Here is a 57,671-nt window from a genome sequence, read left to right as displayed (position 1 = left end):
AAGCTGTGCTCTCCGCGCGGTCCTCACGCGCAATGTGCGGGTGGATTTCTAGCTGCGCGGCGCACGAACCCGATCGGGAAAATGGCCGCAGGCGGCTTTCAAGGCTTCGGAACAATTCCCGATTTCGCCGAGCAGATGCGTCCTCTCAGACGCAACGTGACGATCAAGCCGATGGGCAATACCGCAACGTTTCTGTTGTCGGATCTGGCGGCGGGGGTGACGGCGGCAATCGTGCACGCCGATAGTGGATCCAGTGCGGTGGTGGGCGGAATGGCACCCGTGGGCGGAGTCAATATCCACCCAGCGTTTCGCTCGATGGAATAAAAAAGCCGCCTTTTTCAAGGCGGTTTTTTTTGAACCTGCTGAATGAGTTCAGCGATGAACTCATCGACGCATCACAGCTTAGTGCCAGCCGCGGTGATTGTCGTAGTGGTCGCGGCCGTAGTCGGCGCGGCCCGGGGGATGATGACGATACCAGTCGTCACGCGCCCAGTAGCGGCGGCCGTCCCAGTAGCGGTCGCCATGCCAGCCAATCACGATGGCCGGGCCGCCGTAATACACCGGAGCCGGTTGATAAACGACCGGCGGCGGGGGCGGCGGAGGCGGTGCGTAGACCGGCGCGGGTGCAACGTAGACCGGCGCGGGAATACCGATATTGACCCCGACGTTGAGACCCGAGGCCATTGCTGCGCCTGATGCACCCAAAGTCAAAACCCCGATAAGCAGTGGAACAAGACGAGCGGACTTCATCGATCACCCTTTGGAAGAACGTGTTGTGGCCGAAATATAGCGCAAGGGATTCCCTCGCGTATTTCAACTTTGTAATAACTGATGCATAACATCGCGCACCTGCCCAGTGGGTAACTTCTGGTTACATCGGACAAGGTTTCGGCGAAAAAGCAGCGGGATTGTAACTGAGCTGTCTGTCGGCCTGCCTTGCACATCACTCGCGATCCGGGCATTGGGATAGCGTCGCAATGTGTGCTCGTGAGATCCGACTGCGCCGCCCTCTTCTTTTGTCCATCTCGCCCCCTCTTCTACGCAAGGCGCGCACGGCGTCTGGGGGCGGCTGTCGGCGGCACAAGTCCGTCGCGACGGGCGCACATACGAAAACAGCACCCCCGGATAACCACAAAAACGAACATTCAACGTTCGAAAGAACATTTAATCAAAATTGACGATGTGCGCCGTCGTCAGATGACCTCTCAAACCATTACGCAAATTTAATAATATTTGCTCACGAAACAGGCATTTTTTTCAAATGACCCATGGTTTTCCCTAGTGTTTAGCGGCACTCCAGGTGATACGATGACTGACGCTGAAAATCTGAAAAATGTTCGAATTCGCGCATGGACCTCTGAGCAGCATCGAAGCGGCGGACCCATGAGCCACGGAGACCGATTTTGAAAACAATCGCTGGACTGCGCTGGTGGATCATCGCGCTCGTATGCGCGGGAACGATCGTCAACTACCTGTCGCGCAACTCGCTCGGCGTGATGGCGCCGCAGTTGATGACGCTGTTGCACATGAGCACGCAGCAGTATTCATACGTAGTCGGCGCTTTCCAGATCGGCTACACGGTGATGCAGCCGGTCTGCGGCGTGATCATCGATCTGATCGGTTTGCGTTTGGGCTTCGCGCTATTCGCGTGCCTGTGGTCGATGACCGGCGTCTTCCACGGTTTCGCAAGCGGCTGGCTGTCGCTCGCCGCGTTGCGCGGACTGATGGGGTTGAGCGAAGCCGTCGCGATTCCGGCCGGTATGAAGGTGGTCGCCGAATGGTTTCCCGATCGCGAAAAATCCGTGGCCGTCGGCTATTTCAATGCGGGCACGTCGCTCGGCTCGCTGCTCGCGCCGCCGCTGGTCGTGTTTCTGTCGCTGCGCTATGGATGGCAAAGCGCCTTCGCGGTAACCGGCGCGCTCGGCTTCGTATGGGCCGCCGCATGGTACGTGCTGTACCGCTCGCCGGCTGAGCACAAGCTGATCGGCAACGCCGAGCGCGAGACGATCACGAGCGGGCAGGCACCGGCCGCCACGCACCGCCGCGGTATCCGCGAAGTGCTGCGCACGCGCCGTTTCTGGGCGATCGCGCAGGCACGCTTCTTCGCCGAACCCGCGTGGCAAACCTTCAGTTTCTGGATTCCGCTTTACCTCGCCACACAGCGTCACATGGATCTGAAGCAGATCGCGCTGTTCGCGTGGCTGCCGTTTCTCGCGGCCGACCTCGGCGGACTGTTCGGCGGTTACCTGTCGCCGTTCCTGATGAAACACCTGCGCGTGCCGCTGGTGTGGTCGCGTATCTCGGGTGTGGTGCTCGGCGCACTGATGATGCTCGGACCGGCTTGCATTGGCCTCGTCGCGTCGCCGTATCAGGCGATTGCCCTCTTCTGCGTCGGCGGCTTTGCGCACCAGATGATTTCCGCACTCGTGAACACCCTCGCCGCCGACGTATTCGACCCGAGCGAAGTCGGCACGGTAGCCGGTTTTGCGGGCATGGCCGCGTGGGTCGGCGGCCTCGGCTTCTCGCTGACGGTCGGCGCGCTCGCCGACTCGATCGGCTACACCCCGCTATTCGGCGCCCTCGGCGCTTTCGACATCATCGGCGCGACGCTGCTGATCATCCTGATGCGCGGCGTGCCGCCCGACGGCCGTCCGCGTCAGGTCGCCAGCCACGGCGCAAGCTTCCCTGCGTGACCTCATTCGAAGACCCATCATGCGCTCACTGAATCTGAAATATCCGCCCCGTTTTGCGTTGTCGTCGCAAGCCGACAACCACCTCGTTCTGACCGCGCAGGAAAACTGCCGGATCGAACTGTTCGTTCTCGCCGAGGACATCATCCGCGTGCTGGTGCTGCCCGATGGCGAAACGCACGGCCCGCGCACCTGGGCAATTGCGCCCGGCGCCGAAGATGTCGCGCTCGAAGGGCGTGAGCGTCGCGACATGAGCGGCTTCGTGCCGCCGCCGTTCAAGCTGTCGAACGACGCGGATCAGGTCGTGATCGAAACGGCGCGCGTGCGTCTGACCGTGACGCTCGAAGGCGGCTTCTGTGCGTGGGACATCCTGCACGACGGCACCTGGCATCGCGTGATGAGCGACCGCAAGACGCAGGCGTACAACTTCGGCTGGTGGGACAAGCGCGCGTATCACTACATCGAGCGTCGTAAAGACGAGATGTATGTCGGTCTCGGCGAGCGCGCGGGTTCGCTGGATCGCGCGCAGCAGAGCTACGAGATGCGCAACATCGACGCGATGGGTTACAGCGCACGCACCACCGATCCGCTCTACAAGCACATCCCCTTCTATGTGACGTGGCAGCCGGAGACGTCGACGGGCTTCGGCCTGTTCTACGACACGCTCGCCGATTGCCGCTTCGACATGGGCCGCGAGCTGGACAACTACCACGGCCACTACCGGCATTTCGTCGCCGAACATGGCGACCTGGATTACTACTTCATCGCGTCCGCTGCCACGCCGCTGAATGCCGTGCGCCGCTTCACGTGGCTCACCGGCCGCCCTGCGTGGATGCCGAAGTGGGGCCTCGGCTATTCCGGCTCGACGATGAGCTACACCGACGCCCCCGACGCGCAGCAGCGCATGGGCGAATTCATTGACAAGTGCCGTGAGCACGACATGCTGTGCGACTCGTTCCATCTGTCGTCGGGCTATACGTCGATTGGTCCGAAGCGTTATGTGTTCAACTGGAATCACGAGAAGTTTCCCGATATCGACGGCTTCGTGCAGGGCTATCTCGAACACGGCGTGCGCCTGTGCGCGAACATCAAGCCGTGTCTGCTGCAGGACCACCCCGCGTTCGACGAAGTCGCGAAGGCCGGCCTGCTGATCGAATCGAAAGACGGCGACCCGGCATGGGTTCAGTACTGGGACGAAGTGGGCGCGTACCTGGACTTCACGAACCCCGACACCATCGACTGGTGGAAGGCGCGCGTGAAAGACGCGCTGCTGAAGTACGGCATCGCGGCGACCTGGAACGACAACAACGAGTTCGAGATCTGGTCGCCGGACGCGATCGCTCACGGCTTCGGCAAAGCGTTCCCGGCGCTCCAGGCGAAGGTGCTGCAAACGCATCTGATGATGCAGGCGTCGCACAGCGCGCAGCGCGAGCACTCGCCTGAGAAGCGCCCGTTCCTCGTGTCGCGCTCGGGCGGCGTCGGCATGCATCGTTACGTGCAGACGTGGTCGGGCGACAACTACACGTCGTGGGAAACGCTGCGCTTCAATCTGAAAATGGGCCTTGGGCTCGCGATGTCGGGCGTGTCGAACAGCGGCCACGACATCGGCGGCTTCTCGGGTCCGGCGCCGGGCCCGGAACTGTTCGCTCGCTGGGTCGCGTTCGGCATCTTCCTGCCGCGCTTCAGCATTCACTCGTGGAACGACGACGGCACCGTCAACGAGCCGTGGATGTACCCGGAAGTCACGCAGCAGGTAGCCGACCTGATCAAGCTGCGCTACCGGTTGATCCCGTATCTGTACGAATTGCTGTGGCAGTCGCACAGCGCGTACGAGCCTGTGTTGCGTCCGCTGTTCGCCGAGTTCCCGCACGACCCGCGCTGTCTCGTCGACGGCGACGACATGATGCTCGGCTCGTCGATGCTGGTCGCGCCGGTGGTCGACGCGGGCCAGTCAACCCGCGACGTCTACCTGCCGGCGGGCACGCGCTGGGTCTCGTACTGGAGCGGCGAAGCATTCGACGGCGGTCAGACGGTGACGTTGCCCGCACCGTACGAGCGCCCGGTGTTCCTGCTCCGCGAAGGCAGCGTGGTGCCGTTGAACATCGCCGAGCAGCACTTCGGCCGTCCCGCCGACGAGCGCGCATTCATCGCGGTGCCGCCGGCCGGCGTGGGCAGCGCGCACGGCACCTGTGTCGAGGACGACGGCGAAAGCCAGGCGTGGCGCAACGGCGAACAGGGCCGCTGGAACGTCACGCTCAGCGGCGACACAAACACGTTGAGCGTGTCGGTCGAACGCGAAGGCTGGGTCCAGCAACCGCAGACGCAAGTTCGCGTCTATGTGCCGATGCATGAGACACGCAACGTGGAATGCACGAACGGCACACTCGCATCCGACCAGACCGCCGATGGCTGGCGCTGCCTGACGATCAATCTGGCGCAGTAAAAAACACGCAGCAACACCGGCCTGAACGATCGCTTCAGGCCGGCAATTCAATCCGGAGACCAGTACCCATGAACGCATTCAAGCGCGCGCGGACTCGCGCGTTCGTCCTCTCCTGCCTGCCGCTCGCAGGCGCAGCATTGTCGGCCAATGCGTCGGCGCAAAGCAGCGTCACGCTGTACGGCGTCGTCGATAACGCGCTGACCTACGCCAGCAACCAGAAAGGAAGTTCGAACGTCTACATGAGCCAGGGCAACCTGCAGGCGAGCAAGTTCGGCCTGCTCGGCTCGGAAGATCTCGGCGCCGGCACGAAGGCGATCTTCCGCCTCGAAAGCGGCTTCAACTCGCTGACCGGCGCGCAAAGCAGCGCGGGCTACATGTTCAACCGGCAAGCGTACGTGGGACTCAGCAACGACCGCTACGGCACGCTGACGCTTGGCCGTCAGTACACGCCGTACTTCCAGATGGTCGGCGCACTCGGACCGACCGGCGTGCTCACGGGCGCAACCGGCGCACATCCGGGCGATATCGACGCACTCGACACCACGCTGCGTTTCAACAATTCGATCACCTACTTGTCGCCGACCATTTCCGGCTTGCAGATGAGCGCGCAGTACGGTCTGGGCGGCGTGCCGGGCAGCGTTGCAAACGGCAGCCATTTCAGCGCGGCACTCCGCTACGACTACAAGCCGTTCGCGATCGCCGTGGGTTACGTGAAGCTGAAGGACATTGCGACGAGCGCAGCGCTCGGCAGCTTCGCGATCAACTCACCGGTGAACAGCGGCTATGCGACCGCGCGCAGCGCGCAGTTGTTCGCGGCGGCGGCCCGCTATAACTGGCAGGATCTGATGGTCGGCGTCAACTATTCGAACGTGCAGTACGCACCGGGACACGACTCGCTGTTCGCGAGCCAGGCCGTGTTCAACACGTATGGGCTGATCTCGACTTATCGCGTGACGCCTAGCGTGATTGTGGGCGGCGGTTATAGCTATACGCAGGCCAGCAAGGCGAATGGGATCAGCGATCCGGCGCGCTATCACCAGATTTCTCTGGAGCAGACGTACAACCTTTCGCAGCGTACGACGGTGTATCTGCTGGAAGCGTATCAGCACGCGAGCGGCAAGACGCTGGTGAGCAGCGGCACGGGCACGACGGCGATTACCGATGCGGTGGCGGTGGTCGGCGACTCGCAGAACACGACGCCGTCGTCGGGACCTTCGCAGTTTGTCGGCATGGTGGGATTGCGGCACGCGTTTTGAAGTGAGCGCGGCTGATTGATTGAACCGAAGGGGACGTGCCCGCGTTCCGACTTAAAAGTAGTGGCGAGCCGTGCGATTTGAGCGGTTCGACTCACTGATCACAATGGGCGTAACGGTATGGCTTTGCAGACTTTTGTCGTCTGCGGAGCCATACCGTTTTTGTTTTTGCGGCAGGCGAATGAGCGGGTGAGCATCGATTGGCTGAATGCGCCACCTTGTTCGCTCGCGATGAAACTATCCGAGTGCTCTTACGAGTTGCGGCGAGGTCTGCGGATAGCATCGGCGGGACAAATTTGCTTCGGCTTTTGCTTGTGGCTTTTGCCACTTATCAATTATCTGGTTGGGCGAGTGGTAGCTATCCGCCGAACCTTTCTCCCCCGCTCCTCATCATCTAATTGCGCGCCCCTGCTTCGCGCGCTGTCTTCTGGAGGCTTTAATCCGCATGCCCGTGATTCTGTATGGCCGCCTGGTTTATAGCTATGCAGCTTCAAGCGCATTCGCAAAGATTGGCGACCAGGCGTTCTCTTATCGTGGCACGGTTTATCCGAGCGAGAAGCCGGGCGCGGTCGCGTTCACTCTTCAGCGAGTGGAGCGGCATCTGTCAATACCGCAGCAGACTGAGCCGCCTGATCGATGGCTGATGATAGGGGTTCATGGCTGTAGTGCTTGAGAACAGCGTGTGGGGCGTTTTCGACGCTCTGAGACTGATCTGACTGTGTGTGATGTCGCGTTTTTCTCGGGCAGCATGAGGTCATGCTTGTAGCACTCCGCCTACTTCCCTCACCTCAATCCACCTCACGTGCTCATAAAATCAGGCTGATTCAATCGCACTTTTTCACAAGTCAAATATTCACTGAAGCGCGCGGTGTGGCGCTTCTTCTCTGTCCCAACCTGCTTGTATCTGCGGCAACTTCTCTTGCGCCTTGCCTCTCGCGAATCACGGCGACGAAGCCGCTTTCTGCCACAGCAAAAGTGGAGCCCAAAAACAAAAACCCCGCAGAGCCTAGACTCTGCGGGGTTCTCTCTACCACTTCTGGCGGAGACGGAGGGATTCGAACCCTCGATCCAGGTTTTGGCCCAGATGCTCCCTTAGCAGGGGAGTGCCTTCGACCTCTCGGCCACGTCTCCCAAACTTTCTGTTGCACAGGGAGTCAGTGCAACGAAGCCAAGATAATAGCGGGCCAAACTGCGAAGGTCAATGTCTAATGAACATTTTTTGTGCCAACTTTGTCGCTGGCGACGCAATTTGTTCACATTGCACGCACAAAAAAAACGGGGCGCTCTTGAGCGCCCCGTGATTCAGCAGAATTACGCCTGATCCAGCTCGAATGCTTTATGCAGCGCGCGTACCGCGAGCTCCATATACTTCTCGTCGATCAGTACCGAAATCTTGATTTCGGAGGTCGAGATCATCTGGATGTTGATGCCCTCTTCCGACAGCGTGCGGAACATCGTGCTAGCGATACCCACATGCGAACGCATGCCGACGCCGACCACGGAAACCTTCGACACCTTCGGATCGCCCAGCACCTTTTCGGCCTGCACGTGACCTTGCACCTGGCCCGTGAGGATGTCCATTGCGCGCTGGTAATCGCCACGGCCAACCGTGAACGTGAACGCCGTTTTGCCTTCGACGCTCTGGTTCTGGATGATCATGTCGACGTCGATATTCGCGTCCGCCACCGGGCCGAGAATCTGATACGCAATGCCCGGCTTGTCGGGCACACCCATCACGGCGATACGAGCTTCGTCGCGCTGGAACGCGATGCCCGAGATGACTGCTTTTTCCATGGTCTCGTCTTCTTCAAAAGTAATCAGGGTGCCCGACTTCATTTCAGTCTCGAGCGGGATGAGCGGATCGGTCAGGCTCGACAGCACGCGCGTCTTGACCTGATATTTGCCGGCAAATTCCACCGAGCGGATCTGCAACACCTTCGAACCCAGGCTGGCCATTTCCAGCATTTCTTCGAACGTCACGCGATCGAGGCGACGGGCCTCTTCGACCACGCGCGGGTCGGTCGTGTACACGCCGTCGACGTCGGTATAAATCAGGCACTCATCGGCCTTCAGCGCGGCAGCGACAGCAACCGCCGACGTATCGGAACCGCCACGGCCGAGCGTGGTGATGTGGCCTTCCGGATCGACACCCTGGAAGCCGGTGATCACCACCACCTTGCCCGCGTCGAGGTCGCGCAACACGCGCTCGCCGTCGATTTCGCTGATGCGCGCTTTCGTGAACGCGCTGTCCGTCTTGATCGGCACTTGCCAGCCGGCGTAGCTGACCGCGTCGACACCTGCGTCCTGCAGCGCGATGGCCAGCAGGCCCGAGCTCGCCTGTTCGCCGGTGGCAGCGATCATGTCGAGTTCGCGCGGGCTCGGCTGGGAAGTGATTTCTTTCGCGAGACCGAGCAGGCGGTTGGTTTCGCCGGACATCGCCGACGGCACGACGACCATCTTGTGGCCGGCCTTGTGCCATTTCGCGACGCGCTTGGCGACGTTCTTGATGCGCTCGACCGAGCCCATCGAGGTGCCGCCGTATTTATGTACGATGAGTGCCATTGTCGTTCTGAACTGGAAGAGAAACCGCGCTGGCGCGCTGGTGACGACCGCACAAAAGCACAGGAGCGCAACGTCTTGTGAACGGCGGCAAAGTGTGTGGCGGCGTAAATGCAGCACGCGTGCAGCACGCGCGGATTTGCCCGGAAATGATCGCTAATGGCTAAACGGGGAAACGACGGATCACGCTCGCAAACCGGCGACAGCGACAAAAGCGATTGGAGAAATCGGGTCGGGCAAACAAGTTAACGTACCCGATCGGGCGCAAAAAGACAAGCCGAAAGGACCAAAGAAATGCGCGGAATCGCGGCTGGAAAGGCTTATTGCGTGCGGCTTTGCGCCCTTTTTACGGTCTTTGCGGCGACGCAGGCCGGATAGCCGAACGGCCGGTCAGGCGATCAGCAGATCCTCGCGCCACGAGATCCTGACGCGCGGTTCGCTCGAACTCGCCGATGCGGCCGCCGTTGCGCGATTCACGCCGAGCAAGGGCACGAACAGCAGTTCATCGCCGATAAAAAGCAACGGGACGTCGCGCTTCCACGCGGGAACGCCGCGCTCCTGGAACAGGTTCTTCAACGTACGGCCCGGTGCGTCGGGGGAAGCGGAGGTGCGCATCCGTTCGCCGCCGCTACGCGATCGCGCGCTTAGCAATGCGCGCGTCAGGACGCTGAGGGAGACTGTATCGAGGTCAAGCGTGTCATCAGAAGCCGCATCACCCTCGCTGCCCGCAATCGCAGCCACCTCAGCAAACACGAACGTCCCGCGCCATTGCGGCAAGCGCCATACCGGTTCGCCCTGCCACGCAAGCTCGCTGATTTCACGCGAAGCGAGCGCGGTTTCGTCGGCGGGGTCACTACTAGCTCCCGCTTCCCAATACACCAGGCCGCGATAACTACGAAGCGCCTGCCCCGCATGATCGATTCGCAGACGATGCCCGTCCCCGGTAGCCCCCACCTCGCGCAACTGACGCAACGCATCGGTCAGCCGCGCGCTCGACGCCGCGACCAGGCCAGCACCTCGCATCCAGTAACGCAGCAGATTCAGCGCGCGATCGTCGTCGAGTGCGAGCAGCGCCTCGTGCGCCAACGCTCGCCCTTCGTCTCGCGACACGGCTGCCATATCGATACGCGCCAGTTCGTCGAGCAAACGCTGCGCGGACGCCGCGTGCGCCGCCGTCCGCGCAAGTGCGTCGCGAAAACCCGGAAAGTGGACCGCCAAGGCCGGCGTCACCTCATGGCGCAACGCATTGCGCGCGTAGCGTGTATCAGCGTTCGAATCGTCGTCGATCCAGCTCAGGTTGCGCGCGCTCGCGTACTGCTCGAGTTGCGCACGCAACACCTGAAGCAACGGCCTGACGCGCGTCGTCGCCGAACCCGCCGGCACATATTCGGGCGCCATCGCCGCGAGCCCAGCGAGCCCGGCGCCACGAAGCAATTGCAGCAGCACGGTCTCCGCCTGGTCGTCCGCATGTTGCGCGAGCCACAGCGTGCGAATGCCGCGCGCCGCACACATCGCGTCCAACGCGCGATAGCGCGCGTCACGCGCCGCCGCCTCGACGCTCACGCCCGCCGCGCGCGACACGTCGACGCGCACGGCGTCGAACTCGACCCCACGCTCCTGCGCAAAAGACCGGCAGTGCGCGAGCCACGCGTCGGCGTGAGGACTCAGCCCATGATGCACATGCAGCGCGACACAACGCGAGGCGTCCACCACTCGCACCACGGCATCGAGCAGCACGCTCGAATCGACGCCGCCGCTGAACGCCACGGCAATACGCTCATGCGCAGGAACAGCGGACAGCGCCAAGCCGAGCGCCTCGATAACGAGGCGCTCGGCTGGCGATTCTGCGGAAGTGGTCACGTCGCTAGCGCGTGGTGCGCCGATGGACGAAAGAGAACGCGCGCGGGCTTACGCACCCGGCGTCGTTTCCTTGAACTTGCCGTACGACATCAACCGGTCGAAGCGGCGTTGACGCAGGTCGTTGATGCTCATGCCCTGGAACTGACGCAGCGAATCGGCGAGTGCACGGCGCAGCATCGCGGCCATGCCCTTCGGATCGCGATGCGCGCCGCCAAGCGGCTCGTTGACGATCTTGTCGATCAGACCCAACGCCTTCAGACGATGCGCGGTCAGCCCGAGCGCTTCCGCTGCTTCAGGCGCCTTCGCCGCGCTCTTCCACAGAATCGACGCGCAGCCTTCCGGCGAAATCACCGAATAGGTCGAGAATTGCAGCATCAGCACGCTGTCACCGACAGCGATGGCGAGCGCACCGCCCGAGCCGCCTTCACCGATGATCGTCGCGATCAGCGGCGTCTTCAGCTCGGCCATCACGTACAGATTGCGGCCGATCGCTTCCGACTGACCGCGCTCTTCAGCACCGATGCCAGGATAAGCACCCGGCGTATCGATGAATGTGAAGATCGGCAGGCTGAATTTCTCGGCGAGACGCATCAGGCGCTCGGCCTTGCGATAGCCTTCCGGGCGCGGCATGCCGAAGTTGCGCAGCGCGCGCTCCTTCGTGTCGCGGCCCTTCTGATGGCCGATCACCATGCAAGCCTGGCCGTTAAAACGCGCGAGGCCGCCGACGATCGACAGGTCGTCCGCATAGTTGCGGTCGCCGTGCAGTTCGTGGAAATCGGTGAACAGCTCGCTCACGTAGTCGAACGTGTACGGGCGTTGCGGATGACGGGCGATTTGCGAAACCTGCCACGGGGAGAGGTTCGCGTACAGGTCTTTAGTGAGCTGTTGGCTCTTCTTGGACAGCCGCTCGATCTCTTCCGAAATATCGACGGCCGAATCGTCCTGCACGAAGCGCAATTCTTCGATCTTCGCTTCGAGTTCAGCGATCGGCTGTTCGAAATCCAGAAAGGTGGTCTTCATTGGTTGGAATCCTTGGACTTACCGGCAGCGCGTATTCTAACCGCGCTCGCCGATGTCAAAACCATTTCTCAACTATCGAATCGAGAAAATCGATAGTTTTTCAATGGAATCGCTTTCTTTTTCTTTCAGTAGTCGACCGGCAACGGATCAAGACTACGCCACATGTACCAGGTCGCGACAGTACGCCACGGCTCCCAGTTCGCGGCCACCTCACGCGCTTCGCTGCGCGTTACCGGCTCACCGCTGAAATAGTTGACGCTGATCGCACGGATCAGGCCGAGGTCGTCGAGCGGCAGAACGTCGGGGCGCGACAGATTGAAGATCAGGAACATCTCCGCGGTCCAGCGACCAATGCCGCGAATCTGCGTGAGTTCGGCGATCACCGCCTCGTCTTCCATCGACGTCCATTTACCGACGTGCAACGCCCCCGACACGAAATGCTCGGCAAGGTCGAGCACGTACTCGGCCTTGCGTTTGGACAGGCCGCACGCGGTGAGCTTTTCCTGACCGAGCTTGATGAACTGCTGGGGCACGAGCTTCGGGCACGCGGCCTCGACCTTCGCCCACACGGCCTGCGCGGACGCGACCGAAATCTGCTGCCCGACCACCGAGCGCGCGAGCGTGACGAACGGATCGCCACGGCTCAGCAAATGCACGGGGCCGAATTTCGGAATCAGCTTCTTGAGGATGCGGTCACGCTTGACGAGGTCGGCGCACGCTTTGTCCCAGTAGTCGGGACGCGTGACTTCGGGCGTCAGGCCGGCAATCTGCACCGGCACCGCGACTTCGCTCGAACTGGAGCCTTCGCCGCCCGCACCTGCCGACGCGCGCGTCTTGCGCACGACTTCGCCCTGCCCTTCGCGTGCCAGTTCCTGCACGTCGCCGGCCAGGTCGGCGGACAACGCACCATTACCATTGGCCTTCACACGCGACGCTTTGACGCGCTTCGCAACCGGAGCAGGCGCGTGCGCAGACGCGCCGTTGAGCGCGCGCTTCACGGTGGTCTTCGCGGGGGCCTTCTTCGCTGCGCCCGCTGCGGTCTTGGCCGCCACCCCGGCAGCTTTCGACGATGCTTTCTTCACCCCGCTGCTGCCAGTGCGAGCCGACGTTCGTGTCGACTTTGCTGCGGCAGCCGCGTTTGTTTGAGACGTGGCTCGTTTAGCCGGCGTCTTCGTGGCCGTTGCCATCCTGCCTCCTGCCTGGCGAGTCGATCAAAGGGAATTGCGAGGTGCGCTCACACGCGCCGCCACTCGGTCAACCCGCCGGGTTTGTCTTCAAGTGCAACGCCGGCCTCGAGCAATTCGGCCCGGATCCGGTCTGCTGCCGCATAGTCCTTCGCCTGCTTGGCCGCCACGCGCGCTGCGATCTTCGCTTCGATCGCGGCGGGCTCGAGCGCGCCTTGTGCTGCGCTGCCCGCGGCCTGCTGCAGATACGCACGCGGCTCGCGGCCGAGCAGTCCGAGCAGCGCGCCCAGCGAGCGCAACTGACGGGCCAGCGCGGGGTCGCGCGTGCGGTTCACTTCTGTTGCCAACTCGAACAGCACCGACACTGCAACCGGCGTGTTGAAGTCGTCATTCATCGCTGCCTGGAAACGCTGCGCATGCGCTTCGTTCCAGTCGAGTTCCGCGGTGTCCGGCGTGACGTCTTTCAACGCCGTGTACAGACGCGCGAGTGCATTGCGGGCATCGTCGATATGCACGTCGCTGTAATTCAGCGGCGAGCGGTAATGCGCACGTGCGATGAAAAACCGCACGACCTCGGCATCGTACTGCGCCAATACTTCGCGGATCGTAAAGAAGTTGTTCAACGACTTCGACATCTTCTCATTGTCGATCTGCACGTAGCCGTTGTGCATCCAGTAATTGACGAAGGTTTGACCGGTAGCGGCTTCACTTTGCGCAATTTCGTTTTCGTGGTGCGGAAACTGCAGGTCCTGTCCGCCGCCATGAATATCGAAATGTTCGCCGAGCAGCGAGCAGCCCATCGCCGAACATTCGATATGCCAGCCCGGACGGCCGCGACCGTACTTCGATTCCCAGCCGGTGTCGGCTGGCTCTTCAGGCTTGGCTTTTTTCCATAGCACGAAGTCGAGCGGATCCTGCTTCGCGTCGTTCGCCGCGACGCGTTCGCCCGCACGCAGATCTTCGAGCGACTTACCCGACAGCTTGCCGTAGCCCGCGAACTTGCGGACCGCGTAGTTCACGTCGCCGTCGGTGGCCTGGTATGCGTAGCCGTTCGATTCCAGCGCCTCGATCATGCCGAGCATCTGAGGAATGAAATCGGTGGCGCGCGGCTCGAGGTCGGGACGCTCGATACCGAGCGCGTCCGCGTCTTCATGCAGCGCGTCGATGAAGCGGTCGGTCAGCGACTTGATCGTCTCTCCGTTCTCGACGGCGCGACGAATGATCTTGTCGTCGATATCGGTGATGTTGCGCACGTAGGTCACGTCGTAGCCGAGCGTGCGCAACCAGCGCTGCACGATGTCGAACACGACCATCACCCGCGCATGACCGACGTGACAATAGTCGTATACGGTCATGCCACAGACGTACATCCGCACAACACCCTCTTGCAGCGGCACGAAAGTTTGCTTGTCACGCGCGAGCGTGTTGTAGATGCGCAGTGATTCCATAGAGAACGGTGCGTGGGCCGAAAGAAATCCGCAATGTGTTTCATGCGCGCCGCCCCGCCGATCACAACAGGACAGCGGGTGCGTTGCATGCAGCAGAACCGGTGCAGCTGGTGCGGCGCTCAGGCTGCGCTCAGTCTGCAATCAAGGCGGAGACGACCACGAGTGGCGAAAAGACAGTTTGCGGTTCGACGGAACGCGCAGACCTTTTGTTAGAATGGGTCGGAGTATAACATCCAGACCTGAGCCTATGAAACCTTCCAGCGGCCGCGCGCGCAGCGCTGCGACCCTCACCGCGACGGCCTTCGACGGTGTTGCCCACGGCATCACGCGCGGCGCTTCCTCCCGTGTTGCCCGCGCGCTCGCGTTGCGCGTCACCATGGCCGTCGCCCTTGCGGCACTGCCGGTTGCGGGCGCCTACGCACAGAAGGCCGCGGTCATGCCGCAGGGTCCGGCAACACGCGACAACACGCCGGACATCGACACGGCGATCACGCAGAAAAACTGGCAGTCGTCGCTCGCGCAGCTCGACGAGCGCATCGCGTCGAATCCGCGTGACGCCCAGGCTCGGTTCAAGCGCGGCACCGTGCTTGCCCACCTGAATCGCGACGACGAAGCGATTGCCGCCTTCGTCGAACTCACGCAGATGTACCCCGAATTGCCCGAGCCGTATAACAATCTCGCCGCGCTGTACGCGAAACAGGGGCATCTGGTCGAAGCACGCGCCGCGCTCGAAACGGCTATCAAGGTGAATCCGAACTACGGTCTCGCGTTCGAGAATCTCGGCGACGTGTATCTGCGGATGGCCGACCAGGCGTACCGTCGCGCGCAGAGCCTCGGCAAGGCGAGCGCCACGACCACGCAACGTATCGCGGACATCCAGAAGATCGTCTCGCCGTCCAAAGCGCCGGCGGCTCCGGCAAAGCAGGCTGTCGCGCCAACCGACAACTACACGGCTCGCGCCACGTCGAACATGACGCAATCACCGAGCTTCCAGTTCGGCGGTGCGAACGGCTCGCTCGCCATGCCGCCTTACATGGCGCCGTCGAACTGAAGCACGCGGCGCGCCGTCATGACGTCCGGCGCGCACGCACGCTTGTTACGCTCGGTCCACGCACAGTCATCACGATTCCGGCATCCGGTTTTTTCCACCCCTGAGGATCTTCATGAAATGGTTGATGTTGGCGCTCGGCAGCGCCGCCCTGATCGCAAACGCACCCGCCTTTGCCGAGTCCGGTTCGCAAGCCACGCATCCGTCCGTCCTCCTCAAGACATCGGAAGGCGACATCCGCGTCGAGTTGTATCCTGAGAAAGCGCCGAAGACGGTCGCCAATTTCCTCGACTACGTGAAGTCCGGCCAGTACAGCGGCACGATTTTCCATCGCGTGATTCCCGGGTTCATGATTCAGGGCGGCGGCTATACGCAGAGCTTCGCCGAGAAGCCGACGCGCGCGCCGATTCCGCTTGAAAGCCGCAACGGTCTGAAGAACGCTGCCGGCACGCTCGCGATGGCGCGCACCAGCGATCCGAATTCGGCCACCGCGCAATTCTTCATCAACACGGTGGACAATACCGGTCTCGACTATCCGAATCCGGACGGCAACGGCTACGCGGTGTTCGGCAAGGTCACGAGCGGCATGGACGTCGTGAAGAAGATCGAAGGTACGCCCACCACGTCGCGCGGTCCGATGAGCGACGTGCCGCAAAAGTCGATCGTGATCGAGTCGGCCACGGTGGTCGGCAAGTAACCAGGCTAACGCAGCTGCGCACGGCTTCCGAAGCGCAACCCGCTGCCTGAACATGCATTAAAGAAGCCGCGCGCCCCACCGCGCGCGAGCGCAAAATCCACGCCCCGGCGCGGCCCGCCGTCGCTTCATGACGACTCGCCGCGCTTTTTACCCACCCCGTTCATCAAAGGATTCCATCATGGTTGAACTGCACACAAACCACGGCATCATCAAACTCGAACTGGACGCTGAGAAAGCGCCGAAGTCGGTTGAGAACTTCCTCAACTACGTGAAGGCCGGCCACTACGACAACACGGTGTTTCACCGCGTGATCGACGGCTTCATGATTCAGGGCGGCGGTTTCGAACCCGGCATGAAGCAGAAGCCGACGGCCGAGCCGATCACCAACGAAGCGAACAACGGCCTGAAGAACGTCAACGGCTCGGTTGCAATGGCTCGCACGAACGACCCGCACTCGGCTACGGCACAATTCTTCATCAACGTGAACGACAACGACTTCCTGAACCACTCGTCGCCGACGCCGCAGGGCTGGGGCTACGCCGTGTTCGGCAAGGTCGTCGAAGGTCTGGACATCGTCGAGAAGATCAAGAAGGTCAAGACGGGTTCGAAGGGCTTCCATCAGGACGTGCCGGCTGACGACGTCGTGATCGAAAAGGCTGTGATCGTCGACTAAGGTCGAGTCACATGCCGACTGGCTTCAACTGATATCAGGCACCTTCAATGCTGCAAGAAACGCCGCTGCGAAGCGTCGCCGCGGGCGTGCCTGGCGAGGGCAAACGCCCGCACGCCGCACGCCCGTTTTTTTTCCTCTCCGACATTCATTTGAGCGAGGCGATTCCGCACACGGTCGCCGCGTTCGAACACTTCATTCGCGTCACCGCCGACCAGGCTGATTCGGTTTTCATTCTCGGCGATCTGTTCGAATACTGGGTCGGCGACGACATGCTCGTCGAGCCGTTCGTCGCGCGCATGGCGGCGTTGCTGCACACGCTGACGGAGCGCGGCATTGCGCTTTACATCATGCACGGCAATCGCGACTTTCTGCTCGGCAAGCGCTTCACGAAAGCGGCCGGCGCGATCTGGCTGCCCGATCCGTTCGTGATCACCGCATTCGGCACGCGCATTGCGCTCGCGCACGGCGACGGCTTGTGTACCGCCGATCGCGGTTATCAGATTTTCCGGCGATTTGCCCGCATCCGTTTCGCGCAGATGCTGTTTCTGGCGTCGCCGTTCCGCTGGCGGCGCAAGCTTGCGGAGAACATGCGCTCGAAGAGCGAGCACGGCCGCATGCGGCCCGTTTCGATGAAATACGATGTGACGCCGAAGGCGGTCGCTGCGTTATTCAAGAAGTCGAAAGCGGTAACGATTATTCACGGGCACACACATCGGCCCGCGCGGCACCGCGAGCCGGGCGGCACGCGTTGGGTTCTGCCGGATTGGGATCTCGATCACGGCGAGCCGCGAGGCGGCTATCTGCGGATCGATGCCGAAGGGATTCGGGCCTTGCCGTTGGGGTGACGTACCAGGACGGCGTGACGCTGCGGGCGTCACACCGGCATTCGAGCCCAATAGCTCTGATTGACGCAACAGGATTCAGAGCGACCAGTCCACCGAGACTGGGTCGAAGCCGAAATGGCCGGGAATTCAGAGAAGCGATGAATCTCCAGACTGACGGGCTTCGATCTGATGCGAGCGACTTCGAAACTGCGGCGCCCCTCGATTCAAGCGTACCGCGTACGTCGATCGCCATTCACCGCCCGCCGACCGACACGCGCTTCAAACTTCAACGCTCCGCCGCCGCCCCTTCCACTTTCCCCGCAATCGCTGCCGACAAGCGTCGCAGATCGAGCAACGCGGCATCCGCGCCTTGCAGGCCTTCGAGGCTCGTGCCCAACCGCTCCAGCGCACCGACGATTTCATCGATGCGCTTTGATTGCGTGGCCGCATGATCGATCAAACCGTGAATAGCCAGCGACACCGGGTCATCGGCATTCGGCGTGATGCCGTACGCGCAGAACGCGCTGCTTTCCGTCGAACATTTCATGTCGCGCGTGGCGCCGCCCGAACCGACGTTGGCGCCAGCCGGAACCGCCGCCGTCGAAGCCACGGCCGACGCTGCCGGCACGATGATCCGAGCCGGATTGCCGACCGCCGTGCCCCGCGCGGGCACTGGCTTGGTCACCACGGCGTTCGAGCCAATCTTCGCCTCCATGCCGATCGTGAAGCCGCCGAGCACCTTCGCGCCCGCACCGACGATCACCCCGCGCTCGAGCGTCGGGTGCCGCTTTGCGCCGCGCGTGAGCGACGTGCCGCCGAGCGTCACGCCCTGGTAGATCGTGCAGTCGTCGCCGATCTGCGCGGTTTCGCCGATCACCACACCCATGCCGTGATCGATGAACACGCGCCGCCCGACCGTAGCGCCCGGATGGATTTCGATGCCGGTCATGAAGCGCGCCATTTGCGAAACGAAGCGCGCGAGCCAGCGTCGCTTTGCCTGCCAGCACGCGTGCGCGAGCCGGTGCAGCACAAGCGCGTGCAAACCGGGATAACACGTGATGACTTCCCATGCGCTGCGGGCGGCGGGGTCGCGCTCGCGGATGGTGGCGATATCTTCGCGAAGTCTCGTGAACATGGCAGGGTCTGGACTGTGTCGTGGGAAAAAGCCGCCCGCGTTTCAGGCCGCCGGGGCCACGCGTAACGGCATCGCTGCCGCATAGCACGGCGGCAGCTTTGCTTAGAACGTTTCGAGGATTGTAGGGCGATTGCGCGAAAACTGCCGGAAGTCCACGCTGCCCGCAAGGTCGTCAGAGGAATGCGCGCGGATTCAGGACGCGTCGCTACCCGGATGCTTCGCCTTCAGCAGAATGTGCTTGGCGATGCCGCGTACGATGTTCACTTCCTCGCGCTCCAGGCCCGAACGGGCAAAGAGCCGTCGCAGGCGCGACATCAGCTTTTTCGGATTGGCGGGGTCGAGAAACTCCAATGCGACCAGCGCGCTTTCGAGGTGCGCGAACATGCTCTCGATTTCGTCGCTCGCCGCACGCGGACCGGCCGGCTCGCTCAGCCCTGCTCCAGCGGAAGCGGCGAGCGCTGCGGCACCGGCCTGGTCGTCCGCCGACAGATACCGCGTGCGTAACTCGTAAGCCAGCACCTGCACGGCCTGCGCGAGATTCAGCGAGCTATAAGCGGGATTCGCCGGAATATGCGCGAGCGCACTGCACCGTTCGACGTCCTCGTTCGACAACCCCGTGCGCTCGTTGCCGAACACCAGTGCAATTTCGCCATGCACAGCCTGATCGTGCGCGACATTGGCGGCGGCACGCGGCGTCCATTGCGGCGGCCCGTATTCACGCAGACGCGCGGTCAGCGCGATCGACCAGTGCACGCCGGTCAACGCGTCGGCAAGCGTCGGGACGACGTGCGCGGAAGCCAGCACGTCGTCGGCGCCGGAGGCCATCGCAATCGCTTCCGGGTCGCTCTGCACATGCGGCACGCGCGGCGACACCAGCACAAGCCGCGAAAAACCCATGGTTTTCAGCGCGCGCGCCGCCGCGCCGACATTACCGGGATGGCTCGGCTCGACGAGCACGAAGCGGGTCGACGTGAAGCCGCCGCGCACGTCGGCCACGGCCGGATCGGAGGAATTGTGGGGGTGGTCCACGATGAAAATCCTGCAAGCTAAAGACGCGTATGGTAGCGCCAACCCTCGACGGGTTCAGAATTTTGAGTAAGGCCGAGGCGCCGGGACCGGACATGAAAGCGCTGAATACGCTGAAGGCGTGCGCACGGCGTAAAGTTTCGTCTCGAGGTCCAGGGCTTGCGAACCGTCGCCTGCCCACCCTCCGATGCGCGTCCCATGGCGCAAAAGCCCAACCCGCCGCACGAACGCTGCCAGGCCGCCCGGACTCAGGTAAAATACTGATATTCGCGCCCGGTTTTTCTTCTAGGCCAAGCCGGGCGCCTCGTTCTTATTCAATTCGTCTCCGTCGGCGGAATGCGCACTGGTTTATTGCCAGGCGGGCGTTCCGTGCTGTTTCCGCGCCTCTTCGGGGCGCCAGTTAGCGCAGGCGTAGCGCGCTCGTTTGCGCCTCGTTTGCACATTTACCGGCCAGCAGCCGTGCTGCCCCGGCACAAGGATCCGTCTCATGCATCCCATGCTCAATATCGCTGTGAAGGCCGCGCGCCGCGCAGCACAGATCATCAACCGCGCGTCGCTCGACCTCGATCTGATCCAGGTCAGCAAAAAACAGCACAACGATTTCGTCACGGAGGTCGACAAAGCGTCTGAAGCGGCGATCATCGACACGCTGAAGACCGCCTACCCCGATCACGCGATCCTCGCCGAAGAATCCGGCAAGTCGGACAACGAGTCCGAATACCAGTGGATCATCGATCCGCTCGACGGCACCACCAATTTCATTCACGGCTTCCCGTACTACTGCGTGTCGATCGCGCTCGCCCACAAGGGCATCGTGACGCAAGCCGTGGTCTACGATCCGACCCGCAACGACCTGTTCACCGCTTCGCGCGGCCGCGGTGCATTCCTGAACGATCGCCGCATCCGCGTGGCCAAGCGTGACCGCCTCGCAGACGGCCTGATCGGCACAGGCTTCCCGTTCCGCGAAAAAGACGGTCTCGAAGCGTACGGCCGCCTGTTCGCCGAAATGACCGAAGCCTGCGCGGGCCTGCGCCGTCCGGGCGCGGCTGCGCTCGATCTGGCGAACGTCGCCGCCGGCCGCATGGACGGCTTCTTCGAACAGGGTCTGAATCCGTGGGACGTCGCTGCGGGCAGCCTGCTGATCACCGAGGCCGGTGGCCTGGTGGGTAATTACACGGGCGACTCGGACTTCCTGCACGTCGGCGAAATCGTCGCGGGCAACCCGAAGATCTACGCACAGATGATTCCGGTTCTGTCGCGCTACAGCCGCACCCGTCAGCAGGCCGACTAAGCCGGACGGAGTCTGCCTCGGCCGAATGCCGTCTCGCGTTGCTTCGGCATCGAGTTCGGCGAGCGGCTTTCCTCGCGGCAAATAAAATGCAAAAAAAAGCGGCTTCGGCCGCTTTTTCGTTGGCGGCCCTGCATCTCACGGGCGTTCGTGCTACAAAGCAAAATGCCGCGCCGGTGGCGTTGCGACATCTTGCAACGCGTCGCTTCACCGGCTGCGTTTCGCGCGTTTTTTCTGCGCCCTGCTTGCCGCCGGATCTGGCGCGCAGCTTCCAATCCGCTTCATGAAAAAAGGCTTCTACACAATCATTGCGGCGCAGTTCATTTCGTCGCTCGCGGACAATGCACTGCTGATCGCCGCCATCGCGTTGCTCTCGGTGATTCGCTCGGCCGCCTGGGTCACGCCGCTGTTGCAGATTTTCTTCACCGTCTCCTACGTGCTGCTTGCGCCGTTCGTCGGCGCGTTTGCCGACTCGATGCAAAAGCGCCACGTGATGTTCATCTCCAACGCGTTGAAGGCAAGCGGCTGCCTGATGATGATCGCGGGCGTTCATCCGATGATTGCCTACGGCGTGGTCGGTTTCGGCGCGGCGGCGTATTCGCCGGCCAAGTACGGCATCCTGACCGAACTGCTGCCCGCTGACAAACTCGTCAAGGCGAACGCGTGGCTCGAATCGGCAACGGTTCTGTCGACGATTGTCGGCACGATGGTCGGCGGTGCGCTGATCAGCACGCTGGCCGACCGCTTCGTCGCGCACGCTCATTTGCCGCTGATCCGCTCCGCCGCCGATCTCGCGATGTTCGCCGTGATGATCACGTACGCGATTGCCGCCGCGATCAACATCTTCATTCCCGACACCGGCGCGCGGTATGAAAGCCGGCTGAACGAACCGAAAAAACTGATCGGCGACTTTTATCACTGCTTTAACGTGCTGTGGGCCGACAAACTCGCGCAGATCGCGTTGTGGGTCACGACGCTACTGTGGGGCGGCGCAGTCACGCTGCAACTGCTGGTGCTGAAATGGGCGAATGTGAATCTCGGGCTATCGCTGTCTAAAGCGGCGGTCATGCAAGGCGTCACCGGGCTGGGCATTGCCGTGGGCGCGTCGGCGGCGGCTGCGCTGATTCCGTTGCGCAAATCGCTGCGCGTGCTGCCGGTCGGCATTCTGATGGGCCTGGTGGCGATCGCGGTGGCCTTCTACAACAAGGACCTGTTCCCTGCGGGCGCGGGCATTCGCATTGGCTCGTTCGTCGCACCGCTCTACATCCTGCTCGCCTATCCGCTAATGATCCTGCTCGGCGCGTTATCGGGCTTTTTCATCGTGCCGATGAACGCCATTCTTCAGCATCGCGGCGCGACGCTGCTGTCGGCGGGACACTCGATCGCCGTGCAGAATTTCAACCAGAATCTGGCCGTGCTGCTGATGCTTGGTGTGTACGCGCTGCTGCTCACCGCAAAAATGCCTGCGCAATGGATCATTGTGGTGTTCGGCAGTTTCATTACGTTCATGATGTGGCTCGCAAAACGGCGTAGCGCAGTGAACGAGCGTACGGTGGATATGCGGGCAATGGTGGAGGAGTAATCCTCCAGACGGCCCGCATTGGCTTCGATTACCCGAACGCGGGCGGATGCGACCTGCTGCAAGGATTGGCCATCCGGCCAGGGTCCGTTCGACACGCTGGCGGGTTAAACTCACGCCCTGAACAGCTTACGCAAGAGAACACCAAGGATGGGCATTCAAACCGCAGCGGCCAGCGACGTCGCACAACATACTCCCATGATGCAGCAGTACCTGCGCATTAAAGCGGAGCATCCGGGCACGCTGGTGTTCTACCGGATGGGCGACTTCTACGAACTCTTTTTCGACGACGCGGAAAAAGCCGCGCGTCTGCTCGACCTGACGCTCACGCAGCGTGGCGCGTCGGGCGGCAATCCGATCAAGATGGCGGGCGTGCCGCATCACGCGGCGGAACAGTATCTGGCGAAGCTGGTGAAGCTCGGCGAATCCGTCGCGATTTGCGAACAGATCGGCGACCCGGCTACATCGAAGGGACCGGTCGAGCGCAAAGTGGTCCGCGTGGTGACGCCGGGCACGCTGACCGACGCCGCGCTGCTGTCCGATAAAAACGATGTGTACCTGCTGTCGCTGTGCGTGGCGCACAACCGCCGCGGCGTAGCGACGAGCGTCGGCCTCGCGTGGCTGAATCTGGCGAGCGGCGCGCTGCGCCTTGCCGAAGTCGCACCCGACCAGGTCGCCGCAGCCCTCGAGCGAATTCGCCCAGCTGAAATTCTGGTTGCCGATACTCTGGCCGAATCGGCCGGCTGGACACCGCCCGTCAACGCGGGCGCGCTCACCCGCGTGCCGAGCTGGCATTTCGATATCGCGTCGGGCACGCAACGTCTTTGCGACCAGCTCGAAGTAGCCGGTCTCGACGGTTTCGGCGCTCATTCGCTGACCTGCGCGTGCGGCGCTGCCGGTGCATTGCTGCTGTATGCAGCGGCGACCCAAGGCCAGCAACTGCGCCATGTGCGCAGCCTGAAGGTCGAGTACGAGTCCGAATATATCGGCCTCGACCCCGCTACGCGCCGTAATCTCGAACTGACGGAAACGCTGCGCGGCACCGAGTCGCCTACGCTGTGTTCGTTGCTCGACACCTGCTGCACGACGATGGGCAGCCGCTTGCTGCGCCACTGGCTGCATCATCCGCCGCGTGAATCTGCGGTCGCGCAGGCGCGTCAGCAGGCTATCGGCGCGCTGCTCGACGCGCCGCCGGCTGCGAGCGTCGACGCATTGCGTGGCTCGTTGCGGCAGATTTCAGACATCGAACGGATTACAGGGCGCCTCGCGCTGTTGTCGGCACGTCCGCGCGATCTGTCCAGCCTGCGCGACACGTTCATCGCGCTGCCCGAACTGCGCGCGCAGATCGCCGCTGTGTCGTCGAATGCGGATTCGCTCGCGCGCATCGATGCGTCAATGGAACCGCCGCAAGCCTGCGTCGAATTGCTTACCCGTGCTATCGCTCAGGAACCCGCCGCGATGGTGCGCGACGGCGGTGTGATCGCGCGAGGCTACGATGCGGACCTCGACGAACTGCGCGATATTTCGGAGAACTGCGGGCAGTTCCTGATCGATCTCGAAACACGCGAACGTGCGCGCACTGGCATTAACAACCTGCGCGTCGAGTACAACAAGGTGCACGGCTTCTATATCGAAGTCACGCGTGGCCAGACCGACAAGGTGCCCGACGATTACCGCCGCCGTCAGACGCTGAAGAACGCCGAGCGCTACATCACGCCGGAACTGAAAACGTTCGAAGACAAGGCGCTGTCTGCACAGGAACGTGCGCTCGCCCGCGAACGCGCGCTTTACGACACGTTGCTGCAGGCGCTGCTACCGTTTATTCCAGATTGCCAGCGGGTCGCGTCCGCACTGGCCGAACTCGATCTGCTGGCCGCTTTCGCCGAACGCGCCCGCGCGCTCGACTGGGTCGCGCCGACGTTCTCGCCCGACACCGGCATCGAGATCGAACAGGGTCGGCACCCGGTCGTCGAGGCGCAGGTCGAGCAGTTCATCGCCAACGACTGCACACTCACGCCCGAACGCAAATTGCTGTTGATCACCGGCCCGAACATGGGCGGTAAATCAACTTTCATGCGGCAAACCGCGCTGATCGCCCTGCTCGCCTACGTGGGCAGCTATGTGCCGGCACGGCGCGCGACGTTCGGGCCGATCGACCGCATCTTCACGCGAATCGGTGCAGCGGACGATCTGGCCGGCGGCCGCTCGACCTTCATGGTCGAGATGACCGAAGCCGCTGCGATCCTGAACGACGCGACACCGCAAAGTCTCGTGCTGATGGATGAAATCGGCCGTGGCACCTCGACCTTCGACGGCCTTGCGCTGGCTTGGGCGATCGCGCGTCATCTGCTCGCGCACAACGGCTGTCATACGCTGTTTGCCACGCATTACTTCGAATTGACGCAGTTGCCCGCGGAATTTCCGCAGGCGGCCAACGTGCACCTGTCGGCGGTCGAACACGGCCATGGCATTGTGTTCCTGCACGCGGTCAACGAGGGTCCGGCCAATCAGAGCTACGGTTTGCAGGTCGCGCAACTCGCGGGCGTGCCAAATGCGGTGATTCGCGCGGCGCGCAAGCATCTCGCACACCTGGAACAGCAATCCGCCGCGCAACCCGCGCCGCAGCTCGACCTGTTTGCTTCGCCTCCACCGATGCTGGCCGAAGACGCAGACGACGAGCGCGATGCTCAGGCGCAAGCGCCGTCGCCGTCCGTGCAGGAACTCGTCGAGCGTTTGCGCGGCATCGATCCCAACGATCTGCGTCCGCGCGAAGCACTCGACCTGCTGTACGAACTGCACGAACTGGCCGCCGCGCCGGATGCGGATCATTGACGCATACAAGCCCCCGCAGCGTCCGCGCCCCTTTCGCGCGGCGCTGAGGCTTGCATTCACACGTGGTCTGATAGCGGCTCTGGCGGCGTCGGCGGCCCTCAGCACAAGGTCGGCTTACGCCGACACGCCGCGTTTTTCATTCGCAGTGATCGGCGACACGATGCGCAGCCCCGCCGACGAGCCCGCAGCGCAACGGCTAATCGATGCGATCGGCCGCGAACGCGACATCTCGTTCATCGTCTATAACGGCAACCTGAAGGGTGCGAAAGAGGCGTGTCGGGACGGGCTGTATGAACGACGCCATGCAGTGCTCGAAGCTTCGCGGCCGGCTTTATTCTTTATTCCCGGCCAGCATGACTGGATCGATTGCAGCACCACCGAGGCAGGCAGCTTCGATCCGGTCGAACGGCTCGACCAATTGCGTCAAACCATATTCGCCGATGCTACGTCGATGGGTCAGAACCCGATTGCGCTGACGCGGGAGAGCGAAGTCTCACGGTTTCGGCCGTATCGGGAAAACGTTCGATGGATGGTCGGCGATACGGTATTTGTCGGCCTGAACGCGCCGAGTCCGAACAATCACTATCTGATTGCCGGGGGCCGCAACGGGGAATTCGAAGACCGCGTGATTGCCAATGCATTCTGGCTGGAGCATGCCGGCGAATATGCGAAACGTCGCGACGCGCGCGCGATAGTCATCATCATTCAGGGCGATCCCGATCCAGAACGTTATGAGCGGCCCGACCGTTTTGCGTGGCTGCGCTTCGCGCATAGCACGCGCCGCGACGGTTTTCTGGAGTTCAAACGCAGCCTCGTCAAACTCGCGGAGAATTTTCGCGGGCCCGTGCTGGTCATTCATCACGACGACGAACGCGCGAACGGCGGCTTCGTGATCGATCAGCCGCTACGCAATGACAAGGGGATGCTGGTGACGAATCTCACGCGGGTCGCATTAGCGCCGCATGACCGTCTTAACCAGTGGGTACAGTTCGATGTGAATCCCGGCAGGAAACCGCCGTTCCGCGTGAGCCTGCGCGATGTGCCGAAGCAAATGCCGATGCCCGCCATGCAAACCGTGGTGCCGCGCGACGAACCGTCAGCTTCGATGCCAGCGGTGCCGGCGTTAGGGCCGGCCTCGGAATTGCCGCCGCTGTTGCCAATTCCCGGCGAGCCACAGTCAGCCTCGCAGCCAGGTACGCAGCTCAATCAGCAACCGCACATACCCGCCGACCAGGGCGGTGGCGAATACGGGCCGGCCATTTCGATACCGCCCGCATCGGCGGTACAGCCGCATATGCCGGGCGCCGCCTCAGGCGTGCCCGGCACTCCGGCAAGTTCAGTGCAGGGTGGGTCCTGACTTGCTGTCGTCTTCCTCGTCGTCCTCATCGAGAACTTCGAGGCCGTCGGCACCGTGCGCATGTTCGTGCTGGATTTCGTCTTCGGTAGCAGGACGCACGTCTTTCACCGTCAGCGCAAAACGCAAGGCCATACCCGCGAGCGGGTGATTGCCGTCGAGCACCACCTTATCTTCCGCCACGTCGGTCACGACGTAGACGAGCGAGTCGAGATCCTCGTCGCCCTCTTCCGGCGTACCCTCGAATTGCATGCCGACTTCGAGCGGTTCCGGGAAACGATCGCGCGGCTCGATCTTCACGAGATCGGGGTCGTACTCGCCGAACGCATCTTGCGGCTCGAGCTGAATCGATGTCTCGAAGCCGGCCTCGTGGCCGTCGAGCTCTTCCTCGATCTTGGGGAACGTGCCATCATAGCCGCCGTGCAGATAGACCATCGGCTCGTCGCTTTCTTCAATCAGATTGCCCTGCGCATCCGATAGCTTATAAGCGACCGACACGACGGTGTTCTTTGCGATTTTCATTCGATTCTCCAGAATACAACTCACATTATACGATGCCCAAACGGCCAACTGACCACCCGGCCGACGCAGCTTCGGCACGGAATTCGTCGCCGGCTTCCACGCCGGTTCTTCCGCCCTCGCCCGATACCCCGATCGCGTTGCTCGGCAATCTGTCGCCGTCGCAATTCATGCGCCGCTACTGGCAAAAGAAGCCATTGCTGATTCGCCAGGCCATTCCGAACATCGAAGCGCCGTTGTCGCGCGACGAATTTTTCGAGCTGGCCGATCAGGACGAAGTCGAAGCGCGTCTGATCACGCATTTCCGCAACAAGTGGCAACTCGAACACGGCCCGTTCGCGCCCGACGAACTGCCGTCGGTCAGGCAGCGCGCATGGACGCTGCTCGTGCAGGGCGTCGATCTTCACGACGACCGCGCACGCGCGTTGCTCGACCGCTTCCGCTTCGTGCCGGACGCGCGTCTCGACGACCTGATGATCTCGTATGCAAGTGACGGTGGCGGCGTTGGCCCCCACTTCGATTCCTACGATGTGTTTCTTTTGCAAGTAAAAGGCAAGCGCCGCTGGCGTATCAGCGCGCAGAAAGATCTGACACTGCAGCCCGGTTTGCCTTTGAAAGTTTTACAGAACTTCCAGGCCGAAGAGGAATGGGTGCTCGAGCCGGGCGACATGCTTTATCTGCCGCCGCACATCGCCCATGACGGGATAGCCGAAGGCGAATGCATGACGTGCTCCATCGGTTTTCGCGCGCCCTCCACCGATGAGCTGACCGCACAGTTTCTCTACCATCTGGCCGAGCGCGGCGAGTCGACGGGCCGCACCGGCAGCCTTTATCGCGACCCGCAACAACCGGCTGTGGACCGTCCGGCGGAGTTGCCCACGGCGCTCGTCGAGCGAGTGGGTGCGATCCTTGCTCAGATCAAATGGAAAGAGCAGGATATCGCGTCGTTCCTTGGCACGTATCTCAGCGAACCGAAGCCGAGTGTCGTCTTTGATCCGCCGCAAAAGCCGCTCAATGAAGCGCGTTTTATCGATCAGGCATCGAAGTCCGGTGTCCGGCTGCACCGCAAGACCAATCTGTTGTACAACCGCCGTTTTTTCTTCCTAAATGGAGAAGAAACGCCATTTGATGGCGCAAAAAAGTGGCTGACTGACCTCGCGAATCACAGGTCCATGAGTGGGAAACGCTTTGTAACACTATCACACGATTCGTCGGTGACAGCACTGCTGCACGAGTGGTATTGTGCGGGCTGGATAGAAGTGGGCGAGTCTGCGTGACTGTTTGCGTAACTCTGCCTGCCTGCTATACCGTACAGTGAAATTTTGTATGAGAAAGACAACGTATTGACCCCGGATTTATCGACTGTCAGTACGAAAGTGCATATAATTTCCGCCCAAGCCGTAGGGAAGATTCCAGCTCGTCATAAGAGCGTCTCCACCAGCGGCCCAGGTCGGTGTTGGAGCACATTACCGGTTTTATTTTGCGCTGTTGCTTACCTTTAAACCATAAAAGGACGTGATCATGAAGAAATCCCTCCTCGTAGCATCCCTGTTGGCAGCTGTGGCACTGGCTGCATGCAACAAGAGCAACGATCAAGCCGCTGCACCGGCTAGCGACGCAGCTGCCGCTTCGGCACCTGCTGCTGCAGCTTCGGATTCGGCTACGGCTGCTTCGGGTGCTGCTGCTGCTGCGAGCGATGCTGCTGCTTCGGCTACGGCTGCTGCTTCGGACGCGGGCGCTGCTGCTTCGGACGCTGCTGCTTCGGCTGCAGCTCCGGCTTCGGGCGCAAGCCAGTAAGCTGTCGCATAGGGTTCGCCTCTGGGCGAAAACTGCATCGGGAAATCATTGCGATTTCCCGGGCAGTAAAGCAAAACGCCACGAATTCACATTCGTGGCGTTTTGTCATTTACGCGCCCTTTTTTACAACGACGCCATTTTATTAGCGTCGTTTTTTACAGCATTATTCGCGACGCATTCAATCAACCGGCATATCACGCCGGTGTCGCGTTCTCTTCGAAAAATTCACGCACCACTTCTATTTCACGTGTGCGCTTGAACGGCGGCAGGCTTTGCCAGATACGACGTCCATACGGTTTGTCGACGAGACGGGTATCGCAGATCATCAGCACGCCACGATCGGTCTCAGCACGAATCAGACGGCCTGCGCCCTGCTTCAGTGTGATTACGGCCTGAGGCAACTGGTGGACCGCAAACGGACTCAAGCCCTTCTTCGTGAGCGCATCCAGCCGCGCCGACAGAACCGGGTCGTCGGGCGGCGCAAATGGCAGCTTGTCGATCACCACCAGCGACAGCGCATCGCCGCGCACGTCCACCCCTTCCCAGAAGCTCTGACTACCCACCAGGATCGCGTTGCCATACGAGCGGAAACGGTCGAGCAATTCGGTGCGGCTCGCATCGCCCTGCACGAGCAGCGGATAGTCCCAGCCACGCGCGTCGATCACGTCGCGCAATTTGGACGAGATGCGGTCCACTGCGCGCAGCGTCGTGCACAACATGAACACGCCGCCACCGGACGCTTCGATCGCGGGCAAAGCGGCGTCGAAGACAGCGTCGGTGAACATCGGCGACGATGGTTGCGGCAAATTGCGCGGCACATACAGCAGACCTTGCGTCGGATAGTCGAACGGGCTGGGCAAGGTCATCGAGCGCTTCGCGTTCAGGCCCATTTGCGCGGCGTAGTGTGTGAAGTCGCCACGCACCGACAACGTCGCCGACGTGAAAATCCACGCGCGTGGCACACCGGCGCGCTGCTTCGCGAAAATCGGCGCGACCGAAAGCGGCGTTTCGTGCAACTGCACCGTATGCGAGAAGACTTCGATCCAGCGCACCTTTTCATTCGGATCGGCGCGCTCGGCCTTGCCATCGGCGGAAGCGGTTTGAGCGATGTCGGCGGCGTTGCGCTCGGTTTCGGTAGGCGGCGTGGTCCAGCCACCGAGCACGCCCTGCAATTCGCGCGCGCGCCGCAAACATGCGCCGATCGACTCGGCACGCTCCGCCTGGCCAGCCAATGCCGTGGCCAACGCGTCGAGTTCAGTTTCGAGCGTTTCCAGAGCGGGGAACAGCGGATGGTCGTCCGGCAACTGGCCGATCGACAGGCGCACCGAATCTTCCTTGAATGCGAGCCGCACGTCGCGCGCCGCACGTTCCAGCGTGGCGCCGAGCTTGACCCAATCGACGGTCTCACGCGCGTGACTCAGACCTTCGGCGACCGAATCGCGCGCCAGTTCGAGAAACTGCGTGGTAGACAGCGTTTCGCCGAAAAACAGCGTGGCGGTTTCAGGCAGTTGATGCGCTTCGTCGAAGATCACCGTATTCGCCGTGGGCAGCAGTTCGGCCATGCCCGTGTCACGCAGCATGATGTCGGCGAAGAAGAGGTGGTGATTGACCACCACGATATCGGCCTGCTGCGCTTCGCGACGCGCCTGCATGACGAAGCATTCCTTGTACTGCGGGCACTCCTGGCCAAGACAGTTTTCACGCGTGGACGTCACCATCGACCACACCGCCGCTGTCTCCGGCACGCTCGCGAGTTCGGCCTTATCGCCGGTGCGCGTGATCTTCGCGAAACGAATGATGTCCTGCAGATACGACGTTTCCTGACGGGACGGCAAGCGGCCGTTATCCGCGGTGCGTTGCAGGTAGTAGTGGCACAGGTAATTGGCGCGGCCCTTGAGCATCGCTACCGACACCGGTACGGCAAGCGCATCGCGAACGGTCGGAATATCGCGCTGAAAAAGCTGATCCTGCAGGTGCTTCGTGCCGGTGGAGACGATCACCTTTCCGCCCCACAACATGGCCGGCACGAGGTACGCATAGGTCTTGCCGGTTCCCGTACCCGCTTCGACGATCAGCGTGTTTTCGCTACCGTCGAGTCCGCCCGATTCGGCGCTTTCTGCGGCGTCCGCAGCGGCATCTCCACCGGGTGACTGCAAGCGCCGCGCCGGACGCTTCTGCGCTTCAAACATCGCGGGCTCGGGCATCGCGCGGCCGGACGCTTCCATCGCGGCTGCGACGGCGCGCGACATCTCGATCTGCGACGCCCGCGAACGATAGCCGTCGATCTGACGGGCCAGCAAGCCGTTGTCGGCGAAGATTTCGTCCAGTTCGGCAACGCGCCGGGGATTCAGCGACGCGCTCAACGCAGACGCGGCAGGCCGCGTCGCCGGCACGCCGGTCGCGGAGGTGTCGTCGCCCGAGGGAGCGCGGGAAGAGGTTTCAAGCGGTGAATTCAAGGCAAGCGTTTCCTGCAAAGTCCGGCTCGCGCGATGCGCGCCCGGCGCCCGCCAGGCCGCGAACTCAGGCGCGTGCGTCCGGTTCGAGCTGCAATTGCAGCAAGATGATGGTGTCCTTGACCTTGAGTTTGCGCTTTTTCAGGCGCTGCAACTCGAAGTCGTCGATGCCGGGTTCGTCCGACATTTTATCGATCAACCGGTCGAGCCCGCTGTGCTCCGATTCCAGTTGCAGAATGCGGTCGCGCAGAGTGTCCGCGGTGATGACGTGGTGTTGATCGCGCATGCTCGCCTCCTCTCGTCTACGGCGCGGGCTGCGTGCGCAGTTCGTGCCTGAGGTTGCTGTACGGCTTAAAAACGCGTTACGGCGACTACGGCCCTGGCCAGAACCCGCCAGGGCCCACTACAGCACACTTACTGTTGCTGCTGTTGCTGTTTTTGCTGCTCTTCGAGTTGCTGCTGCTTCAGCGCGTCCTGCCGCTTCTGCTCGGCTTTTTCGGCCGCCTGCTTCTGACGCGCTTCCACGTCGGCCTTGTGCTGCTCGGCAGTGGCCTGCTTCCGCTCGAAGGTTTCCTGCTTTTCGACGCGTTCCTGAGCCTTTTGTGCGCCCTGCTGACGCGCTTCGTCGAGCTTGCGCTGGAAGTCGCCCTGTTTCTGGTCGTACGCCTGCTGATTGGCCGCTGCCTGCGACGGGCTGACGCCGCGCTGCGCCTGATCCAGCGCGTGCTGGCGCTGTTTGTCCTGGTAGGCTTGCGCGTTGGCGGCTCGTTGCGGCGCCTCGGCAGCGCGCTGCGTCTGATCGAGTTGATGCTGACGCTGCTTGTCCTGGTAAGCCTGCTCGTTACGCGCGTCTTCAGCGGCGCGTTGCGGCGCGTTCGCGTCGTCCTGCGCGCGACGGAGCGCTGTCCGTTCGTCGCGATCGCGGGCGCGCTGCACGCGCTGTTCGCCGTCGAGCGCGAGCTGTTCCTTGCGGATGTCCGCCTGCACCGCGCGCATCTTGTCGCGGGCCCGGTTCAGGCAGTAATTGACGAAAAAGCGGCTGTAGCAGTTGTGCTGCGCAACGGCGTAGTTGTAGTTGTTCTCGTCGCTGCGCTGATTGAGCACGCGTTGCCGATCGTCGAACGACTGGTCCCGTGTGGCTGCATCGCTGGCGCTGGTGGCGTTGGCCGTATTTGCGCCAACTGTTTCGTCGAGTTTCTCCGCCGATGCCGCGACCGGCGCGGACGCCATCGGCGTTTGCGCAGCGGCCGCTCCGGAAAACGCCAGTGCCGCAGCCATCACACACGACGCACACGATGCGGCGATGATCCGGCTGGCAATTCGACCGCAGGCCGACGCGAGGTCAGACGACACTCCGGCTGACGGGCTGAAAGGCGAAACAGACGAAGAAATATGCGACCAGCGAAGTGACCGACGCGATGACAGGCGAGAGACCAAGCGGGAGCCCAGAGGGTTGAGGGACAAGGAGGTTGGCAACGTCGTAGAGGGTCAACGGAAGATGCCCGAAATTCTATCACCCTGCGGTTGAGCCCTTTGGCATTTATGGCAAAATGCCCCGCTCTAGCCACCTGGTCGCAGCGCGCACGCCCGGCGTGCCCTCGTGCCCCGACGTGCCCTAACGTGCTCCACGTATTTCACGCGCTTCGCGTGCACATTTACCTCACGAGCCGTTAGCGCGCGGCCCCTGACCGAGTCCGCAGGAACACCAAGACCTTATGACGGAAACCGTAGCACTCAAGATCGTACAGCGCATCGCCGCCGAACTGTCCGTCCAGCCGCGCCAGGTCGCGGCCGCGGTGCAACTACTCGACGAAGGAGCGACTGTTCCGTTCATCGCCCGCTACCGTAAGGAAGTGACCGACAATCTCGACGACACGCAACTGCGTAATCTCGAGGAACGCCTGCTGTATCTGCGCGAGCTGGAAGACCGGCGCGCGACGATCATTGCGAGCATCGACGAACAGGGCAAGCTCACCGACGAGCTACGCACCGCGATCGAAGGCGCAGACAGCAAGCAGGTGCTGGAAGACCTGTATCTCCCGTACAAGCCGAAGCGCCGCACGCGCGCGCAGATCGCCCGTGAGGCCGGTTTGCAGCCGCTCGCCGACGCGCTGCTCGGCAACCCGCTGCTCGACCCGCAAACCGAAGCCGCCGCCTATGTGGACGCCGAAAAGGGCGTCGCCGACGTGAAGGCCGCGCTCGACGGCGCGCGTGACATCCTCTCGGAACAGTTCGGCGAAACAGCCGATCTGCTCGGCAAGCTGCGCGACTACCTGTTCAACCAGGGCGTGGTGTCGTCGAAAGTGGTCGAGGGCAAGGAAAACGCGGAAGAAGAGAAATTCCGCGATTACTACGACTACGCGGAAACCATCCGCACCGTGCCGTCGCATCGCGCGCTGGCGCTGTTCCGCGGCCGCAACGCGGGCGTGCTGATGGTCAAGCTCGGCCTCGGCGAAGAACTCGACGCGCAGGTGCCGCATCCGGGCGAAGCGCTGATCGCGCGCCATTTCGGCATCGCCAATCAGAACCGTCCTGCCGATAAATGGCTCTCCGACGTGTGCCGCTGGTGCTGGCGCGTGAAGGTGCAACCGCACATCGAAAACGAACTGCTGACCAATCTGCGCGACGAAGCCGAACACGAAGCAATTCGCGTGTTCGCGCGCAATCTGAAGGATTTGCTGCTGGCGGCTCCGGCAGGCCCGAAGGCCGTGATCGGTCTCGATCCTGGCATGCGTACCGGCGTGAAGGTGGCTGTGGTCGACCGGACCGGCAAGGTGCTCGCCACCGACGTGATCTATCCGCACGAACCGCGCCGCGACTGGGACGGCTCGATCGCGAAACTCGCGCGTATTTGCGCGCAGACGCAGGCTGAGTTGATCAGTATCGGTAACGGCACGGCGTCGCGTGAAACGGACAAGCTCGCAAGCGAACTGATCGCGCGTCACCCGGAATTCAAGTTGCAGAAGATCGTCGTGTCCGAAGCAGGCGCGTCGGTGTACTCGGCGTCCGAACTCGCGGCGAAGGAATTCCCGGACATGGACGTGTCGTTGCGCGGCGCGGTATCGATTGCCCGTCGTCTGCAAGATCCGCTCGCCGAACTCGTGAAGATCGAGCCGAAGGCGATCGGCGTCGGTCAGTATCAGCATGATGTGAATCAGCGTGAACTGGCCCGCTCGCTCGACGCAGTGGTCGAAGACTGCGTGAACGCGGTCGGCGTGGACGCGAACACCGCGTCGGTCGCGCTGCTCGCACGCGTGTCGGGTCTGAACGCAACGCTCGCGCGCAATATCGTCGACTATCGCGATGCAAACGGCCCGTTCCCGTCGCGCGAACATTTGCGCAAGGTGCCGCGTCTCGGCGACAAAACCTTCGAGCAGGCCGCCGGTTTCCTGCGTATCAACAATGGCGAGAACCCACTCGACCGCTCGTCGGTTCACCCGGAAGCGTATCCGGTCGTCGAACGGATGCTTGCGAAGATCAGCAAGCATGTCGGCGAAGTGCTCGGCAATCGTGAAGCGCTGCGCGGCCTGTCGCCGACGGAATTCGTCGACGACCGTTTCGGCCTGCCGACCGTGCGCGACATTCTGCTTGAACTCGAAAAGCCGGGCCGCGATCCGCGCCCCGAATTCAAGACGGCGACATTCCGCGAAGGCGTCGAAAAGGTCAGCGATCTGACGCCGGGCATGGTGCTCGAAGGCGTCGTGACGAACGTGGCCGCGTTCGGCGCGTTCATCGACGTAGGTGTGCATCAGGATGGTCTGGTGCACGTGTCGGCCCTGTCGACGAAGTTCATCAAGGACCCGCACGAAGTGGTCAAGGCCGGCCAGATCGTCAAGGTGAAGGTGCTGGAAGTCGACGTGAAGCGCCAACGTATCGCGCTGACCATGCGTATGGACGACGAAGTCGGCGCGGCCGGTGCGCGTAGCGGTGGTGGCGCGCAGCAGGATCGCGGCGGCTCTGGCGCTGGACGTTCGGGCGGCGGCGGTAATCGTGGCGGTCAGCAGCGTTCGCGCGAGCCGGAAGCTGGTGGTGCAATGGCTGCCGCGTTTGCGAAGCTCAAGCAGAAATAAGCCTGGTTCGCGAGGGTCGGCGCGCGTTAGCTCGCACACCCACCCTCGCTGCACCGTCTCAACGCCCAACAAAAAGCCCACGCAATGCGTGGGCTTTTTGTTGGCTAGCGCCCGACTACGGCGCCAGGATCAGATCTCGATCTTGGTCCCCAACTCCACCACCCGGTTAGCCGGGATGCTGAAGAAGTCGGTCGGCTTCGCGGCGTTCTGGTGCATCCATGCGAACACGCGTTCGCGCCATACGGACATGCCTGGCAGCTGTGTCGGCACCACCGTTTCGCGCGCGAGGAAAAACGACGTGTCCATCAACTCGAACGTCATGTCCTGCGTGCGTCCCACTTCGAGCAGAACCGCCTTCACGTCCGGCGTTTCGTTAAACCCGTACGCGGCTTTCACGAGATACAAACCACCGTCGATATCCTTCACCGTCACGCGCTCGGCGTCTTTCACGTAAGGAATATCGCGGGTCACGAAGGTCAGGAAGATGGTGCGCTCGTGCAGCACCTTGTTGTGCTTGAGGTTGTGCAGCAGGCTCACCGGCACCAGCGAATCGCTGCCGGTCAGATAGATCGCCGTACCCGACACCCGGTGCGGCGGATGTGCGAGCAGGCCCTGCAGGAACGGCATCAGCGGAATACCGTCGGCGGCGGTACGTTCCTTGACGATCATCCGCCCCTTGAACCATGTCATCAGCAGGAAGAACAGCAGCGCGCCGATGCCGAGCGGCAGCCAGCCACCCTCCTCGACCTTCAGCAGATTGGCGCCGAAAAAGCCTAGATCGACCGTCATGAACACGCCGATGATCAACGCCACCAGCAGCTTGTTCCAGTTCCACACCTTCACCATCACGACGCACGCGAGGATCGTGGTAATCACCATCGTGGCCGTCACCGCGATACCGTAAGCGGCGGCGAGATTATCCGAACTCTTGAACGCGATCACGATGCACAAAATGATGAACAGCAGCATCCAGTTCACGACCGGCACGTAGATCTGGCCGATCGCCAGCTCGGACGTGTGCAGGATCTTCATACGCGGCACATAGCCGAGCTGGATCGCCTGGCTCGTCAGCGAATACGCGCCCGAAATCACTGCTTGCGACGCGATCACCGTCGCCACCGTCGACAGCACGACCAGCGGCAGCAACGCCCAGTCGGGCGCGAGCAGGAAGAACGGATTTTCGATGGCCTTCGCGTCGTGCATCAGCAGCGCGCCCTGGCCAAAATAATTCAACACCAGCGACGGCATGACCAGGATGTACCACGCCATCCGGATCGGCTTCGCGCCGAAGTGGCCCATATCGGCATACAACGCCTCTGCGCCAGTCAGCACCAGCACGACCGAGCCGAGTACGACATAAGCCTGCAACACGTGCGCGGCCATGAAGGTGTACGCGTAGTACGGGTTCAGCGCGCGGATCACGGTGGGCGCCTGAACGATGTGCCACAGACCGAGCGCGGCGAGCACCACGAACCACAACACCATGATCGGACCGAACAGGCGGCCGACCATCGCCGTGCCATGCCGCTGGATCCAGAAAAGCAGGATCAGGATGACGATAGTCAGCGGCAGAACCAGATGCGACAGATGTGGCGCGGCGATTTCCAGCCCTTCGACCGCCGAGATCACGGAGATGGCCGGCGTGATCACCGCGTCGCCATAAAACATGCAGGCGCCGAAGATGCCGAGCATCACCAGCAGGCCGGCGAATTTCGATTTTTCTTCGAGCGAGCGCAGCGCCAATGCCATCAGCGCGAGCACACCGCCCTCGCCGTTATTGTCCGCGCGCATCACGAACAGCACGTACTTGACGCCGACCACGATCACGATTGCCCAGAACAGCAGCGAGATCACGCCGAGAATCGATTGTTCAGTCAGCGGAATGCCATGTGACGGACTGAAAGCCTCTTTCAGCGAATACAACGGGCTCGTGCCGATATCGCCGAAGACCACTCCGATCGCGGCAATCGCGAGGGAAGGCAGTGGCTGTTTGTGCACGTGATTGTTATCTGTCATAGACGCGAGGAGATCTGTTCCCTGAGCGGAAAAAACGACCGCTATTCTAAACTGCCCGTCTGACGCCGCCAGGCCTGTTGTGGATAAGCCACGTGGATTGTCCGCGCAGTGTAGCACTGCGATTTGGGCGCGTCTGCCAGGTTGGCTGGATCGTCGGCATGGGTGTTGCACGGCTTGCGAAGCGCGTCGACGGCGCCGTCGAACACGGTGCGCGGGCAAAAAAAACGGAGCCCAAAGGGCTCCGTTTCACGGGCACTGCGATGATTACGACGCGATGTGTAAAGCGCCGAAGTCAGCATCACTCCCCCGACGACTCCTGCGCCTGCGCGATACCGCGCTTGATCCACGCACCGAGGTTATGTGGACGAACCGTGTCCCACTCCTCGAACGGCTGGTGAATCCACGGATTGGTCGGCAGGTATTGCACGTGGTAGTCGGGCTTCACCTTCGAGCAGCCCTTGTACCAAAGCACCGCCGAACGCACCGCCGTGATGGCCGGATAGCGGTCTTTCAGATGCTGCTGAACGCGCGCCAGCGTGACGCCCGAATCGACCAGGTCGTCGACCAGCAGCACGTTGCCGTGCAGCTCGCCGCGCGTCATCGTGATGTATTGCGCGATGTCGAGTTCGCCCTGCTCCGTGCCGGCTGCTTCGCGGTACGAACTCGTGGCGAGAATTGCCAGCGGCAGATCGTAAATACGCGAAAGCTGATCGCCGACGCGCAGGCCGCCTCGCGCGAGACACAGAATCTGGTCGAACTTCCAGCCCGAGTCGTGCACGCCCAACGCCAGCAGTTCGATCAGACGGTGATACTCGTCCCAACCGACCCACAGGTTTTTCTCATCATTACGCGGATCTTTCATCGCGATCATGGGTACACCTTGAACCATGGCTTAAACCTTGAACGGATGACGAAGAAGAATGGTTTCGTCACGATCCGGACCGGTCGACACCATGTCGATCGGAATGCCCGCAACTTCCTGCACGCGCGACAGATACGCACGCGCATTGGCCGGCAGCTTGTCCCATTCCTTGATGCCGACGGTGCTTTCCTTCCAGCCCGGGAAGGTTTCGTACACCGGCACGCAACGCGCGACTTCCGACGAACCGCGCGGCAGCAGATCGACGCTCTGACCGTCGACCGTGTAGCCGACGCACAGCTTCACTTCTTCGAGGCCATCGAGCACGTCGAGCTTGGTCATGCACAGACCCGACACGCCGTTGATCTGGATCGAGCGACGCAGAGCAGCCACGTCGAGCCAGCCGGTGCGGCGCGGACGGCCGGTGACCGAGCCGAATTCCTTGCCGACCGTAGCCAGTTCAAGGCCGATCGGCTCCTGACGAGCAGCGTTGTCCGCGTCGTACAGTTCGCTCGGGAACGGACCCGAACCAACGCGCGTGCAATACGCCTTCGTGATGCCGAGAATGTAGTTCAGCTTTTGCGGACCCACGCCCGCGCCTGCCGTTGCCGCACCCGCCACGCAGTTGCTCGACGTGACGTACGGATACGTGCCGTGGTCGATGTCGAGCAGCGTGCCTTGAGCGCCTTCGAACAGCAGGTTGCTGCCCGCAGCGTTCGCGTCGTACAGACGGCGCGACACGTCGGTCACCATCGGCTTCAGACGGTCGGCGTAGCTGAGCATCGTGTCGAGCGTTTGCTGGAAGTCGACAGCGGCGACGCCCAGGTATTGCGTGAGCACGAAGTTGTGGTAATCGAGGTTTTCGCGCAGACGTGCGGCGAAAGTTTCCGGCTCGAACAGATCCTGCACGCGCAGACCGCGGCGTGCGACCTTGTCTTCGTAAGCCGGGCCGATGCCGCGGCCGGTCGTACCGATCTTGCCCGCGCCACGGCGCGCTTCACGGCCCTGGTCGATCGCAATGTGGTACGGCAGGATCAGCGTGGTGGCTTCGGAAATGAACAGGCGGTTCTGGACATCGACGCCTGCGGCTTCGAGTTCGCCGATTTCCTTGAACAACGCTTCCGGCGACAACACGACGCCATTGCCGATATAGCATGCGACGCCCGGATGCATGATGCCCGACGGGATCAGACGCAAGATAGTTTTCTTGCCACCGATGATAAGCGTGTGGCCGGCATTGTGACCGCCCTGGAAGCGAACGACGCCTTGAGCGTGGTCCGTCAGCCAGTCGACGATCTTGCCCTTGCCCTCATCACCCCATTGGGTTCCCACGACGACGACGTTGCGTCCGGGGTTCACATTCACTGCGCTGGCAGACATGTTGTTTCGTAAGCTGGTTAAAAACGTATTCTACCTATGTTCGCGGAACCTTCCGAATTTTTCCGTTTCCGCTCAACGGTATGCACGTTATGGTGAGTATGAAAAGGATGGCGCGGCAGTTGGCCGCGCCGTGTCCTGCGAGACTTCGGCGACAGATTCATGACACTCTCGCCGCCGTATGAGAGGTGCTAGGGGAAGCCCCTTGCAGGTCGGCAGGAACGCGCTCAGGAGCGCGGTTCGACGACCCATGCACCGTTGCGCTCGACCAACACGCGGTCGAACGCGAATTCATCCAGGCTGTGTTCGTGACCCGGCAGCGCCTGGATCACTACTTCGCCGGCATCGCGCAACGCGGCCACGCTGACACGCAACGCGTCGTCGTGTTGCCACGGCGCGAGAATCGCGCTGCTGCGCGCTTCGACCGGCGAGATACGCGCCACTTCACGCAAATCCAGCGAAAAGCCGGTTGCCGCGCGAGCCCGGCCATAGGCCTGGCCGACATGGTCGTAACGGCCGCCGCGCGCCACCGCATTCGGCACGCCGTCGACATAGGCCGAAAACATCACGCCGCTGTGGTAAGCATAGCCGCGCAGGTCGGCAAGGTCGATCATCACTTCGGCACCGTCGACCTGGCTCGCGAGAAACGCGAGATCGTCGAGTGCGCGGGCGATGGCCGGCGTATTCGGCAAACGTGCGCGGGCTTCTTCGAGCACCGACGCGTCGCCATAAAGCGAAGGCAGCGCGCGCAACGCATCGCGGATGACCGGCGTGAGTCCTTCGGTGAGTTCCGCGAGACGCGGCACATCTTTGCCCGCCAGCGCGTCGTAGAGCGACTGACCAAGGTCTGCGGCGGCCGGTTCGGATTCGATCAACGCAGCGAGCACACCCGCGTGACAGAGGTCGAGACGAACCTTGGAAAGACCCGCCAGACGCAGTGCGTCGAGCATCAGTTGCTGGATTTCCAGGTCGGCTTCGAGGCCAGCATGACCATAGATTTCCGCGCCGATCTGGATCTGCTCACGCGTGGCGTGCAAACCGCGCGGACGCGTGTGCGCAACATTGCCCGCATAGCAAAGACGCGTCACGCCCTGACGGTTCAGCAAATGCGCATCGATACGCGCGACCTGCGGCGTCATGTCGGCGCGCAGACCGAGCGTACGACCGGACATCTGGTCGACGAGCTTGAAGGTGCGCAGATTCAGATCGTGACCGCCACCGGTCAGCAGCGACTCGAGGTATTCGAGCAGCGGCGGCATCACCATCTCGTAGCCATACGAGCGGAAACGGTCCAGCAGACGGCGCCGCAATTCTTCGATCTTGCGGGCTTCCGACGGCAGCACGTCGGCGATATTTTCGGGGAGTAACCAGGTCGACATCGATACAGTCCTACGACGTTGAACACGGCGGCTGGGGCGCCGGTGAGTGAGTTTTAATGGCGGGCGGCGACTCGATTCTGGCGGCTATCGCAGACGCCCTGACGCCCGTGCACCTCATGCCGGCTCGCGTCGGCAGACATCAGCAGCACAGACACCACGGGCGAGGCATCTACGGCCCGAGCCGGACCCGTCAGGTCACGATAAACAGCAGAATCAGTCCGAGCGCCATCACGATCAACCCGCCAATGCGGATCTGATGCGCGGGACGTTCCGCAATTTTACGGAACGTGTCGCGCCAGGCCGCCGGAAAAACGAAGGGAAACATCCCTTCGATAATCAGCATCAATGCAATCGCGAGCAGTAACGAGCCGGCTATGTCCATGCGATGAAAAGCCGCGATGCGAATGCCGCGGCGGTTCCGGTTATCAGTGTTTGCGCGGGGCCGCGGGAGCGTCCGGGGCAGCGCCGCCGGTCGGGCTACGCATGAAGCGGAAGAACTCGTTATTCGAGTCGACGACAACGATGTCGCCCGGCTTGAAGGTGTTCCGGTATGCCTGCATGCTTTGATAAAACTGATAGAACTGCGGGTCTTTGCCGAAAGCGTCTGCAGCAATGGCCGCAGCCTTCGCATCGCCGTCGCCACGAATGCCCTGCGCCTGACGATAGCCGTCGGCGAGAATCTCCTGCTGCTTCGCGATGGCATCGGCCTTGATCTGGTCAGCCTCGGCCGCGCCCTTGGCGCGTTCGTCGGCGGCGACCTGGTTGCGCTCGGCAATCATCCGCTTGAAGACCGAATCGGTCATCGCAGCGGGGAAATCGACGCGCGTCAATTGCATACCGACCACCGACACGCCCAGCGACGCCGCCGCCTTGTCCATCGAGTCGCGCGCTTCGTCCGCGACAGCCTGCTGTTTGGCAAGCGCGTCGGACAACGTGACCTTGCCAAACGCATCGCTAAGCGCGGTGCGCGACAGCAGAGCCAGCCGGTCCGGCAGGCTCTGGACATCGCCCTTTGTTTCAGCGAGCAATTTCAGCGGATCGGTAACGCGGAACCGGACGACCGGATTCACCAGTAACTCGGTTTTGTCCGACGTGACGTAATGATCTTCGTCAGGCGCGTCGAGCGACTGCACGCGGTTATCCACCAGCGTGACGGTTTGCAACGGCGGCGGCAGTTTGACGTGCAGCCCCGGCCCGAGCAACGTGGACGGCGAGTCGCCACGCGACGACAGCACGGCCATATGCCGCTGATCGACGACGAACACCGTCGACGACGCGGCGAACAGCACGATGACGATAGCCACGACGAGCGCAATGATCTTGTTCATGTTGTGCGCTCCTTATTGAACGTCGTCTTCACGCATGCGATTGCGGAAGGCGTCGCGTGAACGGAGCGAGTCGCTGCTTGCCGCGGCCTGGCTGGCCGGCGTGCTGACGGCGGCCGGCGCCGAAGCCGCGACACCCGGTACAGCGGCAGCCGCGTTGTCGGAAGCCGCCGGAGCCGCTGCACCGCTCGCCGCTTGCGGAGCTGCAGCTGCCGAAGCGCCCGACGGGCTCTCGCCTGCTTCCGCGAGCCGCTGACGATTCTGTTCGATCAGCTTGTCGAGCGGCAGATACATCACGTTATTGCCGTTCTTGTTGTCCACAAACACCTTGGTCGCCGTCGAATAGATGTGCTGCATGGTTTCCATGTACATGCGAGTGCGGACCACAGCGGGCGCTTTCGAGTACTGCTCGTAGACCTGATTGAAGCGCTCGGCGTCGCCCTGCGCCTGAGCCACGGTCTTGTCGCTGTATGTCTTCGCGTCGGCGATCTGGCGCGCCACGTCGGCTTGCGCATGCGGCAGCAAATCTGCGACGTAGGCTTGTGCGTCGTGCTTCGCGCGTTCGTTTTCCTGGCGTACTTTTGCGGCATCGTCGAAGGCGGCCTGCACCTGGTCGGGCACCTGCACCCCTTGCATCGTCACCCCGGTCACAACGAGACCGGACTGATTCGCGTCTAGGGTCTGCTGGATCGATTCCATCAACTGCTGACGAATTGCTTCGCGATCCTGATCGAGAACATCGCTGGTGCTGCGCGTGCCGACGATGCTGCGCACCGCCGCCTGAGCAGCCTGCATGACGCTTTGATCGGGATCGACGCTGCGGAACAGATAATCGGTCGGCTTGCGCACCTGGTATTGCACCGCGAAACGCACGTCGACGATGTCCGCATTCTGCGTGAGCATCGACGCGTCTTTCACATTCGCGAGACGCACGACGTTATTGCGGCCGATCTCCACCTGGCGGATCTGCCCGATATTGACGACTTCATGCGCTTCGAACGGATACGGCAAACGCCAGTGCACACCTTGCCCCGCGGTGTAACGATATTTGCCGAACTGCATCACGACCGCCGCCTGACCATCCTGCACGACGAACACGCCGCTGCCGAGATAGATAGCGATCAGCACGCCGATCACGATGCCCACGCCGATGCGTGCGCCACGTCCGTTATCGGGTTTGCCGCCACCGACACCACCACCCTTGCGCCCAAAAATCCGGCTCAGGCGACGATTGAAATCACGCCACATCTCGTCGAGATCGGGCGGCCCTTCACCGTCTTTGGGTGGGCGCTTGGGATCGTTCGGCCGTTGCCGGTCTCCATTGCCATCGCCCCGGCCCCAGCGCGGATCGTTCAGTGACAGCATGGCGCGCATGCGCAGCCAGATACTCCGCTCGTTGTAATCGTTCACCTGTGTTCGTTCACCAGAGTAGACAGCGGGTCAGTGCAATTGGGACGGGTCAGTGCCCGAGTTCTGGGACCTTGCGGTCGTCGTGCGGTGCTGCCGTTCCGTTTTCTTCCGACGGCTCGATCAGCACGTCGCCAAGAGGTTCGGCAGTAGCGATTTCAGCGATGGCAGCGCGCAATGTATCCAGCCCTTGCCCGGTGCGCGCGCTCAAAAAGACGCGCGAAATATTACCATACTCATCCCGCTCAACCGCGTCCCCACGGGCCGCCAACTCGGGCACCGCGTCGATCTTGTTGAATACCAGCACCTGCCGGATCGTGTCCGCGCCGATAGCGTGCAACACCTCGTTCACCTGATCGATCTGATCGAGGCGCACTGCGCTCGATGCGTCGACCACATGCAGCAGCAGATCGGCGTGAATGGTTTCTTCGAGCGTGGCACGGAATGCCGCGACCAGCTGGTGAGGCAACTCGCGGATGAACCCGACCGTATCGGACACCACCACCTGCCCCGCTTCGTCGCCGAGATACACGCGGCGCGACGTTGTGTCGAGCGTCGCGAACAGTTGGTCGGCGGCATACGCCTGAGCTTTAGTGAGTGCATTGAACAGCGTGGATTTGCCCGCGTTCGTATAGCCGACCAGCGACACCGACATCGTCTGATTCCGGCTGCGCGCGCGACGCTGCGTGCCATGCTGACGACGCAGCTTCTCAAGCCGCGTCTTGAGCGCCTTGATGCGCTCGCCGATCAGGCGGCGGTCGGTTTCGAGCTGCGTTTCACCAGGACCGCGCAAACCGATACCGCCCTTCTGACGCTCGAGGTGAGTCCACGCACGAATCAGCCGGGTCGACAGATACTGCAACTGCGCGAGCTCCACCTGCAGCTTGCCTTCATGGCTGCGGGCGCGTTGCGCAAAAATATCGAGGATGAGACTGGTGCGATCAATCACACGGCGATTAAGCGCCTGCTCCAGATTGCGCTGCTGCGCAGGTGCCAGAGCGTGATTGAAAATGACGAGTTCGATGTCGTTCGCCTCACACGCAAGACGCAATTCTTCGGCCTTGCCGCTGCCGACGAACATCTTCGCGTCGGGGCTGGACCGGCGTCCGGTGAGGGTAACTAACGGATTGGCACCCGCGCTTTGCGCGAGCAGGCTGAGTTCTTCGAGACTGGCTTCGAAATCGATCTTACCGAAGTCGATGCCGACAAGCGCTGCATTGATCAAATTGGAGGGTATCAAGATAAGGCGGCCGGGAGTAATCGCCAACGGGCGACGCTACGCCGGCCGCGACAGGGGTTAGGACTGTTCAGAATCCGGGTGGAAATTCACCGGACGGGCTGGCACGACTGTCGAGATTGCGTGCTTGTAGACCATCTGGGTGACCGTATTCCGGAGCAACACGACGTACTGGTCGAACGATTCGATGTTCCCTTGAAGCTTGATGCCGTTGACCAGGTAGATCGACACCGGCACATGCTCTTTACGCAGTGCGTTCAAAAACGGGTCTTGTAACAATTGCCCTTTGTTGCTCATAGCAAACTCCGTATTTTTTTGCAGGTTGACTAAATTGACGACGAAGGAAAAAGAGATCCGCCATCAACCGCTACACTATAGCCGATTTTCGTTTTTGCGCGAGGGCATGGCCTAAGCGGCCAAACCCAGCACACACGCGGGTTTCAGCCTTTATCCGCGTAAGGGTTCGTCGATGATCTGAACTCTATGCGCAATGGAGTCCCAACCAGCTTGAAAGTTTCCCGGAAGCGGTTTTCGAGGTAGCGTTTATACGTTTCGGTGATTGCATCAAGTGCGTTGCCGTGAATCACGATGACCGGCGGATTCTGTCCACCCTGGTGGGCATAACGCAGTTTCGGGCGCACCGGACCACGTCGGCGCGGCTGCTGGAATTCAACAGCGTCGATCAATGCGCGCGTCAGCTTCGGCGTCGGCAGCTTGGCCATTGCCGCTGCGTACGCGTCGTCGACCGAGCGCATCAGCGGCCCAATCCCGCTCTTTTCCTGTGCGGAAATGAAATGGAATTTGGCAAAGTCCAGAAATTTTAGTTTGCGCTCGAGGTCGGCTTTGGTGCGGTCGCGCACATGCGAATCAAGACCGTCCCATTTGTTCACGCCAACGACCAGCGCGCGCCCTTGTTCCACGACGAAACCGGCAATGTGCGCGTCCTGTTCCGAAATGTCCTGACGCGCGTCGAGCAGCAGGATCACGACGTTCGCGTCGGAGATCGACTGCAGCGTCTTCACCACCGAAAACTTCTCGATCGCTTCGAACACCTTGCCGCGACGGCGCAAACCAGCCGTATCGATCAACGTGTACGGTTTGCCTTGACGCTCGAAGTCGACGTAGATCGAATCGCGCGTAGTGCCTGGCATGTCGAACGCGATCACGCGTTCTTCGCCGACCAGCGCATTAATCAGCGTCGACTTACCAACGTTCGGACGACCGACGATCGCGATCTTCACGCCACGCGCTTCTTTCTCGTCGTCGCTCTCTTCCGGCTGACCGGCGTAGGCAACACCGAGCGCCTCGTTGATCATTTCCGTGACGCCGTCGCCGTGCGCTGCCGAAATTGCGCGCGGGTCGCCGAGACCAAGTTCGTAGAAGTCGGCGGCGACATTCGAGTACTTCATGCCCTCCGCCTTGTTGACGACCAGGAAAATCGGCCGGCCGACCTTGCGCAGATAATCGGCGATGGTCTTATCTTGCGGCGCGAGCCCATTGCGACCGTCGACGATGAACACGACGATGTCGGATTCCTCGACCGCCTGGCGGGTTTGACGCGCCATCTCGTGCAGGATGCCTTCTTTGGCGACCGGCTCGAAACCACCGGTGTCGACGACCAGATACGGCCTGTCGCCAGCGCGTCCTTCGCCGTAGTGGCGATCGCGCGTGAGACCGGGCAAGTCGGCAACCAGCGCATCACGCGAACGTGTGAGACGGTTGAATAGCGTGGATTTCCCCACATTGGGGCGCCCAACAAGGGCAATAACGGGTTTCATCAGATGTTGTTCACGGTGAAACGCGGGATCGAAATCGACCGCCCGCGTAGCGACGCCATGCGGCCGCTACACGGCAGCGTTTGACGAAAATTATCACGAATTCGACCGGCCCCGGATGTGCTGTCAATATGCGCAACCGGGCGGACGGGGGTTTGGCTGTATGGGCGGCGCCTGAGGGCCGCCAGATTCAGTCTTTCTTGCTCGACGGCTTGCAGGCCAGTTCGATTGCAGATTTTCTGCGTGCCGCCGACGGTGGCGCCGCAAGCAGCCACCGGTGGCCACGTGGGCCGTCCCTGATCCGACTTGCCGGACCAGCCAGTCCGGCGGAATTTCTCTACTCTTTGCTCTGCGTAACTAAGGAAGCTCTACAAAAACTCGACTCAAAACTAAAACCAGCAAAAACGCGCGCGGCCGGCGAAGCCGGCCTGCGCGCCTGACAACGATCAACCTGCGCGATTAGCGCGGGCGGAAACCGTACAGACCACCGTCGCTCGTTTGCACGACGAGCGTGTCACCGGCCAGTACCGGAGCTGACGTGATCGCGCTGCCATCGGTCTTCATGCGTGCGACCAGCGCGCCATCTTCAGCCGACAAGAAGTGCACGAAGCCCTGGTAGTCACCGAGAACAGCCGCACGGCCCAACAGGAACGGCACGCCGAGTGCGCGGTTCTTCAGCTTGTCGTTTTTCCACAATTGCGAACCGGTGTTCACGTCGAATGCCGACACGACCGACCAGTCGTCAGCCGCCACGGCAACGCGGTCGTCCTGCGCCAGACCACTCGAACTCGAAAACGCCTTTTCCCACAACGCACGACCCGAATTGGCATCGAAACAGCCAATCTGGCCCTGGAACGTCACCGCGCAGGTTTGCGAACCGACCAGCGTAGGCGGACCGGTCACGTCGTTGATGCGCTCCACTTCTGTCACGCCCTTCGGATACGACACCGGGGTCTGCCAGTAGCTGTCGCCCGTTTGCAGGTTGATCGCGGCAAACGCGCCGCCCGGGAAGCCGGCCAGCACAGCGGCATCGCCCGCGAACGTCATGCCCGACGACACACGCAGATTGAGCGGCACCGCGCGGTTACGGTAGTTCCACTTCTGCTCGCCCGTTTGTGCATTGAACGCGACGATCTGGCCGTCGACGGTACGCACGACCACCAGGCCGTTGCCGACCAGCGGCGGCGAAATGATTTCGCCCGGCGCCTTTGCGGTCCAGAGCTGCTTGCCGTCCGCGCCGAGCACGTAGACATCGCCCTTCAGGCCGCCGACCGCGGTGAGCGTGCCATCGCTGCCGACGCCTGCCGACAGGTCGTCGCGCAGCTTGACGCGCCAGATGTCTTTACCGGTTTGTGCGTCGATCTTCGCAACCGAGCCGTTTGCGCCCGCTGCGTACACCGCGTTGCCGACCGCAACCGGCGAGAACAGATAACGACCCGACTTGCCGATACTCGCCGTCCACGATTGCTGCACGTCGAGCACGGGTTTGAACTCGGTGAGCGGCGTTGGCTCGCGGCGCTCGTCTTTCGTGGATGAGCAAGCCGCCATGGTAAGGACGGTCATCGCACAGATAACGGGCACAGCGTAACGTTTCAGCAGATTCATCGGTGGACGAAGCATTCAGGAATTAGTTAAAAGAGACCGGTTGATCGTTGCGCGAAACGTCGCACGCAGCACTGCATGCGACGCATTGCAAGTCACGATTAGCCGCCCAGCGCGTCGAGTTTGAACTGAATCAGCTGACGTGCCGAGCTATCGTTTTTCGACAGCGAATCGAGCGCGAGCTTGTAAGCACCGCGTGCGTCGTCGCGCTTGCCCTGGGCGGCAAGCAGGTCGCCACGGGCATTCGCCACGATGCCCTTGAACGCGTCGGATTGCGGTTCGGCGAGCAATGCGAGACCCTGGTCGTAAGCCTTGTCGTCGAGCAGCAGCGAGGCCATGCGCAATTTGGCGATCTGCTTGAACTCGTCGTCCTTCGCGTGATCGATCGTCCATTGCAACTGGGCCTTCGCACCTGCTTCGTCGCCCGCGCCGTACAGCGCCTTGGCGGCGCTCAGCGCGGTCATCTGCGCGTAGGCGGTGCGGCTGAACCTGTCTTCCATGTCGGTGGCGACGCGCGTGACTTTCGCTTTGTCACCCGATGCCACGGCCTGCTGCACCTGGTCATACAGCACAGCGGCTTCTGCCGCCTGACGCCGCTGCCAGAAATTCCAGCCGTTCCAGCCGGCTGCTGCAACCAATGCCACCAGCACGATCCACGTGGTTGCATTGCCCCACTGCGCCCACCATGCCTTCAGACCTTCAATCGATTCTTGTTCGTCGTGGTAACTCATTGCCCGGCGATTTCCTCTTTCTTGCTATATGTGCAGGTCGAGCCAACCGGCCCGACGACATCGCGATCAGTCGTCGCCGTCTTCGGCGGTTGCAACCATCGCATTGATTAGAAATTCGGTCAAGTCTTCAGCGGGCACGTTATGTTGCTCGCTTTTACCACCGTTAGAATTTGTATCGCGCAACGGCTTCACGCCCACCGTGCCGTTGGCGATTTCGTCTTCGCCGAGCACCACCGCAAATGCCGCACCGCTTGCGTCAGCGCGTTTCATCTGCGACTTGAAGCTGGCGGCCTGGCCGTCGGCGCTGCAATGCAGGATCACGTCGAGACCCGTATCGCGCAGACGTTCGGCGATGATGAAAGCCTGCTCGCGCGCCGCGTCGCCCTGATGGACCACGTACACGTCACAGCCTTCGGCTTCCGGCACGAGTTGCTCTTCCTTCAGCAATTCGAGAATACGTTCGACGCCCATTGCCCAGCCACAGGCTGCCGTTGCCTTACCGCCGAGCTGTTCGATCAGCGGATCATAACGGCCGCCCGCAGCGACGGTGCCCTGTGCGCCGAGCTTGTCCGTCACCCATTCGAACACGGTCAGATTGTAATAATCGAGACCGCGCACAAGACGCGGATTGATCGTGAACGGAATGTTGTTCGACTTCAGGATGCGCTGCAAACCTTCGAAGTGCGCACGCGACACGTCGCCGAGAAAATCGATGAGCTTCGGTGCGTTCTGCGCGACCTCCTGCATGGCCGGATTCTTCGTATCCAGCACGCGCAGCGGGTTCGTGTAGAGACGGCGCTTCGCTTCTTCGTCGAGCACGTCCATGTGCTTTTCGAGGTACGCGATCAGTTCGACGCGATGCGCCGCACGCTCTTCCGCGAGACCCAGCGAATTGATTTCCAGCTTGATACCCATCAGGCCGAGGTCGTCCCACAGCCGCTGGCACATCATGATGATTTCAGCGTCGGCGTCTGGACCCGAAAAGCCCAGCGCTTCCACGCCAACCTGATGGAATTGACGATAACGCCCGCGTTGCGGACGCTCGTGACGGAACATCGGGCCGATGTACCACAGGCGTTTCGGGCCGTCGTACAGCATGTTGTGCTCGATCGCCGCGCGCACCACGGCCGCCGTGTTTTCCGGGCGCATGGTCAGGTTTTCACCGTTCAACGCGTCGGTGAAGCTGTACATCTCTTTTTCGACGATGTCGGTCACTTCGCCGATACCGCGCTTGAACAGCTGCGTATGCTCGACGATCGGCGTACGAATATTCTGGTATCCGTACGAACGCAGCATCGACTTGACGGTGGTTTCGAAAAATTCCCACAGCCCGGCTTCCTGCGGAAGGATGTCATTCATGCCCTTCACGCCGGACAGCTTTTCGAGCTTTTTCTTCTGTTCAGTCATCTGTCTTTCGATAGCCGATGTTTAGTTGAGCGCGTCAGCGCGACCATAGGTGCGCTCGACATAGTCACTCACGATTTGCTGAAATTCTTGCGCAATGTTCTCGCCGCGCAGCGTCTTGACCTTCTCGCCGTCGATAAACACCGGCGCTGCCGGGTTCTCGCCCGAACCCGGCAAGCTGATGCCGATGTTCGCCTGCTTCGATTCGCCCGGACCGTTGACGATGCAGCCCATCACCGCGACGTGCATTTTCTCGACGCCAGGATACTGGTCGCGCCACACCGGCATTTGCGTGCGCAGATAGGTCTGGATTTGCGACGCGAGTTCCTGGAACAGCGTGCTGGTGGTACGGCCGCAACCCGGACACGCGATCACCATCGGCGTGAACGAACGCAGGCCCATGGTCTGCAGAATTTCCTGACCGACGATCACTTCGCCGGTACGCGACGCGCCCGGTTCCGGTGTCAACGAAATACGGATCGTGTCGCCGATGCCCTGTTGCAACAGAACGGACAACGCCGCCGTCGACGCCACGATGCCCTTCGAACCCATGCCCGCTTCGGTCAAACCGAGGTGCAGCGCAAAGTCGCAACGGCGCGCGAGTTCGCGGTACACGGCGATCAGATCCTGCACGCCGCTCACCTTGCACGACAGAATGATCTTGTCGCGCCCGAGGCCGAGTTCGACCGCGCGTTCCGCCGAGCCGATAGCCGACTGGATCAGCGCTTCGTACATCACGCTTTGCGCTTCCCACGGCGTGGAACGCGCCGCGTTCTCGTCCATCATCTTTGCGAGCAGGTCCTGATCGAGACTGCCCCAGTTGACGCCGATACGCACCGGCTTGTCGTACTTCGCCGCCGCTTCGATCATCTGCGCGAACTGCGTGTCGCGCTTTGCACCGTGGCCGACGTTGCCCGGATTGATCCGGTACTTCGACAGCGATTCCGCGCAGGCCGGGTAATCGCGCAACAGCAAATGGCCGTTGTAATGAAAATCGCCGACCAGCGGCACCGACACGCCCATGCGGTCGAGTTGCTCGCGCACAGCCGGCACGGCAGCAGCCGCTTCCGGCGTGTTCACCGTGATACGCACCAGCTCCGAACCGGCTTGCGCCAGCTCCTTGATCTGGATCGCGGTGCCGATCGCGTCCGCAGTGTCGGTGTTGGTCATCGACTGGATGCGTACTGGCGAGTCGCCGCCAATGGTGACGAGCTGGCCGCCCCATCGGACGTCGACCGCGTGCGACTTGCGTCGCGCAGCCTGGCCGCCGAACACCGGCTCGTTAGAAACGATCTTGCTACTGGATTGGGATTGAGCTTCGGATTGCATCGAAAAACCCATTTACGCCGCATGCGCCACACAAAAGACGTCGCGCCTGAATTGAAAAAGCGCCGCGGCCCGGTAGGCCGCGGCGCATACCATATCTGTCAGGGCAGCGCGAAACGCGCCACGTTACCCTTGGCCGCCGAATATTTCGACGGATCGACCGGTTGACCGTCGAGTGTCAACGATTCGAGACCGGCCTTATTGCCGAGCGTGACCTTGAAAGGCGCCGTACCCGTCACTTCTTTGGTATCGCCCGCGTGGACGAGGCCGGAAAACACTTCCTTGCCGCTTTTATCCCGCACGCTGAACCAGCTATCCTGCGTGACGCGCACCGCGACGATTGCCTCGCCCGCGTCAGGCGCCGCTGTGACCGCTGCAGAAGCTGCTGCCGCTACGGCAGGCGCGCTCACGCTTTGTGCCGGCGCAGCCTGCGAGCCCGCCTTGGGCGCTACCGCCGTCATTGCCGTCACCGCAGGCGCCGACGAAGGCGCGCTATCCGTACCCAGCGGCGCCGGCATCGGTACGGCCGAAGCCGGACTGCCCTCCGCCGCCTGCGCATCCGGAGCCGATGCACCTTCCTGAGCCACCACTGCGTCGGAAGCTGCCGGTTGCCCCTGAACGACCGCACCCGATGCAGCAGTTGCACTACCCGCCGCCCCGTTTGCGCTCGCCTTCAAACGTGCCAGCCACGCCGACGAATCGCCGCCGTTGGTATGCCACATGGCGAGCGCGATCACAGCAACCACGACCGCCGCCACGCCCCACAGCCACGAACGGCTTTTCTGACCACTACCGCCGAGCGACAACGACACCTTGCCACGCGGCAAATCTTTACCCGACGACGCCGGCATCGACAGATCCGGTGCAGGTACGCCCTTCTCGCGACGCAACGCCTGAGTGAACGGCGCGGGATCGGCGCCAAGCATCTTCGCATAGCTGCGCACCACGCCGAGCGCGAACGTCGTGTCCGGCAAATGGCTGATGTCGCCCGACTCGAGCGCGCGCAACTTGACGACCGATACTTTCAGGCGCGCCGATACGTCTTCGATCGTCCAGCCCTTCGATTCACGCAACTGGGTCAAGCGCGCGCCAACTGCCGCCAACGAATCCATACCCGGCTGCACAACAGGCTGCACCACCGCCCGCGCGACCGGCGCCGGATGGCCTTCGTGTGTCTCTGTGTCCTGCGGCTGCGGGTGCTGCGGCTCACTCATCCCAAATCCTTTCGCGTCGATTCTTCTTTACGTGCAACCCGGACGGGCTAAAGCCTCGCGCCCGAATCGCAGACCGTTTATAACAAAATGTGCGGCCTTGTGTGCCGCTTCCGATCGCTTCTGCAAACTTTCTTTTCAATCGACGCAGGCATGAAGGGCTTTTGCGCGCCCGTGAAGTCATCACGACCGCCCCCTTCCATACCGCGCGATTACACGGCGCGAACCTCGATAACCTTCGCTGCCTTCCCGGTGCGTTCAGCAAGGCGTGTGCGGTCTTGCACCGCACCAGCCAACTGACCGCAGGCAGCGTCGATATCATCGCCGCGTGTTTTACGCACTGTGGTGACGACGCCCGCGTCCATCAGCACCTGCGCAAACCGCTTGATCTGTTCGTTCTTCGAGCGGAGAAGGCCCGACTCGGGGAACGGATTAAACGGGATCAGATTGAATTTGCACGGCACGTCGCGTGTAACGGCCAGCAGTTCGCGCGCTTGCGCTTCGCTGTCGTTCACGCCGTCGAGCATGCAATATTCAAACGTAATGAAATCGCGTGGCGCAACTTTGAGATAGCGCTGACAAGCCGCCATCAATTCACGCAACGGATACTTCTTGTTCAGCGGCACCAACATGTCGCGCAGCGGATCGGTAGGCGCATGCAGCGAAACGGCGAGCGCTACCGGCAGATCTGCGCCAAGACGATCCATCATCGGCACGACACCCGATGTGGACAGCGTGACGCGCCGGCGCGACAGGCCGTACGCGTTGTCGTCGAGCATCAGCCGCATGGCCGGCACGACCGCGTCGTAATTGAGCAGCGGCTCGCCCATGCCCATCATCACGACGTTCGTGACGACACGCTCACCCTTGCCGTCGCCGCCATTGGCGCGACCGCCCGCCAGACCGCGCGACGCACGCAGCGCAAATTCGGCCATGCGCAATTGGCCAATGATTTCGCCAGTGCTGAGATTACGGGAGAAGCCCTGCTTGCCGGTGGAACAGAAACGGCAATTGACCGCACACCCCGCCTGCGACGACACGCACAACGTACCGCGCGTTTCTTCGGGGATGTAAACGGTTTCAACCGCGTTGCTGTTACCGACGTCGACCAGCCACTTGCGTGTGCCGTCGGAAGAAATATTGTCGCTGACGATACCCGGCATCGAGATCGTGGCGCGCCCTTTGAGCTTTTCGCGCAAGGACTTCGCGAGATCGGTCATGCCGTCGAAGTCGGCAGCGTTGTACTGGTGAATCCAGCGCTGCAATTGCTTGGCGCGAAACGGCTTCTCGCCCAGGCTGTCGCAGTAGGCGACAAGCCCTTGGGCGTCGAGGTCGAGAAGGTTGACGGTTGGACTGCTCGTCATATCGAATCCTGCCATTTCAGTGCGAGACTACGTTCATGCAACAAGCTGCATGAACGCAATGCCGTTCGCGCCCATTCCTGCTGCTTTTACCTTACTACTTTGCCAGGCGATTCGTGCGATAAAACGACTCGGCTGCACGAACCGCCAGGGCAAAAAACGGCTTAACGCGAGTAGACGTTCACTTCCGGGAAGAAGAACGCGATTTCGACTGCTGCCGTTTCTGCTGCGTCCGAACCGTGAACAGCGTTTGCATCGATGCTGTCAGCGAAGTCAGCGCGGATCGTGCCCTTTTCCGCCTTCTTCGGGTCGGTTGCACCCATCAGGTCGCGGTGCTTCAGGATTGCGTTTTCGCCTTCCAGAGCCTGAATGACGACCGGGCCCGAGATCATGAATTCGACGAGGTCCTTGAAGAACGGACGTGCAGCGTGCACAGCGTAGAACTTCTCTGCGTCAGCGCGCGACAGTTGAACCATGCGCGATGCCACGATCTTCAGACCAGCGTTTTCGAAACGGCTGTAGATCTGGCCGATCACATTCTTGGCCACTGCGTCCGGCTTGATAATCGACAGGGTGCGTTCGATCGCCATAAAAACTCCAAAAAATTAAGAGGTTACAGATTCAAATGAATCCGCTATTGTAGCATGTTCCCGTGTATGATTGCGATTGAACCCTTTCAATAATGAAAGGTGTCCAGCACGAGTTTCAAAATACTGGTAGCGTAGGCCTTGTAGACATTTTCAGGGTATTGAAACTCCCTGCTTCCGCACTAATCTTAGGTTTGAACGGCCCGCGCCTTGCGGCGAAAGATTCCGGCCAGCTCTAAACAAAAATGCTGCACAAGTCGCTGTACCACTGTCATGCAACACGCTTCCTGAGGTAAGGAGAAACCATGAACGATCATCCGTACAGCTTTGGCCGCAATGGCGCGGTCAGCACGGCCGAAACGCGCAACCGTGTGCTACGGAACACCTACTGGCTGCTCGCACTGTCGATGATTCCGACGGTACTCGGCGCATGGGTCGGCCTTGCCACGGGCTTCTCGCTGTTCGCTGCCACCAGCCCGGCAATGAGCATGCTGGCGTTCTTCGCCATCGCTTTCGGCTTCATGTTCGCAATTCAGAAAACCAAAGACAGCTCCGCCGGCGTCTTCGTGCTGCTTGGCTTCACGTTCTTCATGGGCCTGATGCTGTCGCGCATCCTGAGCTTCGTGCTCGGTTTTTCGAACGGCCCATCGCTGATCATGCTCGCGTTCGGTGGCACTGGTGTGATCTTCGCGTCGATGGCGACCATTGCAACGGTCAGCAAGCGCGACTTTTCAGGTCTCGCCAAGTGGCTGTTCATGGGCGTGATCGTGCTGATCCTCGCGTCGGTTGCGAATATCTTCCTGCAACTGCCGGCGCTGATGCTCACCGTGTCGGTCATGGCGATCGTGATTTTCTCGGCGTACATCCTGTTCGACGTCCAGCGCGTCGTGAACGGCGGCGAGACAAATTACATCACCGCGACGCTCGCGATTTATCTGGATCTGTATAACGTGTTCGTCAACCTGCTCGCGCTGCTCGGCATTTTCGGCGGCAACCGTAACTAAGATTTATCCGGCATGGCGCGCAATGCGCCAGCCAGCCGGAAAAAAGCCCATAACGATTGCTCGTTATGGGCTTTTTTTATGTCGCTCACGCTCGCGGCATAGACACGCCGATCAGCCGACTTCTACACGCTCAGCCACGCAAATCCGTCATCCTGCGATGCGACCACGACCTCAGTGGGCGCGGCGCCCAGCACTCCCGCCATTGCAGCCTGCGCCAGTTCCGGCAGATTGTTCTGCTGACTCAAATGCGCCGCAACCAGATGACGCAATCGCGAACGATCGAGCGAAGCCAGAATTTCAGCGGCAGCTTCGTTGTTCAGATGCCCATGATTGCCGCCAATGCGCGCCTTCAACGATTGTGGATAACGGCTACCGGCCAGCATCCGCACATCGTGATTGCACTCGAGCACCAACGCGTCGCACCCGCTCAACACTGTGCTGATATGTGGCGTGGACGTGCCGACGTCGGTCAACACGCCGAGCCGGCTCGCGCCATTCGAAAACACGTATTGCAACGGTTCGCGGGCGTCGTGAGGGACGGTGTAGGGAAGAATGCTGAGGTCGCCGATCGACACCGCCTCGTCGCCCCACAGCACTTGCAGATCGACATCGGCTTCGTCGGCACCCACCGCGCGGGCGGTGCCCCAGCTCATGTAAAGCGGAATCGACCACTTGCGCGCCAGCGTCAGCGCGCTGCCAATGTGGTCGCTATGTTCATGCGTGATCAGAATAGCGTCGAGACCTTCGACGCTCGTGCCGAGCCGCGCAAGGCGCCGCTCGACTTCTTTGCCCGAAAACCCGCAATCGAGCAGAACGCGCGTGGTGGTCGCGCCGCTTTGCGCTTCCACCAGCAAAGCATTACCTTCACTGCCGCTGCCGAGACTGGCGAACCGCACGGCTCGCTTAGTTCAGTTGAGCGTGAAGCAACGACACGATGCGCTGCGCGTCGGACGAATTATCGACCTGACCGTTCGCGTCGAGCACCGCCACCTGCGTCACAGCGTCGCCCTTGGAGCGCACGTTGACGAGGAATTCCTGACCCGGCTTCTTCGCCGTATTGCCGCTGTAGAACAGCTTGCCGAACAGGCCTTCCTTCTTCAGTTCCTGCATGGAATCGGCGTAGCGCACGTAATAGATGCCCTTCGCGCGATCGCGGTTGTCCACCGTGAAGTTGGTGCGGTCGAGCGCGAGGCCAACACGCAGCCACGCACGGTCAAACGACTCCTGCAGATCGAGCGTCGACGTACCCGCGCTCTGGTCGATCGTGGCCGGAGCGGCAGCCGGATGCGCATCCGTCAGCAGTTGCTTCGATTGCGTT

Annotated in this window: 46 protein-coding genes, 1 tRNA gene and 1 pseudogene (1 of these 48 running past the window's edge); 16 read left to right on the top strand and 32 right to left on the bottom strand. The window is 61.8% G+C overall.

Annotation, left to right across the window (positions count from 1 at the left end; translation table 11 throughout):
• Positions 1-69: 69 nt before the first annotated feature.
• A pseudogene (locus ABH945_RS04920) lies at positions 70-324 on the top strand (SDR family oxidoreductase); the annotation flags it as partial.
• Positions 325-402: 78 nt separating this feature from the next.
• On the opposite strand, the gene ABH945_RS04915 reads toward ABH945_RS04920, so the two are convergent.
• Complete coding sequence (locus ABH945_RS04915) at positions 403-750, bottom strand: hypothetical protein (RefSeq protein ID WP_074764287.1); 348 nt, start codon at positions 748-750, stop codon at positions 403-405.
• Between the two features lie 653 nt (positions 751-1,403).
• On the opposite strand from ABH945_RS04915, the gene ABH945_RS04910 reads away from it, so the two are divergent.
• From ABH945_RS04910 to ABH945_RS04900, 3 genes are all read left to right on the top strand, one after another.
• Positions 1,404-2,693 (top strand): MFS transporter, encoded by a 1,290-nt coding sequence (locus ABH945_RS04910; RefSeq protein ID WP_429249882.1) that lies wholly within the window; start codon positions 1,404-1,406, stop codon positions 2,691-2,693.
• A gap of 19 nt (positions 2,694-2,712) precedes the next feature.
• Positions 2,713-5,133, top strand: coding sequence for a TIM-barrel domain-containing protein (locus ABH945_RS04905; protein WP_429249881.1), 2,421 nt, complete (start codon positions 2,713-2,715; stop codon positions 5,131-5,133).
• 68 nt (positions 5,134-5,201) lie between these two features.
• On the top strand, positions 5,202-6,389 hold the full coding sequence (locus ABH945_RS04900) for a porin (RefSeq protein WP_429249880.1): 1,188 nt from the start codon (positions 5,202-5,204) through the stop codon (positions 6,387-6,389).
• A gap of 1,034 nt (positions 6,390-7,423) precedes the next feature.
• Here ABH945_RS04900 and ABH945_RS04895 read toward each other — a convergent pair.
• From ABH945_RS04895 to cysS, 6 genes are all read right to left on the bottom strand, one after another.
• Positions 7,424-7,517: transfer RNA gene (locus ABH945_RS04895), tRNA-Ser, on the bottom strand.
• Positions 7,518-7,697: 180 nt separating this feature from the next.
• A complete protein-coding gene (locus ABH945_RS04890) occupies positions 7,698-8,948 on the bottom strand; it encodes an aspartate kinase (protein WP_074764291.1) in 1,251 nt (416 codons plus the stop codon).
• 387 nt (positions 8,949-9,335) lie between these two features.
• Positions 9,336-10,805 carry a tRNA lysidine(34) synthetase TilS gene (tilS, locus tag ABH945_RS04885; protein ID WP_429249879.1) on the bottom strand — a complete coding sequence of 490 codons (1,470 nt, stop codon included), beginning with the start codon at positions 10,803-10,805 and terminating at the stop codon, positions 9,336-9,338.
• Between the two features lie 48 nt (positions 10,806-10,853).
• Complete coding sequence (locus ABH945_RS04880) at positions 10,854-11,825, bottom strand: acetyl-CoA carboxylase carboxyltransferase subunit alpha (RefSeq protein WP_074764293.1); 972 nt, start codon at positions 11,823-11,825, stop codon at positions 10,854-10,856.
• 125 nt (positions 11,826-11,950) lie between these two features.
• The gene (locus ABH945_RS04875) at positions 11,951-13,012 is read right to left on the bottom strand and encodes a DNA-3-methyladenine glycosylase family protein (protein WP_074764294.1); all 1,062 of its coding nucleotides are present in this window, start codon (positions 13,010-13,012) and stop codon (positions 11,951-11,953) included.
• A gap of 47 nt (positions 13,013-13,059) precedes the next feature.
• On the bottom strand, positions 13,060-14,457 hold the full coding sequence (gene cysS, locus ABH945_RS04870) for a cysteine--tRNA ligase (protein ID WP_429249878.1): 1,398 nt from the start codon (positions 14,455-14,457) through the stop codon (positions 13,060-13,062).
• Between the two features lie 247 nt (positions 14,458-14,704).
• Here cysS and ABH945_RS04865 point away from each other — a divergent pair, with 247 nt between their 5' ends.
• From ABH945_RS04865 to ABH945_RS04850, 4 genes are all read left to right on the top strand, one after another.
• Complete coding sequence (locus ABH945_RS04865) at positions 14,705-15,508, top strand: tetratricopeptide repeat protein (RefSeq protein ID WP_074764296.1); 804 nt, start codon at positions 14,705-14,707, stop codon at positions 15,506-15,508.
• A gap of 112 nt (positions 15,509-15,620) precedes the next feature.
• Complete coding sequence (locus tag ABH945_RS04860; RefSeq protein ID WP_429249877.1) at positions 15,621-16,202, top strand: peptidylprolyl isomerase; 582 nt, start codon at positions 15,621-15,623, stop codon at positions 16,200-16,202.
• A gap of 178 nt (positions 16,203-16,380) precedes the next feature.
• Positions 16,381-16,875, top strand: coding sequence for a peptidylprolyl isomerase (locus ABH945_RS04855; RefSeq protein ID WP_429249876.1), 495 nt, complete (start codon positions 16,381-16,383; stop codon positions 16,873-16,875).
• Between the two features lie 47 nt (positions 16,876-16,922).
• Positions 16,923-17,720: a UDP-2,3-diacylglucosamine diphosphatase gene (locus tag ABH945_RS04850; protein ID WP_429249875.1), complete on the top strand. Its 798-nt coding sequence runs from the start codon at positions 16,923-16,925 to the stop codon at positions 17,718-17,720.
• A 265-nt stretch (positions 17,721-17,985) separates the two neighbouring features.
• Here ABH945_RS04850 and cysE read toward each other — a convergent pair whose 3' ends face one another.
• Together cysE and ABH945_RS04840 are read right to left on the bottom strand one after the other, a co-directional pair.
• Positions 17,986-18,834: a serine O-acetyltransferase gene (cysE, locus tag ABH945_RS04845; RefSeq protein WP_429249874.1), complete on the bottom strand. Its 849-nt coding sequence runs from the start codon at positions 18,832-18,834 to the stop codon at positions 17,986-17,988.
• Between the two features lie 192 nt (positions 18,835-19,026).
• Entirely contained in the window at positions 19,027-19,863 is an 837-nt protein-coding gene (locus tag ABH945_RS04840; RefSeq protein WP_074764301.1) for an RNA methyltransferase, read from the bottom strand.
• Between the two features lie 484 nt (positions 19,864-20,347).
• Between ABH945_RS04840 and ABH945_RS04835 the strand changes: the two genes are divergently transcribed.
• The 4 genes from ABH945_RS04835 (at position 20,348) to ABH945_RS04820 (ending at position 26,916) form a co-directional block, all read left to right on the top strand.
• Positions 20,348-21,151 carry an inositol monophosphatase family protein gene (locus ABH945_RS04835; RefSeq protein WP_074764302.1) on the top strand — a complete coding sequence of 268 codons (804 nt, stop codon included), beginning with the start codon at positions 20,348-20,350 and terminating at the stop codon, positions 21,149-21,151.
• A 280-nt stretch (positions 21,152-21,431) separates the two neighbouring features.
• Positions 21,432-22,730, top strand: coding sequence for a lysophospholipid transporter LplT (lplT, locus tag ABH945_RS04830; RefSeq protein ID WP_074764306.1), 1,299 nt, complete (start codon positions 21,432-21,434; stop codon positions 22,728-22,730).
• Positions 22,731-22,877: 147 nt separating this feature from the next.
• Positions 22,878-25,559, top strand: coding sequence for a DNA mismatch repair protein MutS (mutS, locus tag ABH945_RS04825; RefSeq protein ID WP_429249873.1), 2,682 nt, complete (start codon positions 22,878-22,880; stop codon positions 25,557-25,559).
• Positions 25,546-26,916, top strand: coding sequence for a hypothetical protein (locus ABH945_RS04820; RefSeq protein ID WP_429249872.1), 1,371 nt, complete (start codon positions 25,546-25,548; stop codon positions 26,914-26,916). The genes mutS and ABH945_RS04820 overlap by 14 nt, the downstream gene beginning before the upstream one ends.
• Here ABH945_RS04820 and ABH945_RS04815 read toward each other — a convergent pair.
• Positions 26,896-27,435 (bottom strand): FKBP-type peptidyl-prolyl cis-trans isomerase, encoded by a 540-nt coding sequence (locus tag ABH945_RS04815; protein ID WP_429249871.1) that lies wholly within the window; start codon positions 27,433-27,435, stop codon positions 26,896-26,898. The genes ABH945_RS04820 and ABH945_RS04815 overlap by 21 nt on opposite strands.
• 32 nt (positions 27,436-27,467) lie before the next feature.
• On the opposite strand from ABH945_RS04815, the gene ABH945_RS04810 reads away from it, so the two are divergent.
• Both ABH945_RS04810 and ABH945_RS04805 read left to right on the top strand, forming a co-directional pair.
• Positions 27,468-28,709 carry a JmjC domain-containing protein gene (locus ABH945_RS04810; RefSeq protein WP_429249870.1) on the top strand — a complete coding sequence of 414 codons (1,242 nt, stop codon included), beginning with the start codon at positions 27,468-27,470 and terminating at the stop codon, positions 28,707-28,709.
• Positions 28,710-28,953: 244 nt separating this feature from the next.
• Complete coding sequence (locus ABH945_RS04805) at positions 28,954-29,229, top strand: hypothetical protein (protein WP_074764316.1); 276 nt, start codon at positions 28,954-28,956, stop codon at positions 29,227-29,229.
• A 194-nt stretch (positions 29,230-29,423) separates the two neighbouring features.
• On the opposite strand, the gene ABH945_RS04800 is transcribed toward ABH945_RS04805, so the two are convergent.
• The 3 genes from ABH945_RS04800 to ABH945_RS04790 all read right to left on the bottom strand — a co-directional run bounded on the left by ABH945_RS04800 (position 29,424) and on the right by ABH945_RS04790 (position 32,960).
• Positions 29,424-31,685 (bottom strand): ATP-dependent DNA helicase, encoded by a 2,262-nt coding sequence (locus tag ABH945_RS04800; RefSeq protein ID WP_074766458.1) that lies wholly within the window; start codon positions 31,683-31,685, stop codon positions 29,424-29,426.
• Positions 31,686-31,749: 64 nt separating this feature from the next.
• Positions 31,750-31,968, bottom strand: coding sequence for a DUF465 domain-containing protein (locus ABH945_RS04795; protein ID WP_074764318.1), 219 nt, complete (start codon positions 31,966-31,968; stop codon positions 31,750-31,752).
• Between the two features lie 128 nt (positions 31,969-32,096).
• Positions 32,097-32,960 (bottom strand): hypothetical protein, encoded by an 864-nt coding sequence (locus ABH945_RS04790; RefSeq protein ID WP_429250366.1) that lies wholly within the window; start codon positions 32,958-32,960, stop codon positions 32,097-32,099.
• 437 nt (positions 32,961-33,397) lie between these two features.
• Here ABH945_RS04790 and ABH945_RS04785 point away from each other — a divergent pair, with 437 nt between their 5' ends.
• On the top strand, positions 33,398-35,752 hold the full coding sequence (locus ABH945_RS04785) for a Tex family protein (protein ID WP_429249869.1): 2,355 nt from the start codon (positions 33,398-33,400) through the stop codon (positions 35,750-35,752).
• A 129-nt stretch (positions 35,753-35,881) separates the two neighbouring features.
• Here the strand turns inward: ABH945_RS04785 and ABH945_RS04780 are convergent, their stop codons facing one another.
• From ABH945_RS04780 to ndk, 17 genes are all read right to left on the bottom strand, one after another.
• Positions 35,882-37,768, bottom strand: a complete 1,887-nt coding sequence (locus ABH945_RS04780) for a potassium transporter Kup (RefSeq protein ID WP_074764326.1) — start codon at positions 37,766-37,768, stop codon at positions 35,882-35,884.
• 298 nt (positions 37,769-38,066) lie between these two features.
• Complete coding sequence (locus tag ABH945_RS04775) at positions 38,067-38,657, bottom strand: phosphoribosyltransferase (RefSeq protein WP_074764330.1); 591 nt, start codon at positions 38,655-38,657, stop codon at positions 38,067-38,069.
• Between the two features lie 3 nt (positions 38,658-38,660).
• Positions 38,661-40,007, bottom strand: coding sequence for an adenylosuccinate synthase (locus tag ABH945_RS04770; RefSeq protein ID WP_429249868.1), 1,347 nt, complete (start codon positions 40,005-40,007; stop codon positions 38,661-38,663).
• 224 nt (positions 40,008-40,231) lie between these two features.
• Positions 40,232-41,383: an ATP phosphoribosyltransferase regulatory subunit gene (locus ABH945_RS04765; protein WP_429249867.1), complete on the bottom strand. Its 1,152-nt coding sequence runs from the start codon at positions 41,381-41,383 to the stop codon at positions 40,232-40,234.
• A gap of 190 nt (positions 41,384-41,573) precedes the next feature.
• A complete protein-coding gene (locus ABH945_RS04760; protein WP_074764336.1) occupies positions 41,574-41,765 on the bottom strand; it encodes a DUF2065 domain-containing protein in 192 nt (63 codons plus the stop codon).
• Between the two features lie 43 nt (positions 41,766-41,808).
• Entirely contained in the window at positions 41,809-42,711 is a 903-nt protein-coding gene (gene hflC / locus ABH945_RS04755) for a protease modulator HflC (RefSeq protein ID WP_074764338.1), read from the bottom strand.
• Between the two features lie 12 nt (positions 42,712-42,723).
• Entirely contained in the window at positions 42,724-44,118 is a 1,395-nt protein-coding gene (hflK, locus tag ABH945_RS04750; RefSeq protein ID WP_429249866.1) for an FtsH protease activity modulator HflK, read from the bottom strand.
• A gap of 49 nt (positions 44,119-44,167) precedes the next feature.
• A complete protein-coding gene (gene hflX, locus ABH945_RS04745) occupies positions 44,168-45,382 on the bottom strand; it encodes a GTPase HflX (protein ID WP_074764342.1) in 1,215 nt (404 codons plus the stop codon).
• 30 nt (positions 45,383-45,412) lie between these two features.
• Positions 45,413-45,649, bottom strand: coding sequence for an RNA chaperone Hfq (hfq, locus tag ABH945_RS04740; protein WP_006051315.1), 237 nt, complete (start codon positions 45,647-45,649; stop codon positions 45,413-45,415).
• A gap of 143 nt (positions 45,650-45,792) precedes the next feature.
• Complete coding sequence (gene der, locus ABH945_RS04735; protein ID WP_074764344.1) at positions 45,793-47,130, bottom strand: ribosome biogenesis GTPase Der; 1,338 nt, start codon at positions 47,128-47,130, stop codon at positions 45,793-45,795.
• 456 nt (positions 47,131-47,586) lie between these two features.
• Entirely contained in the window at positions 47,587-48,732 is a 1,146-nt protein-coding gene (gene bamB / locus ABH945_RS04730; RefSeq protein WP_074766460.1) for an outer membrane protein assembly factor BamB, read from the bottom strand.
• A 98-nt stretch (positions 48,733-48,830) separates the two neighbouring features.
• Positions 48,831-49,460, bottom strand: coding sequence for a YfgM family protein (locus tag ABH945_RS04725; protein WP_429249865.1), 630 nt, complete (start codon positions 49,458-49,460; stop codon positions 48,831-48,833).
• Between the two features lie 66 nt (positions 49,461-49,526).
• Positions 49,527-50,867: a histidine--tRNA ligase gene (gene hisS / locus ABH945_RS04720; protein ID WP_074764349.1), complete on the bottom strand. Its 1,341-nt coding sequence runs from the start codon at positions 50,865-50,867 to the stop codon at positions 49,527-49,529.
• A 21-nt stretch (positions 50,868-50,888) separates the two neighbouring features.
• Positions 50,889-52,205, bottom strand: a complete 1,317-nt coding sequence (gene ispG / locus ABH945_RS04715; RefSeq protein WP_074764351.1) for a flavodoxin-dependent (E)-4-hydroxy-3-methylbut-2-enyl-diphosphate synthase — start codon at positions 52,203-52,205, stop codon at positions 50,889-50,891.
• A gap of 86 nt (positions 52,206-52,291) precedes the next feature.
• Complete coding sequence (locus tag ABH945_RS04710) at positions 52,292-53,404, bottom strand: helix-turn-helix domain-containing protein (RefSeq protein ID WP_429249864.1); 1,113 nt, start codon at positions 53,402-53,404, stop codon at positions 52,292-52,294.
• 209 nt (positions 53,405-53,613) lie between these two features.
• Positions 53,614-54,765: a 23S rRNA (adenine(2503)-C(2))-methyltransferase RlmN gene (rlmN, locus tag ABH945_RS04705; RefSeq protein WP_074766462.1), complete on the bottom strand. Its 1,152-nt coding sequence runs from the start codon at positions 54,763-54,765 to the stop codon at positions 53,614-53,616.
• Positions 54,766-54,926: 161 nt separating this feature from the next.
• Complete coding sequence (gene ndk / locus ABH945_RS04700; RefSeq protein ID WP_074764355.1) at positions 54,927-55,352, bottom strand: nucleoside-diphosphate kinase; 426 nt, start codon at positions 55,350-55,352, stop codon at positions 54,927-54,929.
• Between the two features lie 302 nt (positions 55,353-55,654).
• Between ndk and ABH945_RS04695 the strand changes: the two genes are divergently transcribed.
• Complete coding sequence (locus tag ABH945_RS04695; protein ID WP_074764357.1) at positions 55,655-56,353, top strand: Bax inhibitor-1/YccA family protein; 699 nt, start codon at positions 55,655-55,657, stop codon at positions 56,351-56,353.
• A 122-nt stretch (positions 56,354-56,475) separates the two neighbouring features.
• Here the strand turns inward: ABH945_RS04695 and ABH945_RS04690 are convergent, their stop codons facing one another.
• Entirely contained in the window at positions 56,476-57,249 is a 774-nt protein-coding gene (locus ABH945_RS04690) for an MBL fold metallo-hydrolase (RefSeq protein ID WP_429249863.1), read from the bottom strand.
• A 7-nt stretch (positions 57,250-57,256) separates the two neighbouring features.
• Positions 57,257-57,671, bottom strand: the 3' portion of a protein-coding gene (gene bamC / locus ABH945_RS04685; RefSeq protein WP_429249862.1) for an outer membrane protein assembly factor BamC. The gene runs 725 nt beyond the window's last position; only the last 415 of its 1,140 coding nucleotides appear in the window; the start codon falls outside the window, past its right edge; its stop codon occupies positions 57,257-57,259.

The organism is Paraburkholderia sp. GAS333, assembly GCF_050435665.1.
In the GTDB taxonomy this organism is placed as follows: Bacteria; Pseudomonadota; Gammaproteobacteria; order Burkholderiales; family Burkholderiaceae; genus Paraburkholderia; species Paraburkholderia fungorum_A.
Note: the sequence above shows the minus strand (reverse complement) of the source record. Positions and strands in the feature narration are given on the sequence as shown.

What these genes read in the sequence shown, in the direction of transcription:
- ABH945_RS04915 (WP_074764287.1), bottom strand. Translation starts at nt 750, where the DNA reads ATGAAGTCCGCTCGTCTTGTTCCACTGCTTATCGGGGTTTTGACTTTG.
- ABH945_RS04905 (WP_429249881.1), top strand. Translation starts at nt 2,713, where the DNA reads ATGCGCTCACTGAATCTGAAATATCCGCCCCGTTTTGCGTTGTCGTCG.
- ABH945_RS04900 (WP_429249880.1), top strand. Translation starts at nt 5,202, where the DNA reads ATGAACGCATTCAAGCGCGCGCGGACTCGCGCGTTCGTCCTCTCCTGC.
- ABH945_RS04890 (WP_074764291.1), bottom strand. Translation starts at nt 8,948, where the DNA reads ATGGCACTCATCGTACATAAATACGGCGGCACCTCGATGGGCTCGGTC.
- ABH945_RS04880 (WP_074764293.1), bottom strand. Translation starts at nt 11,825, where the DNA reads ATGAAGACCACCTTTCTGGATTTCGAACAGCCGATCGCTGAACTCGAA.
- ABH945_RS04875 (WP_074764294.1), bottom strand. Translation starts at nt 13,012, where the DNA reads ATGGCAACGGCCACGAAGACGCCGGCTAAACGAGCCACGTCTCAAACA.
- cysS (WP_429249878.1), bottom strand. Translation starts at nt 14,457, where the DNA reads ATGGAATCACTGCGCATCTACAACACGCTCGCGCGTGACAAGCAAACT.
- ABH945_RS04865 (WP_074764296.1), top strand. Translation starts at nt 14,705, where the DNA reads ATGAAACCTTCCAGCGGCCGCGCGCGCAGCGCTGCGACCCTCACCGCG.
- ABH945_RS04860 (WP_429249877.1), top strand. Translation starts at nt 15,621, where the DNA reads ATGAAATGGTTGATGTTGGCGCTCGGCAGCGCCGCCCTGATCGCAAAC.
- ABH945_RS04855 (WP_429249876.1), top strand. Translation starts at nt 16,381, where the DNA reads ATGGTTGAACTGCACACAAACCACGGCATCATCAAACTCGAACTGGAC.
- ABH945_RS04850 (WP_429249875.1), top strand. Translation starts at nt 16,923, where the DNA reads ATGCTGCAAGAAACGCCGCTGCGAAGCGTCGCCGCGGGCGTGCCTGGC.
- cysE (WP_429249874.1), bottom strand. Translation starts at nt 18,834, where the DNA reads ATGTTCACGAGACTTCGCGAAGATATCGCCACCATCCGCGAGCGCGAC.
- ABH945_RS04835 (WP_074764302.1), top strand. Translation starts at nt 20,348, where the DNA reads ATGCATCCCATGCTCAATATCGCTGTGAAGGCCGCGCGCCGCGCAGCA.
- lplT (WP_074764306.1), top strand. Translation starts at nt 21,432, where the DNA reads ATGAAAAAAGGCTTCTACACAATCATTGCGGCGCAGTTCATTTCGTCG.
- mutS (WP_429249873.1), top strand. Translation starts at nt 22,878, where the DNA reads ATGGGCATTCAAACCGCAGCGGCCAGCGACGTCGCACAACATACTCCC.
- ABH945_RS04820 (WP_429249872.1), top strand. Translation starts at nt 25,546, where the DNA reads ATGCGGATCATTGACGCATACAAGCCCCCGCAGCGTCCGCGCCCCTTT.
- ABH945_RS04815 (WP_429249871.1), bottom strand. Translation starts at nt 27,435, where the DNA reads ATGAAAATCGCAAAGAACACCGTCGTGTCGGTCGCTTATAAGCTATCG.
- ABH945_RS04810 (WP_429249870.1), top strand. Translation starts at nt 27,468, where the DNA reads ATGCCCAAACGGCCAACTGACCACCCGGCCGACGCAGCTTCGGCACGG.
- ABH945_RS04805 (WP_074764316.1), top strand. Translation starts at nt 28,954, where the DNA reads ATGAAGAAATCCCTCCTCGTAGCATCCCTGTTGGCAGCTGTGGCACTG.
- ABH945_RS04795 (WP_074764318.1), bottom strand. Translation starts at nt 31,968, where the DNA reads ATGCGCGATCAACACCACGTCATCACCGCGGACACTCTGCGCGACCGC.
- ABH945_RS04790 (WP_429250366.1), bottom strand. Translation starts at nt 32,960, where the DNA reads ATGGCTGCGGCACTGGCGTTTTCCGGAGCGGCCGCTGCGCAAACGCCG.
- ABH945_RS04785 (WP_429249869.1), top strand. Translation starts at nt 33,398, where the DNA reads ATGACGGAAACCGTAGCACTCAAGATCGTACAGCGCATCGCCGCCGAA.
- ABH945_RS04780 (WP_074764326.1), bottom strand. Translation starts at nt 37,768, where the DNA reads ATGACAGATAACAATCACGTGCACAAACAGCCACTGCCTTCCCTCGCG.
- ABH945_RS04775 (WP_074764330.1), bottom strand. Translation starts at nt 38,657, where the DNA reads ATGGTTCAAGGTGTACCCATGATCGCGATGAAAGATCCGCGTAATGAT.
- ABH945_RS04770 (WP_429249868.1), bottom strand. Translation starts at nt 40,007, where the DNA reads ATGTCTGCCAGCGCAGTGAATGTGAACCCCGGACGCAACGTCGTCGTC.
- ABH945_RS04765 (WP_429249867.1), bottom strand. Translation starts at nt 41,383, where the DNA reads ATGTCGACCTGGTTACTCCCCGAAAATATCGCCGACGTGCTGCCGTCG.
- ABH945_RS04760 (WP_074764336.1), bottom strand. Translation starts at nt 41,765, where the DNA reads ATGGACATAGCCGGCTCGTTACTGCTCGCGATTGCATTGATGCTGATT.
- hflC (WP_074764338.1), bottom strand. Translation starts at nt 42,711, where the DNA reads ATGAACAAGATCATTGCGCTCGTCGTGGCTATCGTCATCGTGCTGTTC.
- hfq (WP_006051315.1), bottom strand. Translation starts at nt 45,649, where the DNA reads ATGAGCAACAAAGGGCAATTGTTACAAGACCCGTTTTTGAACGCACTG.
- der (WP_074764344.1), bottom strand. Translation starts at nt 47,130, where the DNA reads ATGAAACCCGTTATTGCCCTTGTTGGGCGCCCCAATGTGGGGAAATCC.
- bamB (WP_074766460.1), bottom strand. Translation starts at nt 48,732, where the DNA reads ATGAATCTGCTGAAACGTTACGCTGTGCCCGTTATCTGTGCGATGACC.
- ABH945_RS04725 (WP_429249865.1), bottom strand. Translation starts at nt 49,460, where the DNA reads ATGAGTTACCACGACGAACAAGAATCGATTGAAGGTCTGAAGGCATGG.
- hisS (WP_074764349.1), bottom strand. Translation starts at nt 50,867, where the DNA reads ATGACTGAACAGAAGAAAAAGCTCGAAAAGCTGTCCGGCGTGAAGGGC.
- ispG (WP_074764351.1), bottom strand. Translation starts at nt 52,205, where the DNA reads ATGGGTTTTTCGATGCAATCCGAAGCTCAATCCCAATCCAGTAGCAAG.
- ABH945_RS04710 (WP_429249864.1), bottom strand. Translation starts at nt 53,404, where the DNA reads ATGAGTGAGCCGCAGCACCCGCAGCCGCAGGACACAGAGACACACGAA.
- rlmN (WP_074766462.1), bottom strand. Translation starts at nt 54,765, where the DNA reads ATGACGAGCAGTCCAACCGTCAACCTTCTCGACCTCGACGCCCAAGGG.
- ndk (WP_074764355.1), bottom strand. Translation starts at nt 55,352, where the DNA reads ATGGCGATCGAACGCACCCTGTCGATTATCAAGCCGGACGCAGTGGCC.
- ABH945_RS04695 (WP_074764357.1), top strand. Translation starts at nt 55,655, where the DNA reads ATGAACGATCATCCGTACAGCTTTGGCCGCAATGGCGCGGTCAGCACG.